General features: G+C 45.7%; 50 protein-coding genes (2 of these 50 cut by a window edge). 30 read left to right on the forward strand and 20 right to left on the reverse strand.

Annotated elements, in window-relative coordinates; translation table 11 throughout:
- Together L5M18_RS03755 and L5M18_RS03760 are read right to left on the reverse strand one after the other, a co-directional pair.
- Positions 1-177, reverse strand: partial view of a 3-deoxy-7-phosphoheptulonate synthase gene (locus tag L5M18_RS03755; RefSeq protein WP_028759724.1) — the 5' portion only. Its footprint begins 888 nt before the window's first position; the window shows 177 of its 1065 coding nt (coding positions 1-177); the start codon lies at positions 175-177; its stop codon lies off the left edge, out of view.
- A 182-nt stretch (positions 178-359) separates the two neighbouring features.
- A complete protein-coding gene (locus tag L5M18_RS03760) occupies positions 360-1172 on the reverse strand; it encodes a pyruvate, water dikinase regulatory protein (RefSeq protein ID WP_028759725.1) in 813 nt (270 codons plus the stop codon).
- 124 nt (positions 1173-1296) lie between these two features.
- On the opposite strand from L5M18_RS03760, the gene ppsA reads away from it, so the two are divergent.
- The 4 genes from ppsA to L5M18_RS03780 all read left to right on the forward strand — a co-directional run bounded on the left by ppsA (position 1297) and on the right by L5M18_RS03780 (position 7965).
- A complete protein-coding gene (gene ppsA, locus L5M18_RS03765; RefSeq protein ID WP_028759726.1) occupies positions 1297-3666 on the forward strand; it encodes a phosphoenolpyruvate synthase in 2370 nt (789 codons plus the stop codon).
- 97 nt (positions 3667-3763) lie between these two features.
- Positions 3764-6805: an FAD-binding and (Fe-S)-binding domain-containing protein gene (locus L5M18_RS03770; protein ID WP_263195973.1), complete on the forward strand. Its 3042-nt coding sequence runs from the start codon at positions 3764-3766 to the stop codon at positions 6803-6805.
- Positions 6806-6930: 125 nt separating this feature from the next.
- Positions 6931-7404 (forward strand): DUF1285 domain-containing protein, encoded by a 474-nt coding sequence (locus L5M18_RS03775; RefSeq protein ID WP_105252680.1) that lies wholly within the window; start codon positions 6931-6933, stop codon positions 7402-7404.
- A gap of 144 nt (positions 7405-7548) precedes the next feature.
- Positions 7549-7965 (forward strand): MarR family winged helix-turn-helix transcriptional regulator, encoded by a 417-nt coding sequence (locus tag L5M18_RS03780; protein ID WP_028759729.1) that lies wholly within the window; start codon positions 7549-7551, stop codon positions 7963-7965.
- A gap of 137 nt (positions 7966-8102) precedes the next feature.
- Here L5M18_RS03780 and L5M18_RS03785 read toward each other — a convergent pair whose 3' ends face one another.
- Both L5M18_RS03785 and L5M18_RS03790 read right to left on the reverse strand, forming a co-directional pair.
- Positions 8103-8447 carry a hypothetical protein gene (locus L5M18_RS03785; RefSeq protein ID WP_011789104.1) on the reverse strand — a complete coding sequence of 115 codons (345 nt, stop codon included), beginning with the start codon at positions 8445-8447 and terminating at the stop codon, positions 8103-8105.
- 212 nt (positions 8448-8659) lie between these two features.
- On the reverse strand, positions 8660-9694 hold the full coding sequence (locus L5M18_RS03790) for a Glu/Leu/Phe/Val dehydrogenase dimerization domain-containing protein (RefSeq protein WP_263195974.1): 1035 nt from the start codon (positions 9692-9694) through the stop codon (positions 8660-8662).
- Positions 9695-9974: 280 nt separating this feature from the next.
- Here L5M18_RS03790 and L5M18_RS03795 point away from each other — a divergent pair, with 280 nt between their 5' ends.
- Positions 9975-10424, forward strand: a complete 450-nt coding sequence (locus tag L5M18_RS03795; RefSeq protein ID WP_011789106.1) for a DUF4826 family protein — start codon at positions 9975-9977, stop codon at positions 10422-10424.
- 178 nt (positions 10425-10602) lie between these two features.
- On the opposite strand, the gene L5M18_RS03800 is transcribed toward L5M18_RS03795, so the two are convergent.
- The 6 genes from L5M18_RS03800 to rluE all read right to left on the reverse strand — a co-directional run bounded on the left by L5M18_RS03800 (position 10603) and on the right by rluE (position 16684).
- On the reverse strand, positions 10603-11742 hold the full coding sequence (locus L5M18_RS03800; protein ID WP_263195975.1) for a cupin domain-containing protein: 1140 nt from the start codon (positions 11740-11742) through the stop codon (positions 10603-10605).
- Positions 11743-11894: 152 nt separating this feature from the next.
- Positions 11895-13265: an adenylosuccinate lyase gene (purB, locus tag L5M18_RS03805; RefSeq protein ID WP_263195976.1), complete on the reverse strand. Its 1371-nt coding sequence runs from the start codon at positions 13263-13265 to the stop codon at positions 11895-11897.
- Positions 13266-13294: 29 nt separating this feature from the next.
- Complete coding sequence (hflD, locus tag L5M18_RS03810; RefSeq protein ID WP_131523325.1) at positions 13295-13912, reverse strand: high frequency lysogenization protein HflD; 618 nt, start codon at positions 13910-13912, stop codon at positions 13295-13297.
- Between the two features lie 3 nt (positions 13913-13915).
- Positions 13916-15034, reverse strand: a complete 1119-nt coding sequence (gene mnmA / locus L5M18_RS03815; protein ID WP_263195977.1) for a tRNA 2-thiouridine(34) synthase MnmA — start codon at positions 15032-15034, stop codon at positions 13916-13918.
- Positions 15035-15358: 324 nt separating this feature from the next.
- On the reverse strand, positions 15359-15853 hold the full coding sequence (locus tag L5M18_RS03820; protein WP_263195978.1) for an NUDIX hydrolase: 495 nt from the start codon (positions 15851-15853) through the stop codon (positions 15359-15361).
- Between the two features lie 45 nt (positions 15854-15898).
- A complete protein-coding gene (rluE, locus tag L5M18_RS03825) occupies positions 15899-16684 on the reverse strand; it encodes a 23S rRNA pseudouridine(2457) synthase RluE (RefSeq protein ID WP_263195979.1) in 786 nt (261 codons plus the stop codon).
- 343 nt (positions 16685-17027) lie between these two features.
- Between rluE and L5M18_RS03830 the strand changes: the two genes are divergently transcribed.
- Positions 17028-19253, forward strand: a complete 2226-nt coding sequence (locus L5M18_RS03830; protein ID WP_263195980.1) for an NADP-dependent isocitrate dehydrogenase — start codon at positions 17028-17030, stop codon at positions 19251-19253.
- 317 nt (positions 19254-19570) lie between these two features.
- On the opposite strand, the gene cspD is transcribed toward L5M18_RS03830, so the two are convergent.
- Complete coding sequence (cspD, locus tag L5M18_RS03835; RefSeq protein ID WP_006081937.1) at positions 19571-19777, reverse strand: cold shock domain-containing protein CspD; 207 nt, start codon at positions 19775-19777, stop codon at positions 19571-19573.
- A gap of 194 nt (positions 19778-19971) precedes the next feature.
- Here cspD and clpS point away from each other — a divergent pair, with 194 nt between their 5' ends.
- Positions 19972-20280, forward strand: coding sequence for an ATP-dependent Clp protease adapter ClpS (gene clpS / locus L5M18_RS03840; RefSeq protein WP_006081936.1), 309 nt, complete (start codon positions 19972-19974; stop codon positions 20278-20280).
- A 43-nt stretch (positions 20281-20323) separates the two neighbouring features.
- Positions 20324-22591 carry an ATP-dependent Clp protease ATP-binding subunit ClpA gene (gene clpA / locus L5M18_RS03845; RefSeq protein ID WP_263195981.1) on the forward strand — a complete coding sequence of 756 codons (2268 nt, stop codon included), beginning with the start codon at positions 20324-20326 and terminating at the stop codon, positions 22589-22591.
- Positions 22592-22707: 116 nt separating this feature from the next.
- On the opposite strand, the gene infA is transcribed toward clpA, so the two are convergent.
- The 3 genes from infA to aat all read right to left on the reverse strand — a co-directional run bounded on the left by infA (position 22708) and on the right by aat (position 24419).
- Entirely contained in the window at positions 22708-22926 is a 219-nt protein-coding gene (infA, locus tag L5M18_RS03850; protein ID WP_006081934.1) for a translation initiation factor IF-1, read from the reverse strand.
- An 82-nt stretch (positions 22927-23008) separates the two neighbouring features.
- Positions 23009-23719 (reverse strand): arginyltransferase, encoded by a 711-nt coding sequence (locus L5M18_RS03855; RefSeq protein WP_263195982.1) that lies wholly within the window; start codon positions 23717-23719, stop codon positions 23009-23011.
- Entirely contained in the window at positions 23706-24419 is a 714-nt protein-coding gene (gene aat / locus L5M18_RS03860) for a leucyl/phenylalanyl-tRNA--protein transferase (protein WP_263195983.1), read from the reverse strand. The genes L5M18_RS03855 and aat overlap by 14 nt, the downstream gene beginning before the upstream one ends.
- Before the next feature lie 54 nt (positions 24420-24473).
- On the opposite strand from aat, the gene L5M18_RS03865 reads away from it, so the two are divergent.
- Together L5M18_RS03865 and L5M18_RS03870 are read left to right on the forward strand one after the other, a co-directional pair.
- Positions 24474-24944 (forward strand): glycine zipper 2TM domain-containing protein, encoded by a 471-nt coding sequence (locus L5M18_RS03865; RefSeq protein WP_028759742.1) that lies wholly within the window; start codon positions 24474-24476, stop codon positions 24942-24944.
- A 70-nt stretch (positions 24945-25014) separates the two neighbouring features.
- Positions 25015-25767: a Nif3-like dinuclear metal center hexameric protein gene (locus tag L5M18_RS03870; protein ID WP_263195984.1), complete on the forward strand. Its 753-nt coding sequence runs from the start codon at positions 25015-25017 to the stop codon at positions 25765-25767.
- A gap of 161 nt (positions 25768-25928) precedes the next feature.
- Here the strand turns inward: L5M18_RS03870 and L5M18_RS03875 are convergent, their stop codons facing one another.
- Positions 25929-26885 (reverse strand): AEC family transporter, encoded by a 957-nt coding sequence (locus tag L5M18_RS03875; RefSeq protein WP_263195985.1) that lies wholly within the window; start codon positions 26883-26885, stop codon positions 25929-25931.
- Positions 26886-27156: 271 nt separating this feature from the next.
- Positions 27157-29226 (reverse strand): methionine--tRNA ligase, encoded by a 2070-nt coding sequence (gene metG, locus L5M18_RS03880; RefSeq protein ID WP_263195986.1) that lies wholly within the window; start codon positions 29224-29226, stop codon positions 27157-27159.
- A gap of 160 nt (positions 29227-29386) precedes the next feature.
- Between metG and apbC the strand changes: the two genes are divergently transcribed.
- The 9 genes from apbC to L5M18_RS03925 all read left to right on the forward strand — a co-directional run bounded on the left by apbC (position 29387) and on the right by L5M18_RS03925 (position 36468).
- Positions 29387-30502 carry an iron-sulfur cluster carrier protein ApbC gene (gene apbC / locus L5M18_RS03885; protein ID WP_006086266.1) on the forward strand — a complete coding sequence of 372 codons (1116 nt, stop codon included), beginning with the start codon at positions 29387-29389 and terminating at the stop codon, positions 30500-30502.
- 11 nt (positions 30503-30513) lie between these two features.
- Positions 30514-31152: a uridine kinase gene (gene udk, locus L5M18_RS03890; protein ID WP_028759746.1), complete on the forward strand. Its 639-nt coding sequence runs from the start codon at positions 30514-30516 to the stop codon at positions 31150-31152.
- 31 nt (positions 31153-31183) lie between these two features.
- Complete coding sequence (gene dcd / locus L5M18_RS03895; protein WP_028759747.1) at positions 31184-31765, forward strand: dCTP deaminase; 582 nt, start codon at positions 31184-31186, stop codon at positions 31763-31765.
- A 5-nt stretch (positions 31766-31770) separates the two neighbouring features.
- The gene (gene pabC, locus L5M18_RS03900) at positions 31771-32580 is read left to right on the forward strand and encodes an aminodeoxychorismate lyase (protein WP_263195987.1); all 810 of its coding nucleotides are present in this window, start codon (positions 31771-31773) and stop codon (positions 32578-32580) included.
- Positions 32577-33614, forward strand: a complete 1038-nt coding sequence (gene mltG / locus L5M18_RS03905; protein ID WP_263171984.1) for an endolytic transglycosylase MltG — start codon at positions 32577-32579, stop codon at positions 33612-33614. The genes pabC and mltG overlap by 4 nt, the downstream gene beginning before the upstream one ends.
- Positions 33615-33636: 22 nt before the next feature.
- Positions 33637-34263: a dTMP kinase gene (gene tmk / locus L5M18_RS03910; protein ID WP_028759750.1), complete on the forward strand. Its 627-nt coding sequence runs from the start codon at positions 33637-33639 to the stop codon at positions 34261-34263.
- Positions 34257-35213: a DNA polymerase III subunit delta' gene (gene holB / locus L5M18_RS03915; RefSeq protein ID WP_263195988.1), complete on the forward strand. Its 957-nt coding sequence runs from the start codon at positions 34257-34259 to the stop codon at positions 35211-35213. The genes tmk and holB overlap by 7 nt, the downstream gene beginning before the upstream one ends.
- 6 nt (positions 35214-35219) lie before the next feature.
- Positions 35220-35546, forward strand: a complete 327-nt coding sequence (locus L5M18_RS03920; protein ID WP_028759752.1) for a PilZ domain-containing protein — start codon at positions 35220-35222, stop codon at positions 35544-35546.
- A 133-nt stretch (positions 35547-35679) separates the two neighbouring features.
- The gene (locus L5M18_RS03925; protein WP_263195989.1) at positions 35680-36468 is read left to right on the forward strand and encodes a TatD family hydrolase; all 789 of its coding nucleotides are present in this window, start codon (positions 35680-35682) and stop codon (positions 36466-36468) included.
- Between the two features lie 283 nt (positions 36469-36751).
- On the opposite strand, the gene rsmF is transcribed toward L5M18_RS03925, so the two are convergent.
- Positions 36752-38197 carry a 16S rRNA (cytosine(1407)-C(5))-methyltransferase RsmF gene (gene rsmF / locus L5M18_RS03930; protein WP_263195990.1) on the reverse strand — a complete coding sequence of 482 codons (1446 nt, stop codon included), beginning with the start codon at positions 38195-38197 and terminating at the stop codon, positions 36752-36754.
- A gap of 223 nt (positions 38198-38420) precedes the next feature.
- Here rsmF and L5M18_RS03935 point away from each other — a divergent pair, with 223 nt between their 5' ends.
- On the forward strand, positions 38421-39647 hold the full coding sequence (locus L5M18_RS03935) for a nucleoside recognition domain-containing protein (RefSeq protein WP_131523339.1): 1227 nt from the start codon (positions 38421-38423) through the stop codon (positions 39645-39647).
- 143 nt (positions 39648-39790) lie between these two features.
- Here the strand turns inward: L5M18_RS03935 and L5M18_RS03940 are convergent, their stop codons facing one another.
- Genes L5M18_RS03940 through L5M18_RS03950 form a run of 3 tightly spaced genes read right to left on the reverse strand, consistent with a single transcriptional unit; the run spans position 39791 to position 43668 of the window.
- Positions 39791-42430 (reverse strand): PqiB family protein, encoded by a 2640-nt coding sequence (locus L5M18_RS03940; protein ID WP_263195991.1) that lies wholly within the window; start codon positions 42428-42430, stop codon positions 39791-39793.
- The gene (locus L5M18_RS03945; protein ID WP_105252657.1) at positions 42417-43034 is read right to left on the reverse strand and encodes a paraquat-inducible protein A; all 618 of its coding nucleotides are present in this window, start codon (positions 43032-43034) and stop codon (positions 42417-42419) included. The genes L5M18_RS03940 and L5M18_RS03945 overlap by 14 nt, the downstream gene beginning before the upstream one ends.
- A gap of 1 nt (position 43035) precedes the next feature.
- Complete coding sequence (locus L5M18_RS03950; protein ID WP_173496834.1) at positions 43036-43668, reverse strand: paraquat-inducible protein A; 633 nt, start codon at positions 43666-43668, stop codon at positions 43036-43038.
- 206 nt (positions 43669-43874) lie between these two features.
- Between L5M18_RS03950 and L5M18_RS03955 the strand changes: the two genes are divergently transcribed.
- The 10 genes from L5M18_RS03955 to L5M18_RS04000 form a co-directional block, all read left to right on the forward strand.
- Positions 43875-44174, forward strand: coding sequence for a YebG family protein (locus L5M18_RS03955; protein ID WP_105252655.1), 300 nt, complete (start codon positions 43875-43877; stop codon positions 44172-44174).
- A gap of 17 nt (positions 44175-44191) precedes the next feature.
- Complete coding sequence (locus tag L5M18_RS03960; protein ID WP_028759760.1) at positions 44192-44650, forward strand: GAF domain-containing protein; 459 nt, start codon at positions 44192-44194, stop codon at positions 44648-44650.
- A gap of 280 nt (positions 44651-44930) precedes the next feature.
- A complete protein-coding gene (gene proQ / locus L5M18_RS03965) occupies positions 44931-45560 on the forward strand; it encodes an RNA chaperone ProQ (protein ID WP_028759761.1) in 630 nt (209 codons plus the stop codon).
- Between the two features lie 28 nt (positions 45561-45588).
- On the forward strand, positions 45589-47634 hold the full coding sequence (gene prc / locus L5M18_RS03970; RefSeq protein WP_263195992.1) for a carboxy terminal-processing peptidase: 2046 nt from the start codon (positions 45589-45591) through the stop codon (positions 47632-47634).
- 84 nt (positions 47635-47718) lie between these two features.
- Complete coding sequence (pepN, locus tag L5M18_RS03975) at positions 47719-50268, forward strand: aminopeptidase N (protein ID WP_263195993.1); 2550 nt, start codon at positions 47719-47721, stop codon at positions 50266-50268.
- A 43-nt stretch (positions 50269-50311) separates the two neighbouring features.
- Positions 50312-50527 (forward strand): DUF2835 domain-containing protein, encoded by a 216-nt coding sequence (locus L5M18_RS03980; protein ID WP_028759764.1) that lies wholly within the window; start codon positions 50312-50314, stop codon positions 50525-50527.
- A 338-nt stretch (positions 50528-50865) separates the two neighbouring features.
- A complete protein-coding gene (locus tag L5M18_RS03985) occupies positions 50866-52908 on the forward strand; it encodes a DUF1302 domain-containing protein (protein ID WP_263195994.1) in 2043 nt (680 codons plus the stop codon).
- A gap of 13 nt (positions 52909-52921) precedes the next feature.
- Positions 52922-54286, forward strand: a complete 1365-nt coding sequence (locus tag L5M18_RS03990; RefSeq protein ID WP_263195995.1) for a DUF1329 domain-containing protein — start codon at positions 52922-52924, stop codon at positions 54284-54286.
- A gap of 54 nt (positions 54287-54340) precedes the next feature.
- Complete coding sequence (locus tag L5M18_RS03995) at positions 54341-55357, forward strand: WD40/YVTN/BNR-like repeat-containing protein (RefSeq protein WP_263195996.1); 1017 nt, start codon at positions 54341-54343, stop codon at positions 55355-55357.
- Positions 55358-55393: 36 nt separating this feature from the next.
- Positions 55394-57671: the 5' portion of an efflux RND transporter permease subunit gene (locus tag L5M18_RS04000; RefSeq protein ID WP_263195997.1), read on the forward strand. Its footprint extends 38 nt past the window's final position; 2278 of the gene's 2316 nt are visible here — the first part of the coding sequence; the start codon lies at positions 55394-55396; the stop codon falls past the right edge of the window.

The raw sequence follows: 57671 nt of genomic DNA on the forward strand, positions 1-57671 counted from the left end.
GCCTATGATCACCAATAGACGTTGGTCTTCACCCATAATGATGGCTTCGACTTCACGACGTTGCTGAACCAGATAATCGGCTGCATCTTGAGTTAATGGGAACTCAGATGCCAGTTGCGCAGGTGAGATGACTTTTGCTAATAAGGAAGTGCGTAGTTCGTCTGTTTTTATGGTCATTCAAAATACCGAGCTTGCGTGCGGCGCTTTTCGCCAGATTGCCTCGGATTATAACGAATCGAACCGAGTTGCACAGTGCCAATTGCGTTAATTGTCGGCAACTGTGCAATGAATTTGATTTAAGTTAGTTTCTTTTAGACTAAATTCACTCGGTTTCTTTTGCTGATTTTGGCTTATTAGGCTTAGAACATATGCCGTTCTAGGCCCGTGACATCTAATATTTTAGTGGCAATTTCTTCCACGGAATGATTAGTGGTGTCTATGTAAGGAATGCGTTCGCGTTTAAACAGCATTTCCACTTCTTTGACTTCTAAGCGGCACTGTTTGAGCGATGAATAGCGGCTATTCTCCATTCGACTCTGACGGATTTCATGTAAACGCACGGGATCAATCGTTAAACCAAACAGTTTTTTCTTATTACGTTTCAGCGCTTCAGGTAACTTAAGGTTATCCATATCATCTTCGGTGAAAGGGTAGTTTGCCGCTTTTATGCCGAACTGCATTGATAAATACAGGCTCGATGGCGTTTTGCCACAGCGAGAGACTCCAAGTAAAACCAGATCGGCTTGATCCATATGTTTCATGGTCTGGCCATCATCGTTATCCATCGCAAAATTAATGGCATCAATACGCGCTTCATAGCCGTGATTCGCTTTGCCATGGGTTCTATGTACAACTGGAGAGGCAGAAACACCTAAATGTTGTTCGAGTGGGGCCACAAAAGTATTCAAAAAATCATAATCAACCCCTTCACTCGAGTAGATGATGTCGCGGATCTCGGCTTTTACGATGGAATGGAATACTAACGGCCGCTCACCTGTTGTAATAAAACAATCATTAATTTGTCGCTTAACTTGCTCCGCTTTCGTCAATGTTTCGACAAATGGAATCGTAAGTGACTCAAATTCTAATGGAAATTGCGAGAGAACCGCATGACCAAAAACTTCAGCTGTGATCGCTGTCCCGTCGGAGATATAGAATACTTTTGGTGCCATACTGACCTCTTGTAGTAATAAAATTACAAATAAAATTATAGATTTACGCGTGTTCGACAGGAGTGTAAAATGCCGCTGCCCTCGTGTGAAGGGGCCACTGAAATAAACTTGCGGAGATAGAACTGTGCAGCAATACGTACTCTGGTATCAAGAATTAGGCATGGGTGACGTCAACTTGGTTGGCGGTAAAAATGCTTCTCTAGGCGAGATGATCAGCAATCTGGCCAATGCCGGTGTTCAAGTACCTGGCGGATTTGCGACAACTTCCCATGCGTTCAACGAGTTCCTTGAACAAAGCGGAGTTAACCAGAAGATTTATGACATTCTAGCCACACTGGATGTAGATGATGTCAATGCGCTGGCTAAAGTAGGTGCACAGATCAGACAGTGGGTTATCGACACTCCATTTCAACCAGCATTAGAGCAAGCGATTCGTGAAGCTTACGATAAACTTGCCGCTGAAACTAGCGAAGCGTCATTCGCGGTACGTTCTTCTGCAACAGCTGAAGATATGCCAGATGCCTCTTTTGCAGGTCAGCAAGAAACCTTCTTAAACGTGAAAGGATTTGAATCCGTACTGACAGCGATCAAGCATGTGTACGCTTCACTCTTTAACGATCGCGCTATTTCCTACCGTGTGCATCAAGGTTATGAGCACCACGGTGTTGCCTTGTCTGCTGGCGTACAACGCATGGTTCGTTCAGATAAAGCGGCTTCAGGTGTGATGTTCACTATGGACACTGAATCTGGCAATAACGATGTGGTGTTTATCACTTCATCTTTTGGTCTGGGTGAAATGGTTGTTCAAGGCGCGGTAAACCCAGATGAATTTTATGTTCATAAACCTATTTTAGCCTTAGGTCACAAGGCTGTTGTGCGCCGTAATATCGGTAGCAAGCTCATCCAAATGGTGTATTCAGATGATGCTGCTCACGGCAAACAAGTCAAAATTGAAGACGTGACTGCTGACAAACGTCGTCAATTCTCTATCAATGACGCTGAAGTCGAAGAATTAGCCAAACAAGCCATGGTGATCGAAAAACATTACGGTCGTCCAATGGACATCGAATGGGCAAAAGACGGCAACGATGGCAAATTGTATATCGTTCAAGCGCGTCCAGAAACGGTTCGTAGCCGTGAAGATGTGCAATTGATTGAACGTTATCACTTAAAGAGCCGTGGCGCTGTGATCTGTGAAGGTCGCGCTATTGGCCATAAAGTGGGTACTGGTGTAGCCAAAGTATTAACCTCAATCGCCGATATGGATCAAATCCAACCTGGTGATGTGTTAGTGACAGACATGACAGATCCTGATTGGGAACCTATCATGAAGCGCGCAAGTGCTATCGTCACAAACCGTGGCGGTCGTACCTGTCATGCGGCAATTATCGCCCGCGAATTAGGTGTGCCAGCGGTGGTGGGGTGTGGTGACGTGACTGACCGTATCAAGAATGGTCAAATCGTGACTGTTTCTTGCGCCGAAGGTGACACTGGCTTTATCTACGAAGGTAAACAAGAGTTTGAAGTGATTTCAAACCGTGTTGACTCTCTGCCTGCATTGCCAATGAAAATCATGATGAACGTGGGTAACCCTGATCGTGCATTTGATTTTGCTCGTTTGCCAAACGAAGGTGTGGGTCTAGCGCGTTTAGAATTCATCATCAACCGTATGATCGGCATCCATCCAAAGGCACTGCTCGAATTCAATCAACAGGATGCAGCGCTGCAAACTGAAATCAACGAAATGATTGCTGGTTACGAATCACCCGTTGAGTTCTACATTGCTCGTCTAGTTGAAGGTATTGCGACTATCGGTTCAGCTTTCTATCCGAAGAAAGTGATCGTACGTATGTCAGACTTTAAGTCTAACGAATATGCAAACTTGGTTGGTGGTGACAGATACGAGCCAGAAGAAGAGAACCCAATGCTGGGCTTCCGCGGTGCGAGCCGTTATATCTCTGAATCTTTCCGTGACTGTTTTGCCCTTGAGTGTGAAGCGATTAAACGCGTTCGTAATGACATGGGTCTGAAAAACGTTGAGGTCATGATCCCATTCGTTCGCACAGTGAAAGAAGCTGAGCAAGTGGTCGGCTTGCTCAAAGAGCAAGGTTTAGAGCGTGGTAAAGACGGTTTACGTGTCATCATGATGTGTGAAGTGCCTTCAAACGCCCTGTTAGCAGACCAATTCCTTGAGCATTTCGATGGCTTCTCTATCGGCTCAAACGATTTAACTCAGCTGACACTCGGGCTTGACCGTGACTCAGGTATCATTAGCCATTTATTCGATGAGCGTGATGAAGCCGTTAAAATGCTACTTTCATTAGCCATTAAAGCGGCTAAAGCGAAGGGCGCTTACATAGGTATTTGTGGTCAAGGTCCTTCAGATCACGCTGATTTTGCAGCTTGGTTGGTAGAACAAGGCATAGATACAGTGTCATTAAACCCTGATACTGTGATTGATACTTGGTTGTATTTAGCCGAAGCGCACGGTTGATCTAGATAGTAATTTTATAAACTTGTTAAAAAAGCCGCTTTTTAGCGGCTTTTTTTGTTTATAATGGCGCCATAACGATAATTGACAGAAGCCATCTATGCTACCCCTGCTATCACATCAACAAACATTAGAGCCAGTGTATTTGGCATACCTTGATGCACTGGAGCAAAGTGAGTATTCCGGTGATATAGACAAACGTTACAGCGCACGTTTAGTGCAAGCCACCGACAACTCTGTATATCAATTTTTGCCTCAAGCCGTGCTTTATCCTAAAAATCAGCAGGATATTCAAATTGCATTGACGCTGGCTGCTACTGACGCATTTCGCAGCGTGACCTTCAGTGCGCGGGGCGGTGGTACGGGCACCAACGGACAATCTCTGACCCATGGTTTGATTTTGGATGTGTCGCGTTACATGAACCGTGTGCTCGAAGTGAATGCTGAGCAAGGTTGGGTTCGAGTTGAAGCTGGCGTGATTAAAGATGCGCTCAACGATGCATTGCGTCCCCATGGATTCTTCTTTAGTCCCGATTTATCCACTTCAAACCGCGCCACTATTGGTGGCATGATAAATACCGATGCCTCGGGTGCGGGCTCACTGGTCTATGGTAAGACGTCAGATCACGTGCTGGCGCTGCGCAGTGTGCTGATCGATGGCAGTGTGCTGGATACGCATCCCCTAGATGCGGGACGACTGTGTAATCCCGATAACGTCAGTGATAATCCGCTGGGGCAGAAACTGATTTCTGCTGTTGCGGCGGTATGCCGCGAAAAGCGCACTCAGATTGAAAACCAATTTCCTAAGCTCAATCGTTTCCTCACTGGCTATGACTTAAAACACGTGTGGAACGACAAGCTGACGCAATTCGATTTATCACGAATTCTGACAGGCTCAGAGGGCACGCTTGCGGTGATAACCGAAGCCAAACTTAATCTCACCCCGCTGCCGACTGAGCGCGCTATGGTGAACATTAAGTACGATTCGTTCCAATCGGCATTGCGTCATGCGCCATCCTTAGTTGCCGCGCGGGCGACTGTGGTCGAAACCGTCGATTCAAAAGTGCTTAACTTAGCCCGTGAAGATATTGTCTGGCATTCGGTGGCTGATCTTATCCAAGAAGTGCCAGGTAAAGTTATTGATGGCCTCAATATGGTCGAATTTGCAGGTGACACGGTCGAAGTTGAGCAAAAGCTCGCGAGTTTGGAAGCTGTGTTAACTGAGCAGATCAGCAAAGGCGAGTGCGGTGTATTGGGTTACCAAGTGACGCAAGATAAGCCGAGTATCGAAAAAATTTACGGCATGCGTAAAAAAGCCGTTGGCTTACTCGGCGCCACTAAAGGTCGCCGTAAGCCTATCGCCTTTGCTGAAGATACTGCGGTACCGCCCGAAAAACTCGCCGATTACATTATGGAGTTTCGCGCGTTACTCGACGGGCATAATCTGCAATACGGTATGTTCGGCCATGTGGATGCGGGCGTGTTGCATGTTCGTCCAGCGCTCGATATGTGCGATGTTGAAGATGAAAAATTACTACGAGTTATTTCTGATCAAGTCGCGGCACTGACACTTAAATACGGCGGTCTAATGTGGGGCGAGCACGGTAAAGGCGTGCGCGGTGAATACGGTCCAGCTGTCTTTGGTGATGAACTATACGGCGTTCTACAAGATATTAAAGGTTTGTTTGACCCCGATAACCGACTCAATCCCGGCAAGCTTGTGGCGCCTAAAGATACAGGTGCCCTCTATTACGATGTTGACAGTGCTAAGCGCGGTAAGTTTGATCGACAAATCCCCGTTGATGTGCGTGATGCGTTCCCCGATGTGATGAATTGTAACGGTAATGGCCTGTGTTTTAATTACAGTAGCTATTCGCCCATGTGCCCATCGTTTAAGGTGACGGGTGACAGAGTGCAGTCACCTAAGGGGCGTGCTGGGCTCATGAGAGAGTGGCTAAGGCTACTTGAGGCTGAAGGGGTTGATGTTAATGCCCTCGCAAAAGCGAAACCTTTTGGTATATTGCAGCGCATACAAAATACCATCAATGCCAAACGTGATTATGATTATTCCCACGAGGTGATGGAATCGCTCAAGGGCTGTTTGGCCTGTAAAGCTTGCTCTGGACAATGTCCGGTAAAAGTGGATGTGCCTAAGTTTAGGGCGCAGTTCTTCAATATTTATTATCAACGCTATTTAAGACCCGCGAAAGACTATCTCGTTGCAGGGATTGAAGATAGCTTACCACTGATGGCTGCGGCACCGCGTCTCACTAACTTTGTTGCACAAAATCCATTGAGCCAATGGGTGATTAAACAGGCGATTGGTTATGTGGATGCGCCTGCGTTATCTGTGCCGACTTTGAAGCAAAGACTCGATGGTCATGCAAGCCGCGGTTACGACTTAGCTGCGTTGCAAGCGATTCCAGAAGAGAAGCGCTCGCAGTTTGTGTTGGTGGTACAAGATCCCTTTAACAGTTTCTATGACTCAGGTCTTGTGCTGCACTTTATCCAATTGATTGAAAAACTCGGCTTAAAGCCGGTGTTATTGCCCTACAAACCCAATGGTAAGCCAACACATATCAAGGGATTTTTAGATAAGTTTGCTAAAACGGCGCAGTCGAGTGCAGACTTTTTGAACCAAGTCCATAAACTGGGCATGCCCATGGTAGGCATAGATCCTGCTTTAGTCTTGTGTTATCGCGATGAATACCGTGAAGTCTTAGGGGCTAATCGCGGTAATTTTGAGGTCAAGTTAGCCAACGAATGGCTACTGAATGCCATCAAAGATTTACCTGCAAAAGCTGCGCAAGATAAGCAATATACTTGGTTTAGTCATTGTACCGAATCGACGGCCAAGCCAAATACCGCCAATGAGTGGACTAAAATCTTTGCCCATTTTGGCGCTAAGTTAACCGCAGTCAATTTAGGTTGTTGTGGTATGGCGGGAACTTATGGTCATGAGGCGGAAAACCTCGAGCGCTCTAAGGCCTTGTTTGATATGTCTTGGCAGCAAACGCTAGCGAAAATTGAGCAGCCGCAAGTGTTAGTGTCTGGCTATTCGTGCCGTAGCCAGGTAAAACGTTTTGCGGGTTACAAGCCAAAGCATCCACTTGAGGCCTTACTCGAGTTAGCAAATATTTAATAGTGTTTATGCCGTTTTGATTGCGCTAGTCAGATCGTAATTATCCTCACTGGTATATCCCAGTGTTGAATGTCACACTAAAGCCAGCCGCAAGGTTGGTTTTTTTATGGATGATGGAGGCCTAGATGGAAAAGATGACTGACAGTATTCAGCACACACTCAAACAATTCGCCGCCGATAGTAAGCTAACCTCGGTTGCGCCATTGTGCAGTGAAGCCCCATTGTTTGACATTAACGCCTTGGGTGATTGGACCTATCTAGGCACATCGCTGCCAGCAAAGTTTGCTAAGTTGTTCGCCAGTATTTTACATTGCATTGATGATGAGTATTTCTTAATTACCCCAGTGGAGAAGGTGCGAGTGCGGGTTGAAGATGCTCCCTTACTGATTGTCGATTTCGAGCGAGCGCAACCCCATTCGCTGCTCAATGTAAGAACCAGTATTGAAACACAGCACCATAAAGTCGATATAAAACAGATGAAGCTCACCGATGACAGTGTTTATTTGCCGCTTGAGCGCGGTTTATGGGGCAAATTAGGTCGGGCCTGTTACTATAATTTTGTGAATGAATTCAATTTATCTGATCTAGATGAGGAATGAGCTCGTAGGTTAATCACATAATTTGCTGTGGTCTAAGCTAGTTTATTATGGGTTAAGTGGTAGTATTAAAACTAACTCTGGGTTCCTATGATGGCGTGCAGAGTAAGTGAAAACGCGTTAAACCTTTGCTGTAGGAGGTGCTGTTTGAATCGTCATGAAAGCTTAGGCTATCTTGTATCCCACTTAAATATCGAGCTGCAAAATGAGCTTGATCTGCATCTTAAGCGATATCAACTCGATATAAAACTGTGGCCTGTGCTGTTTGCTTTGTGGCAAGAAGAGGGCATAAGCCAAACTGAATTGTCTAAGCGTTGCGATGTGGCAAATTACACTATGACGCGCTTACTCGATCAGTTGCAGGTGCAAGGTCTTATTACTCGCCATCAAGAAGTCGATAATCGGCGTGCCTTCCAAATCTTTTTGACCGATGAAGCCAAAGCATTAGAGCAAGATCTTATTTGCGAAGCTGAGCGGGTCAATGAAAAATTCCTGTCAAATCTTAGTGAAGATGAACAGCAGACATTCATTTTACTATTAAATAAAATCAACCGCTTGGCTTGAAATTTTGAATCTAATGGGTATGGCGGAAAACTGTGGTTTAGCCGTTTTTACTTCTATCTGTATGTGGTTATCTCAATTCATTTTCCCAGTTTAATCCCATCCACTATGCCTCACTCTGCGGGATTAAACTGGTTTGATTAATTTAAGTAAAGTGCAAAGACGCAAAGCAGACTTACGGCTATCACTGAGTGCTGTAAATAACGCCGGCTGGCTAATAAATTCTCTTTGCCTTGTTTTAGGCTAGCGACGAGTCTATGTTGCTTATAAATTCGGCACATTAACTCATCGGTTTGGGGATCGATAAGCAGTTCAAACTTGCAAGGTGCGCCATCTTTAAGCTGAATGGTATGCTCGCTTTGAGGTTTAAAGTTAAGCTTGTGCGACACCATCTGGCCATTAACGAAGACCCGCTCTAAACCACTCCAATTGCTGGCTTGCAGTTCTACCACATCTTGGTTGAGATCATATTTGAAACGGATCATAGCGCTATCCTGTGCTGGGACCTGATAGACTAATTCAAGCAGACAAATATGACGTTTTCCAGCGTGATTAAATGAATATTCTGTGTCGAAATTAAAAGCGCGGCTAAACCATGAGCTTAGTGATAGATTAAATTTTAGATAACAAAAAAGCGACCAGAGGTCGCTTTTTTCAATATTTGACGGGCATAAAAAATAATAAACGCGTAGAAAAATTACTGCTTAGCGGCTTCGATAATGGCTTTCGCCATTTCATCAGCCACGGCACCGGTTGTACGGTTCTGCGCATCGGCTTGGCTGAATATTTTCAGCAGCGTGTTGTAAATTTCTTCTACTTTAGCCGTCGATTTTGCTGCGTCGTAATCTTTTTCGAACGACACGTTGATAATGCCGCCTGCGTTAATCACATAGTCTGGCGCGTACAGTATGCCCATTTCTTTCAGTTGTTCACCGTGGCGTACTTCGGCTAATTGGTTGTTGGCACAGCCAGCAACAATTTTGGCTTTCAGTTGCGGTAAGGTTGCATCGTTTAAGGTTGCGCCAAGGGCACAAGGGGCATACACATCCACATCTTGCGCGTAGATTTCTTGAGGCGCGACAACAATGGCACCAAAGTCGGTAGCGACTTTGTCTAATGAGGCTTGATGAATGTCAGTAACAATCAGTTCTACGCCTTCGTTATGCAAGTGTTTGCACAGGTAATAGCCAACATGACCGACGCCTTGAACGGCGATTTTAAGGCCTTTAAGGCTGTCTAAACCAAGTCTATGTTTAACCGCAGCTTTGATGCCTAAATAAGTGCCAAGGGCTGTGAACGGTGATGGATCGCCACTTTTACCTTCAAGACCCGCCATATAAGGGGTTTCTTCATGGGCGATCATAATATCAGCCGTAGTAGTGCCAACATCTTCCGCTGAATAGTAGCGGCCGCCTAGGCTGTTAATCAAACGGCCAAAGGCGCGGAACAGCGCTTCGCGATCTTGTCTTTTCGGATCGGCAATGATCACGGATTTACCACCGCCCATGGTTAAACCTGCTAGGGCATTTTTATAAGTCATGCCACGAGAAAGGCGTAATACGTCAGTCAGGGCTTCATCATCCGATTGGTAGTTCCACATCCTACATCCACCCACGGCAGGACCAAGGTTGGTGTTATGGATGGCGACAATGGCCTTTAAGCCACTTTCTTTATCATGACAGAATACAACCTGTTCATGTTCGTCAAAGGATACATGATTAAATACAGCCACGTGAATTTCTCCGCTATACACAATGAAAAAGCCGACGAGGTGAGCCTCTATCGACTGCTTGTTATATTTATTGCAGAACCATAGCATTTAGCGATACTCTCAACCATGCATAATGACCGAATAAATACATTATTTGTGGCAATTTAGCTTTCCACTTTACGTAAACGTAAGCTTTGCGATTAAGAATGGATTGTACTGAATTTAACGTAACGAATAGAATGAATCGCGTACTGATCCCAAGAATTAGGCTCGCGTTATAACAATAAGATAGGACGGAAGTATGACTGAACAAGCTGTCGACCAAACTCAACAAAATTTATCAGCTGAAGAAATAGAAAAGCTGCGTCAAGAGTGGGTCAGAACTCAATTTCAAAAAGCCAATCGTTTTCTCGCTGAAAAAGGCGTGATCCCAAGCAAAGTCCTAGCCGATGAAAGCCGTTATCTTGCGCCTTATATGGCGATTTGGAAGATGGAATCAAAGCGTCCAAGCAACAAAACCTATTGGGTGATGTCAGGTGATTTACCGTCGGATTTTGTCGATGTGAAAGTGGCGGCTACGGCCCGTGATGCCGTGCGTCATTTCTCTATGATGTGGCAAATGCAGGCGGAAAACTTAGTGCGTTCGGGGGCAACCCGTGATGCCACTCAGGCTAAATTTGCTCAATTATTAGTATCGCGTGCCGAGAGTTTATATCGTATGCACAACGACGATAAACTGTGGAATGCTTAAACTCAAATGAGTTGAGGATTGTATTTAGATAGTATTGAGTTAATACAGTCACTTGTGTTGATTGCTCAAAATAACGGCATAAATAATAAAAAGGCACTCAATTGAGTGCCTTTTTTATATTGATGTTTTATTTACACTTTATATTAAGAACAAGGTCATCGAACAAAGTCGATAGGGCTTATTCTTCACAGTCGCTCAAGTAGTAGAAACCTTGATTGATGAGTTTCAACAGTAAGGCTTGGACTTCTTCATGTTGACATATTTCAGTCGCTTCATCGGCGTTTAAGCTGACGTTATCGCTCAACTGTGCGATCACATCTGCCGGTGTATTTAGCAGTTCGTGTACATCACCATTGATGAATAATCGCGGCGTGGAGTCATTTTCAAGGCGCAATACTTTCAAACCGCCGATACGGCTGACGCCAGCACCTTGGGCGAAGGCATCTTGCAAATCTTCAATGCTGTAAGCTTCTTCGCCTTCACACAAATCAAGTTCGAAACGGTTTTGACTGAGTAGCTTACCTAACACGATTTGGTAGCTATTGGGATCTTGGCTCAGCTGACTCAAGAGTGACATTATGCCCACTTGATGATCTTGGCTGACGATACCGGCTGAACTCGGTTCAGTTTGCGACGTGAAACGCTGCTGACCTAAGTTATTGTCGAGCAAATAATCGGCGACTTCACTGACCAATTCTTGCTGGCTAGGAGCACGGAAACCAATCGAGTAACTCATTGCCACAGTTAGGGTTTCGCCGCAATGCGGGAAACCGGGTGGAATATAAAGCATGTCGCCTTTTTCTAACACTACATCGATAATGGGCGTAAAGTCCTCAACCAGCGGCGAGTTGGGATTGCCACCGCGGCGTTGTTGCGGGGTATTGTCACCCACGGTCCAGCGACGCTCACCTTCGCCTTGAATGATAAATACATCGTAGTTATCGACGTGCGGGCCGACACCGCCACTTGGGGTTGCAAATGAGGCCATCAAGTCATCGAAGCGCCAGTCAGGTAAAAAGCGCAGCGCTTCAACTAATGGCTGCGAATCAGGATACCAATGGTTGACTGCTTGCACTAATAACTGCCAATGGGTTTCGCCATAGCTGTCGTAATCTTCAAACGGACCTTGCACTACTTCCCAATCATTGTCTTTGGTGACAACAATGCGTGAAGAGATTTCTTCTTCACAGGCAAGGCCTGCTAGTTCGTCGGCGCTGATAGGATCTTCAAATTGCGGAAATGCTTTTTTGATCAACAGGGGTTTCTTTTGCCAGTATTCACTAAGAAACTGGGCGATATCGAGATTGAGTGTATACATAGTGTTAAAAAAGGCGACCACATCGCGGTGATGTGGGTCGCCTTAATCCTTATTTCTGTTTAAGAAAGAGTATTGTCCGTCGCCAATTTCAGTTAATAACTAATTTCAGTCAATAGCTTAATATTAGTTAATCGCCAATTTTAATTAATAACTTACTTCAGTTCGTCGACAAACGTTTCGGCACGACCAATGTAATTGGCTGGCGTCATTTTCTTCAGTTCAGCCTTCACTGAGTCTGGTAATTCAAGTCCGTCAATAAACACTGACAGTTGCTGCGCGTCGATACGTTTACCGCGCGTCAGTTCTTTTAATTTTTCGTATGGCTTTTCAATACCATAACGACGCATTACCGTTTGTACGGGTTCTGCTAACACTTCCCAGTTGTGATCTAACTCATCACGCAGATGCGCTTCGTTAACTTCTAACTTGCTGATGCCTTTTAAGGTCGCTTGATACGCGATCAACGCATGGGCAATACCTACACCTAAGTTACGCAGTACAGTCGAGTCAGTTAAGTCACGTTGCCATCTTGATAACGGCAGCTTAGACGCTAAATGTTGCATCAGGGCGTTAGCGATACCTAAGTTACCTTCAGAGTTTTCAAAATCGATGGGGTTAACTTTGTGCGGCATAGTCGATGAACCGATTTCACCGGCGATAGTGCGTTGTTTGAAGTGACCTAGGGCGATGTACCCCCAAATATCACGGTCAAAGTCAATCAGCACAGTGTTGAAACGGGCAACCGCATCAAACAATTCGGCAATGTAATCGTGTGGCTCGATTTGCGTCGTGTAGGCATTCCAGTGCAAGCCAAGGCTAGTCACAAAAAGCTCAGACAGCTCATGCCAGTTAACTTCAGGGTAGGCTGACAGGTGAGCATTGTAGTTACCTACGGCACCGTTCAGTTTACCCATGATTTCAACATTGGCGATTTGTTTGATTTGACGTTCAAGGCGCACTGCGACGTTCGCCATTTCTTTACCGAGTGTCGAAGGTGACGCGGGTTGGCCATGGGTACGTGACATTAATGGCACAGAGCGATATTCAATCGCCAGCTTTTTAATTGCCGTCAGCAACTCATTGCAGTAGGGCAGTAAAACATGCTCACGGGCTTCAGTCAGCATTAGACCGTGGCTTAAGTTGTTGATATCTTCAGAAGTACAAGCAAAGTGAACAAACTCACCCACAGCGGCTAATTCGCTATTGCCCGCGATTTTTTCTTTAATGAAGTATTCAACCGCTTTTACATCGTGGTTAGTGGTGCTTTCGATAGCCTTAACACGCAGCGCATCTTGTTCGTTGAAATTGTCTTTAATGCCATCGAGCACGGCGATAGCTGACGCGCTCAATGTTGGCACTTCGCTAATGTCTGGACAGTCGGCTAACAGTTTTAGCCAATTGATTTCAACCTGAACACGGTACTTGGTAAGACCGAACTCGCTGAAAATCCCTCTCAATGACGCGGTTTTACTACCATAACGACCGTCTACCGGAGAGATAGCAGTTAGTGCGGAAAGATCCATGTGTAGCTCCTTGATGAACGCTAATTTTATTATAGGGTAAGACTTTTCTTGGCTGTATCGACTATGGCTTTGCGGGCGAAGACTAAGTGTCGACGTTTACCGCCCAACTGACGCCACAGTACTGCGCTGCGTATAGCGGCAAGCAGCAGAGCACGAATTTTATGTTGTACAATAGGGCGCTGCAAACACACAGGATTACCCGATATTTGGATTTTTGGCCCTAAATTACTGATGATGTCACTGTAAATGCTGGCAAGATTGGCAACAACTTGCTCATCTGTGATGGCAAAATGATGTAGCTGGCGATTCACTTGATTAATACGTTCAGCCAACATGCCTAAGCCACTGTTAGAGCGCACGAGTTTACGCTCTAGGGCAAGCACGCCCACTAAATAGCGGGTGATTTCAACATCTTTTTGGCTGCTGTCACCGAGCTGGTTCAGGATCAGCTTATAGCCTTTTTGCAATACGATTTTATCTTGATAGACATCGGCCGTATTGTCAGGATTGGTGACGAGAATGGTGTTTAAGCTCGCTGCGAGCTCTGCATTATCCAATTCGCCATGGCGCGCTAAATGTTGAACTTGGGCAATGGCTTGCAGTATGCCTGCAAACGCCATAGTCCGATTAATGAGTTGCTCGTTCACGCGTTACCCTCGGATTAATTGATCTATGATGCCGCCACCTAGGCAGACCTCACCATCATAAAATACCGCAGACTGTCCAGGCGTCACCGCCGCAACAGGTTCATCGAAGACCACGCGCAAGGTGTGTTCATCTGTGTAGGTTAATGTACAAGGCACATCTTGTTGGCGATAACGGGTTTTCACTGCGATATGACAACCATCGACAGGCCCAGTTCTATCTACCCAATGCAGTTGGTTAACTGTCATGCCGGTCGACATCAAACGGGGATGATGTCCGCCTTGACCCACGATCAATACGTTACGCTCAAGATCTTTATCGACCACATACCAAGGATCGTCATTGCTGTTTTTCATGCCGCCAATGCCTAAGCCTTTACGTTGGCCTAAGGTGTGGTACATGAGTCCTTGGTGCGTGCCTATGACTTCACCTTCTGGGGTTTCAATATTGCCAGGCTGCGCCGGTAAATAAGTCCCTAGAAATTCAGTGAACTTGCGCTCACCGATAAAGCAGATGCCAGTACTGTCTTTTTTGTCATGGGTGATTAAGCCCATTTCTTTCGCAATTTCACGAACTTGATGTTTTTCGAGCTCACCGACAGGGAACAGGCTTCGGGCTACTTGTTCATGGCTAAGGGTGTAGAGGAAATAACTTTGATCTTTATTGCCATCAACGCCACGGAGCATTTGCGTACTGCCGTCGCTGTTATCGCGACGGCGCACATAGTGGCCCATTGCGATGTAATCGGCGTCGAGGATTTCGTCGGCAAATTCTAAAAATGCCTTAAATTTGATTTCTTTGTTGCACATGATATCGGGATTTGGCGTGCGGCCGGCTTTGTATTCGGCGAGGAAATACTCAAATACATTGTCCCAATATTCGGCAGCAAAGTTGACTGTATGTAGCTTGATCCCAAGCTTGTCGCACACGGCTTGGGCGTCTTTTATATCTTCTGCGGCCGCGCAGTACTCGTTATTGTCATCTTCTTCCCAGTTCTTCATGAAAAGGCCTTCAACCTGATAGCCTTGCTGCATAAGCAAATAGGCTGAAACAGATGAATCTACACCGCCGGACATGCCGACAATGACTTTTTTTCCTGTATGAGTGGGTTCGATTGATGTCATAAATCCTAAAAACCATTGAGTATGTGTGTTGGCTAGGTGGATGAATTTAAGCCGCGACATTGAGCGCGTAACAAAAATACCTAACCTAACTAAAAATATGGGCTAACTAAAAATCCAAGCTCACTTTAAATCCAAGCTAACTTTACATCTAGGTGCTGTGCTGCTGATTGCTAAATCAAACTTTGCCAGCGCTATCAAATAAAATGAGTCCGCAAACTGCCAGTAAACCTCGCATTTACGGCCAACTCTTTATTTGCTGTACAAGGCTTCTGCAGTAGCACACGCATTAAGCTTAGCCAGCCGTTTATGCGGGGCGGTATTCTATCACGCCTTGCTCGCTTGGGCTATCGTGAGGCGGTCACTATTGAGTAAGCTAAGGGGATAAGTTTGGCCATTTTGTGCCTGATTGAGATAGTCTTTTAAGCAATCGAGTACTAAGGGACTGCGCAGTAAAGATGGCTTGGCTTCTATCTGCGCAAGACTTAACCAATGCGCACTATGGATCGCTTTATCCTGCGGCGCAGGTGAGGGCATATCATCTAACTGCACGAAAAAAGTAAAGCGCACAAAGGCTAAGTCTTCACTGGCGCTAAGTTGATAAATGCCGACGAGTCCTTGGGCTTTGAGTGATAACCCCGTTTCTTCAAACACTTCGCGCTCACAGGCTTGGATCAAGCTTTCATTCGCTTCTAAGTGACCCGCGGGTTGATTAAAGCGTTGCTCGCCTTCAATCCACTCTTCTACCATCAGATATTTGTCCTGTGAAGTTGCATGAACAATACAAGCGACGGTCACATTGGGTTTATATCTTTGACTCATTGAGCCTCCTTTGAGTGGATTTGAATGCAGAAATTAGGCTGAAATTTAGACTTCATCACCGAGACGGATGCATTTGTGCTCACCCGATGGCAAATTATCTAGACTCCATTGGCCTATTTTATAACGGATTAATCTTAAGGTCGGAAAACCGATATGCGCTGTCATGCGTCTGACTTGGCGGTTGCGGCCTTCATGAATTTGGATTTCTAGCCAAGTTGTTGGGATATTTTTGCGCTCTCTCACCGGTGGATTACGTGGCCAAACGTCGGGTGAATCCATAATTTTGACTTTAGCTGGCAGCGTTATACCATCATTTAATTCAACACCTTGGCGCAGTTTAGTGAGTGCATCTTCCGTCGGAACGCCTTCTACTTGCACCCAATAGGTTTTAAAGGTTTTCTTTTTCGGCTCTGTCAGTCTTGCCTGTAATTGACCGTCATTGGTCAGCAACAATAAGCCCTCACTGTCTCTGTCTAAGCGGCCTGCGGCATACACGTCAGCAATCGGGATATAGTCTTTTAGGGTCTTGCGACCTTGTTCATCGGTAAACTGGCAAAGTACATCAAAAGGCTTATTAAACAGCACAATAATCGGCGCAATTGTTTGGCTCTGCACCGGTTTTGCCGCCGCAATTGCGCGTCGATTAGGATTTTTAAAGGGTTCTTTCTTTAAACTGCCATTGGCATTTCGTGCTGGCGCCACTTTGCTATCTACGGCGGTAGCGCGGTTGGCAGGGCCTCTGCTGGCGGGCTTAGCGGGTTTAATCGGGCTCTTGGCTGGGGAACTGGTACTGGCATTGGCACCTTTAGGTTGAAACTTGTTTTTGTTCATACTTTTGCTAACAGGAGGTTGAGACACGCTTACCTGACTTGATTGAGTCGTTAATGTGGTCATAGTGTACTTGGCATTCGCCGTTAGTGGAATTTGAATATTATTGCGAATGCTCTATGATGTCGGCCAGAAAATGTGATCTGTGCCTAAATGTTTATTAGGTTTTAATGAGTCGTTGTAACAAATTTTAGCTTGCGCGCAAAGACAGAAGGGCATTGAGAATTTGAAAGGTGAGGGCGTGGTCGATTGCCTTGATTGATATTTTCCCTGTGCTCAGATTTGTTCGCCATGCTATAAAATTATTATAAAAAATATTAAATTTTACAATAATGTAGGATGTAACATGAAAGATAACTCATCAACAATTATTTACACTGAAACAGACGAAGCGCCAGCACTGGCCACCCTCTCACTCTTACCTATTATCAGAACGTTTACCGACGCCGCGGGCGTTGCGGTTGAAACCCGTGATATCTCGTTATCGGGCCGTATTATTGCCAGTTTCCCTGAGCAACTGACTGAAGCACAAAAGATTGGCGACCATCTGACAGAGCTTGGCGAGTTAGCGAATCAGCCAGAAGCGAATATCATCAAGTTACCAAATATCAGTGCTTCGATCCCACAATTAAAAGCCTGTATCCTTGAACTGCAGCAAAAAGGTTACGACATCCCTAATTATCCGGATGAGCCAAAAACCGACGCTGAAAAGTCAATTAAAACACGTTACGACAAGATTAAAGGCAGTGCGGTAAACCCAGTACTGCGTGAAGGTAACTCAGATCGCCGTGCCCCATTATCGGTGAAAAACTTCGCCAAGAAAAACCCGCATTCCATGGGGAAATGGGCCAAAGATTCCAAGTCACACGTTGCCCACATGACTGACGGTGATTTCTACGGTAGCGAGCAGTCTGTGACTTTATCTGATGCGGGCAGCGTGAATATCGTACTGACCCAAAAAGATGGTCAAGAAGTGGTGCTCAAATCCGGTCTTAAGCTGCTGGCTGGCGAAATTATCGATGCTGCGGTATTGAGTAAAAAAGCCTTAGTGAGCTTCTATGAGCGTGAAATCGAAAACGCCAAAGCAGAAGATGTGCTGTTATCGCTGCATCTGAAAGCCACTATGATGAAAGTGTCTGATCCTATTATGTTTGGTCACGCTGTGAAGGTCTTCTTCAAGCCAGTATTTGACAAACATGCGGCGCTTTTCGCTGAATTAGGTGTGGATGTTAACAACGGTTTTGGTGATGTTTATGCCAAAATAGCGACATTACCTGCTGATAGCCGCGCCGAAGTCGAAGCCGATATCGCTGCCGTTTACGCTGCGCGTCCCGCATTGGCCATGGTTGATTCTGACAAAGGTATCACCAACTTACACGTGCCAAGCGACATCATTATCGATGCGTCTATGCCTGCTGCGATTCGTTCATCTGGCCAAATGTGGGGACCAGACGGTCAACTGCATGACACTAAAGCCATGATCCCAGATCGTTGCTATGCCGGTATCTACCAAGAAACGATTGCTTTTTGTAAAGAGCACGGCGCTTTCGATCCTAAAACCATGGGCAGTGTGCCCAACGTCGGCTTGATGGCGCAAAAAGCGGAAGAGTACGGCAGCCACGATAAGACCTTTGAAATTCCTGCTGACGGTGTGGTCAACGTTGTTGATGCCAGCGGTAAGGTATTGATGAGCCATAACGTGGAAGCGGGCGATATCTGGAGAATGTGTCAAGTTAAAGACGCACCTATCCGTGATTGGGTCAAACTGGCCGTGCGCCGTGCCCGTTTAAGCAATACTCCAGCGGTATTTTGGTTAGATAGCAAACGTGCCCACGATGCACAAATCATTGCAAAAGTGCAGCAGTATCTGCCAGAGCATGACACTAATGGCTTAGATATCAGCATTATGTCTCCAGAGGAAGCAACGCGTTTCTCTTTAGCTCGTATCAAAGAAGGTAAAGATACCATTTCAGTTACAGGTAACGTACTACGTGACTACCTGACTGACTTGTTCCCAATTCTTGAGCTAGGAACCAGTGCTAAAATGCTGTCTATCGTGCCATTAATGAATGGTGGCGGTCTATTTGAAACTGGTGCGGGCGGTAGTGCGCCTAAACACGTGCAACAGGTTGAGAAAGAAGGTCACCTGCGTTGGGATTCACTGGGTGAATTCTTGGCTCTGGCGGCTTCTCTTGAGCATTTAAGCCAAACCGTAGGTAATCCTAAAGCACAAGTACTGGCGGATACTTTAGATCAGGCCATTGGTCAATTCTTAGATAGCAACAAATCGCCATCAAGACGCGTTGGTGAGCTGGATAACCGTGGTAGCCATTTCTATCTAGCTATGTACTGGGCACAGGCGTTAGCGGCGCAAACCAAAGATGAGCAGTTACAAGCACACTTTATTCCGTTAGCGCATGCGCTCGCGGCGAATGAGCAAGTGATTGTGGCTGAATTAGCGACGGCACAAGGTGCAACAGTCGATTTAGGCGGTTACTACCGTTTAGATGCGGCTAAGGCTGAAAAAGCCATGCGCCCAAGCGAGACGTTGAACAAGCTGTTGATTGCTTAATTTAGCTCGTTATCACTTTTAGATGGTGTGCGCGTGTGGGCCATCTAAGGTGATGTAAAGTTGTAAGTCATTAGACTGATTTTAAAAAAGGATCTGCATTGTAGATCCTTTTTTATACCCTAAATTTGCTGTCGAGACCGATGATAAAAACTTTTTGCAGGGATGCAATGGATGGTCTGCGGCTATTGAACTTGAATTAAATTCATGCGAAATGATGATGAGCGATGTAGCATTTAGTGGTGAGAATTGATGAAACACGCAGCAATAAAAAGGCAGGGACAAGTCCCTGCCTTTTAGATCATTGGCCTCACCAAACGTTATTTTGTTGGTGAAATGGCTGAAGCGTGCATCCCTTTTGGACCGGCTTCTACTTCAAATTGAACGGGTTGGCCTGCTTTTAGAGTTCGATAGCCTTCCATTTCAATGGTAGAATAGTGTGCAAAAACGTCCTCACCACCTTGATCAGGGCAAATAAACCCGAATCCTTTGGCGTTGTTGAACCATTTAACAGTTCCGCTTGCCATACTTCCACTTCCTTCTGTTGTCTACTTACCAGTAAGATAGTAAAACCTGTATAGACGGGTATTCGTTCACCGTCTGCACAACAGAATGTAAGGAGTAAATGCGGAAGTCAAGCTAAAATTAACAAAGGGGTAACAACTGATTAATTTGAACGGATCAATTGGAAGAGGCCAACACGAGAGGCTAGTATTAAAAAATGGCAAAGATAGGAAATATTGAACACGTTGAAGAACGTGTCGAATCAGAGTTAATGCCGCCTTCGATGTATAAGGTGGTACTCAATAATGATGATTACACCCCAATGGATTTTGTGATTGAAGTTTTGCAGGTTTTCTTTCGCAAGAACGAGCAGGAAGCGACCGATATCATGTTGACGATCCATCACCAAGGAAAAGGGATTTGCGGTATTTTCCCGTTTGGGATTGCAGAAACTAAGGTGATACAAGTAAATCAATTTGCAAGACAAAACCAACATCCGTTACTGTGTTCGTTAGAGAAAGCATAAAACTGCTTTACTCTGTAGTCTGTTGTTAATTTTGGGGGTGCTTATGCTGAACAAAGATCTGGAAGTCACCTTAAATCTGGCGTTTCAGCAAGCCAGAGACGCGCGTCACGAGTATATGACAGTGGAACATCTGTTATTAGCTCTGATCGACAATCCTGCGGCTCAAGAAGCGTTAATCGCCTGTGGAGCGAATCTAGATAAACTCAGAGATGAAGTGGCAAGCTTTATCCAACAAACAACCCCAATCATTGCCGATATTGATGATGACAAAGAAACTCAGCCGACGCTTGGGTTCCAGCGAGTGCTGCAACGGGCAGTATTCCATGTGCAGTCATCGGGTCGCAATGAAGTGAACGGCGCTAACGTGTTAGTCGCCATTTTCAGTGAGCAAGAATCCCAAGCTGTGTATTTACTGCGCCGCTGCGACATTAGTCGCCTCAATGTAGTGAATTTTATTTCCCATGGTTTCGCCAAAAATGATGATGCTGAGTCACATCAAGATCAAGAACGTGTTGAAGATCAGGGCGAAGGCAGCGAAGAGCGCAGTATGTTGTCGCAATTTGCGTCCAACTTAAATCAACTTGCAAAGCAAGGGATCATCGACCCACTGATTGGTCGCGACCAAGAAATTGAGCGCGCGATTCAAACCCTGTGCCGTCGCCGTAAAAATAATCCACTGTTAGTGGGTGAGGCGGGTGTAGGTAAAACGGCGATTGCCGAAGGGTTGGCATATCGTATCGTCAATAAACAAGTGCCCGATGTAATGCTTGAAGCGACAGTGTATTCTTTAGATTTAGGTTCACTGTTGGCGGGAACTAAGTATCGTGGTGACTTTGAAAAACGCTTTAAGAACCTGTTAAAAGAACTGGCGGCGGATAAGCATGCCATCCTATTCATCGATGAGATCCACACCATTATAGGTGCGGGCGCGGCCTCTGGCGGCGTAATGGATGCCTCTAATCTACTGAAACCTTTGCTATCTAGCGGCAACTTGCGTTGCATGGGCTCGACTACTTTCCAAGAATATCAAAGTATTTTTGAGAAAGACCGCGCACTTGCACGTCGTTTCCAAAAGGTGGATATCAATGAGCCTTCAGTGGAAGAAACCACTAAGATTTTGATGGGGCTTAAGTCTAAATACGAAGAATATCATGGGGTTCGTTATACTCAGGCCGCGATCAGCAGCGCTGCAGTATTGTCGGCCAAGCACATCAACGACAGGCATTTACCCGATAAAGCCATCGATGTGATTGATGAAGCGGGTGCGCGTATGGTGATGCTGCCTATGAGTAAACGTAAAAAGACCATAGGCCAGGCCGAGATTGAGTCGATTGTGGCGAAAATGGCACGTATCCCTGAGAAGTCGGTATCCGCCACTGATAAGGACTTACTGCGTAATCTTGAGCGTAACCTTAAGATGGTGGTCTTTGGCCAAGATAAGGCCATTGAGAGTCTGAGTTCGGCCATTCGCTTATCGCGCAGTGGCTTAGGTGCTGACAGAAAACCTGTGGGGAGCTTCTTATTCGCCGGTCCCACCGGTGTGGGTAAAACCGAAGTCACTAACCAACTGGCCAACTGCTTGGGGATGAAACTGGTGCGCTTTGACATGTCTGAGTACATGGAAAGCCATACAGTGTCACGCCTGATTGGTGCGCCTCCTGGTTATGTGGGTTATGACCAAGGTGGCTTGCTCACGGATGCTGTGATTAAAAATCCGCACTGTGTCGTGCTATTGGATGAAATTGAGAAGGCCCACCGTGATGTCTATAACCTGCTGTTACAGGTGATGGATCACGGTACTTTGACCGATAACAATGGTCGTAAGGCGGACTTCAGACATGTGACTTTGGTGATGACCACTAACGCGGGTGTACAGGAGACTATTCGTAAGTCTATTGGCTTTACCCAGCAAGATCACACCCAAGATGCATTATCTGAAATTAATCGAGTATTTTCGCCAGAATTTCGAAATCGTCTCGATTCCATCATTTGGTTCAATCATTTGGATATGACGATTATCGCCAAAGTGGTCGATAAATTCTTGGTGGAATTGCAGGCTCAGTTGGATGCAAAACACGTTACTTTGGAAGTCAGCGACGAAGCCAGAACCTTGTTGGCCGAGAAAGGCTACGATAAGAACATGGGCGCACGTCCAATGGCTCGGGTCGTGACCGAATTGATCAAACGTCCATTGGCAGACGAGATCTTATTTGGTGTCTTAGAGTCCGGCGGAGTGGCGCATGTGGATGTGAAGGAGGGCGAGATTGTCATTCGTACCGAACGTCACGAAAAAGCGACAACAAAAGCTTAACGCTTGATTATCCATTAGTTTTAGACATAAAAATGGCTGCAATTGCAGCCATTTTTTTCATCTTTCGCAAACAAAAAAACCCGGCCTTGCCGGGTTTTTAAATCTAAGAGGCTATATCAGCGTGCGCGGAAGACAATGCGACCTTTGGTCAGATCATAAGGAGTCAGCTGGACGGTAACTTTATCGCCAGTGAGGATCCGGATGTAGTTTTTACGCATTTTGCCTGAAATGTGGGCTATCACCACATGACCATTTTCAAGCTCTACACGAAACATTGTGTTTGGCAAGGTTTCAAGGATAGTGCCTTGCATTTCAATGTTGTCTTCTTTCGCCATTAATTAATTATCCCATTAGCCTTCGAATATAAAAAACGGGCGTATCATGCCCCAAATTCCCCCCGCTGTAAAGGGGAAGTACTTAGCAAACTTGGGAATACTCCCAGCCCGTCGGTGTGAGAATTTGATATGGGCGATACAAACGCTTGTAAGACATCTTACGGTTTTCATCTATTTGATATCCGAGATAAACAAATTCTTTATTCATGAGTTTCGCCAGTCGACACTGAATTAAAATTAACAGTGCGCCGAGGGAGCGATGTTCTTCGTCGGGGTCAAAATAGCTGTAAATTGCCGAAAGACTATTGGGCAAACTATCAGTGACCGCAACTGCCAATAATTTATTTCCATCATAGACTTCGATAAACGTTGGCGGTAACCAATGGCAAAAAAGAAAGTGATTATATTGATCTTCACTCGGGGGAAACATGGGGCCGTCAAAATGTCGCCCACGAATGTAATGTTCATATAGCGTATATTGCTCGGCGGTTTGCTCCGATGTTATACGCCAACTCAGATCTTGGTTTTTTGCTAAAGTGCGTTTTTGGCGTTTCGATGGGACAAATTCATGCGTTGGTACACGGATTGGTTGGCATGCACTACATCTAGGGCAACGTGGTTTGTAGATAGAGCTACCACTGCGACGAAAACCTACCGCGAGCAAACGCTCAAATAAAATGGGATCGAGCGTATCTTCTTGGATGACGAGTAGCTGCTCCTGCTGGCCATCAAGGTAGCTGCAGGGAAATATTTGACTGATACCGATAGCGATCGATGCTTTACTCGAGTTCAAGGATGACCTCTTTAGTGGCCCAAGTATTTGGGTCCACGGGATTGTTTCTCAGTTCGCTCAGTAACATTATAAAATCAATGCGTTTAATAGCTTTAGCTCCCAAACTTTCTAGGTGGGGATTCATCACTTGTGCGTCGATGAGTTTGAATCCCATCTTGAGTAAATGTTGTTGCAGTGCTGCAACGGCGGCCTTGGACGCATTGGTTTTACGGTGAAACATGGATTCGCCACAAAATACTTGGCCGATCGCTAAGCCGTAAAGCCCACCGATTAAACGTTCACCTTCCCACACTTCAATGGAGTGGGCATGACCTGTGTGATGCAATTCGCGATAGGCCATTTGAATTTCTTGGGTGATCCAAGTGCCGCTCTGTTTTTCTCTTGGCTGCGCGCATCCCGCCATCACATCGGTGAAAGCGTGATTGATAGTGATCCGCCAAGGTTGCTTTTTTAAGTACTTACGCAGGCTGGTGCTGATGTGAATTTCACCTGGAATAAACACGGCGCGGGGATCCGGCGACCACCACAGGATGGGATCGTCAGAATTAAACCAAGGAAAAATACCGTTGTAGTAAGCAGAGAGTAAACGTTCAGGACGTAAGTCGCCGCCGATAGCCAATAAACCATTAGGATCGGTTAAGGCGAGCTCGGGCGAAGGAAAAGCGTCAAATTCGTGATTCAGGAAAGACAGTGACTTCACAATTGAGTATGATTTAGTTATAGACCTTATTATTAAGTTAGCGGAAATTCAGATATGTGGAAACCTACTCTAGCAAGCTTTATGTTTATTTTTGCTTTTATCATCAGTCCCGCTAATGCTGGCTATGATCGCAATCAAGCCGTGCCAGTTGAGAAAGTACTCTATGGCGATATCACTTCGGTACGTAATATCACCGAAACCCAGTTAATTGAAGACCGTAATCAAGGTTGGAAAACCTTCGGCGGCGCCTTAGCGGGTGGGGTGATTGGTAATCAGTTTGGTGGCGGTTCGGGTCGAGATGTGGCGACGATTTTAGGTGCCTTGATTGGTGGGGGTATCGGTAACCGTTATGGCAGCGGTACTAGCGTGCAATCGTTTAAGCTAGTGGAACTGATGATCAATCAAGAAGATGGTACTCAGGTCATGGTGATCCAAGATTACGATGCTGGCATGACGTTTAACGCGGGTGACAGAGTTCGAGTGGTGTACCTGCAAGGTGGCGTGCGTGTTGATATCGCGATGTAAGCGATTGTCTCATCTTGAATAAGTGCTCATCTTCAGTAAATGGTCATCTTGAGTAACGGACGGTAATGCAATGACACGGACAGAACTAAGCCAATATTTAGCCGATTTTTTACATGTGTCGGCCTTTAAGGATTACGCACCCAATGGGCTGCAGGTAGAAGGCAAGAATGAGATCCACACCTTAGTCACGGGCGTGACAGCGTGTCAGGCCTTGATCGATGAAGCGATTCGATTGAACGCAGATGCGATATTGGTTCATCACGGCTTTTTTTGGAAGAATGAGCCTGAAGTGATCACAGGCATGAAACAACGCCGAATTAAGGCGCTGCTCAAGCATGATATTAGCTTGTTTGGGTATCATTTACCCTTAGATGCCCACCCAATGCTCGGTAATAACGCGACTTTGGGGAGACTGCTTGGGATCATCGACGCAGAAGCCATCGAAGAGGTGGCTCAGGGGCTACTGTGGCGTGGAAAACTTGATCTTGCAGTAAGTGCTAGCGAATTTTCTCACACCCTTGAGAATGCGTTAGGCAGAGCCCCACTGCACATTGGTGATGGCGATGCAAAGATCCAACATGTAGCTTGGTGTACTGGTGGCGCACAGGATTATATCGATGTTGCGGCGAGTTTAGGTGTGGATGCGTTTATCAGTGGCGAAGTGTCCGAGCGAACGTTCCACAGTGCGGTAGAGCAGGGCATACATTATTTTGCGGCGGGGCACCATGCGACAGAACGTTTTGGCATTCAAGCCTTAGGCCGTCACCTCGCCCGCGAGTTTGATCTCGTGCACCATTTTGTGGATATCACCAATCCGGTCTAATCCATTCATAAAGCGGCTTATGATGACCATCTAACTGTTTTATTCCTAAACGAAAGGCGAGCATGGTTCGCCTTTTTTATTGTGGTTTTATTGTTACTTATCGTCACTAAAATCCGTTCCTCTAGCTGATTGTGCAATCAGCTCTTAGCCTTTAGCTGCTGCTAGATTAGCTCCAAAGTGGACAATACAAAGATGCCTAAGGTGCACGTGATCAGCGAGCAGACCGTGGTTAGCGCAATAATATTGGCCGCAAGGGGCGCATTGCCACCCATGGCGCGCGCCATCACATAGCTTGCGGCTGCGGTGGGTGCAGAACTCATTAAAAAAACCAGTGCTAATTCAATCCCTCGATAACCCAACAGCAAGGCCCCAATAGTGATAAAAAGCGGGGCAAAGATCAGTTTCAATGCGGTCGAGAACCAAGTTGAATGCTTTTCATGTTTGAGTGAACCAACATCGAGCGAACCGCCAGTGCACAGTAGCGCTAATGGCAGGGTCATATTGGCAAAGTATTGTCCCGCATCGAGCACCATTTTCGGTACTGGAATAGCAAGCAAATAGAACAACATGCCTGCCATAATGGCAATGATCAACGGGTTTTTGGTGATGGTCTTGATGATCACGCCAAATGCACGTTGGCTGGATTCTTCGCCTTTAGGGCTTAGGCAAATAACCGCTTGAATGTTATACAGCAGCGTCATCGAGGCAACATAGACCGCGGCTAAGGCAACACCAGAACTCCCATAGGCGTTGGAAACGTAAGCTAAGCCGATAATGGCGGTATTGGCTCTAAATCCCCCTTGAATGATCACACCTTGGTCTTTGTGCTTGGGAAATAGCCGCCCAGTTGCATAGGTGGAGAGTATAAAAAACAGGAAATTGGCCACTAAACCATAGCCAATCAAGGGCGCACTGGAGGCGAGATCGTGATTGGAGCTAATAATGCTAAGGAACAGCAAGGCTGGCAGCGTCACGTTAAAGACTAATTTTGATGCAACATCAATAAAGTTTTCATTGATGATTTGGGTGCGTTTTAGGATCACACCGAGTGCCAACATCAAACAGATTGGACCCGTAATCGAGGCAGAAAACAGCAACTGCTCAACGATATTTCCCATAACAACTCCTCGAATTATTCATTTAGCACTGCGTCGATTTTAGACTTGTTACTGATATGAATGTCACATTGCCGTGAATATCTTGTCGATAGAAATACGAGTTTTAACTCGGTCTCTTAAACCACTCAGCTAAAATTAAATGGCTTAAACTCAGTCTTTTAAAAGACTGAGTGACACTTGCGACCACGAATCGGCTCAAACAATCGATATCAACAAATAAGGCCACATAAAATGCGGCCTTATTGATTTTTCGAGCGTTATCTAGCGCAGATTACTTAACCCGCATGCCAGGCTGTGCGCCTTCATGGGGTTCTAAAATCCACAGGTCGCTGCCACCAGGGCCAGCGGCCAAAACCATGCCTTCTGACATACCAAAACGCATCTTACGTGGCGCTAAGTTGGCGACCATCACAGTTAGTTTGCCTTCGAGATCTTCTGGCGAATAAGCCGATTTGATCCCAGCAAACACTTGGCGTGTTTCGCCACCGATGTCGAGCTGCAACTTCAGTAACTTGTCAGCGTCAGCAACATGCTCGGCTTTCACGATACGAGCGATACGCAGGTCGATTTTAGCAAAATCATCAAAGTTGATGGTTTCACTAATAGGATCGTTAACCAGAGGCTCACTGCTGACATTAGATGATTCAACCGTCTTTTCAGGCGCAGCCGTCTTTGGTGCGTCGGCCGTGACTTGCAGGTTATCCTTAGAGTCGGCAACCATAGCATTGACTTTATCCAGCTCAACACGTTGCATCATGGCTTTGAATGGCGCGATTTCATGACCCGCTAAATCTTGGTTCAATGCACTCCAAGTGAGCGGTAGTTGGAAAAAGGCTTCCACATCTTGGGCTAAACGTGGCAATACAGGTTTGAGATAAGTCACTAGAATACGGAACAGATTCAAGGCATTTGAACACACTTGATGAGCCGCTTCCTGTTGATCGTCATGTTTCACCATTTGCCAAGGCGCAGCATCGGCTACAAAACCGTTAGCAATATCCGCCAGTGCCATGATTTCGCGCATTGCTTTGCCGTATTCGCGGCCTTCGTAAAATTCGGCAATCACATCTTGCTTGGCTAGAAACGCTTCAGTCAGGGTGGTGTCGTTAATTTTCGCGAGCTTGCCATCGAAACGTTTAGTGATAAAACCTGCGGTGCGCGAGGCTAAGTTCACTAGCTTACCGACTAAGTCTGAATTCACGCGCTGGGCGAAATCTTCGAGATTTAAATCTAAATCGTCGATACGGCTGCTGAGTTTGGCGGCGTAGTAGTAACGTAAATATTCAGGATCTAAATGATCTAAATAAGTTCGCGCCTTGATGAAAGTACCTTTGGATTTTGACATCTTAGCGCCGTTGACCGTCACATAGCCGTGGGCATAGACGCTGTTTGGCTGGCGGTAACCTGAGCCGTGTAACATGGCTGGCCAAAACAGACTGTGGAAGTAGACTATGTCTTTACCGATGAAGTGATACACCTCGGCGGTTGAATCTTTGCCCCAGAATTCCTCAAAGCTCAGCTCAGGGCGTTTGTCACAGAGGTTTTTGAACGAACCCATATAACCGATAGGCGCATCTAGCCAAACGTAGAAATACTTACCTGGCGCATCGGGAATTTCGAAACCAAAATACGGTGCATCACGGGTGATATCCCATTGCTGCAGACCTTGCTCGAACCATTCGTCGAGTTTATTGGCCATCTCGACTTGCAGGGCACCAGAGCGAGTCCACTCTTTTAGCATGCCTTCGAAGGCGGGCAGGTCGAAGAAAAAGTGCTCAGTGTCTTTCATCACTGGTGTCGCACCCGATACCGCTGATTTTGGATTGATGAGCTCAGTTGGGCTGTAAGTCGCGCCGCAGGCATCACAGTTATCGCCGTATTGGTCCGGTGACTTACACTTAGGACAAGTGCCTTTTACGAATCGGTCTGGCAGGAACATGGATTTCTCAGGATCGAACAGCTGAGAAATACTCTTGCTCTTGATATAGCCGTTCGCACGTAGCTTGAGATAAATATCACTCGCCAGTACGCGGTTTTCATCGCTGTGGGTGCTGTGATAGTTATCGAAGGCGATATTGAAATCGGCAAAATCATGCTGATGTTCTTTGTTCACTTGGGCAATCATGTCTTCTGGCGCTATGCCTAATTGCTGTGCTTTAAGCATGATTGGCGTGCCATGGGCGTCATCGGCACAAATATAGTGGCACTCATGTCCACGAAGCTTTTGATAACGCGACCAGATATCTGTCTGTATGTATTCCAGCATGTGACCTAAATGTATCGGTCCGTTTGCATAGGGAAGTGCGCTGGTCACGAGAATTTTACGTTGTGAAGTTGCCATCTTGTCTCAAATATCGTGGTGGGCCAAAAATATTGGTAGAGATACTAACCGATTACAGGATGATTTTCATCAAAACCTGAGCCAATTGAGCTAAATCTGCGCTAATGTTTTCTGCATTATCTGGTACACTTGGGCAAATTTATTGGTGGGGGTAATTCTTTTGTCTTCAACTCAAACTGATTATCGTCTGAATGACGATCTTCTCGGGCCAGTTCTGGCTATTCTCGATTCATTTGTTGACCCGTATCTCGCGAAAGGGTTAGTGAGCGCAGGATGCGTAAATAAGCTGGCATTGGAAGGTAAGCGTTTGCAGCTTGGCTTAGTCTATCCATACCCTTGTATGACTCAGTATCGCGACACTGTTATGGCGCTGACGAATAAGTTAGCGGTGCTCGATGCTATTGATGAAGTCGAGTGTGAAATCGATTTTCAACCTAAAGCCTACTCAGCGTTATCTTCTATTGCGCCGATTGCCAATGTGAAGCAAGTGATTGCCGTAGCCTCAGGTAAGGGCGGCGTGGGTAAGTCAACCACAGCGGTGAACTTAGCTTTGGCATTAGCGGCCGAAGGTGCGCAGGTGGGTATTCTCGATGCGGATATTTACGGCCCGTCAGTGCCTATGATGTTAGGTATTCCTAATTTCAGACCGCTTTCCCCCGATGGCAAACATATGACAGCCGCCAGTGCCCATGGTATTGCCGCGCAGTCGATTGGTTTTATGCTCAGTGGTGATGAAGCTGCCGTGTGGCGTGGCCCAATGGCCGCGGGCGCGTTAGCCCAGTTACTGAATGAAACCCAATGGCCAGAACTGGATTATTTAGTCGTTGATATGCCACCAGGCACAGGGGATATTCAGCTCACATTATCGCAAAAAGTTCCTGTGAGCGGCGCCGTTATCGTGACTACACCGCAGGATATCGCGCTGGCCGATGCCAAGAAGGGCATCAATATGTTCCAGAAAGTGAACATTCCTGTGCTGGGTATTGTTGAGAACATGAGTTTCCATTTATGTCCTGAGTGTGGTCATAAAGAACATCCATTTGGAACTCACGGCGGCAGTAAAATCGCTGAACGCTATCAAGTTCCACTGTTAGGCGCTTTGCCGCTGCACATCAATATCCGTGAAGCCATGGATAATGGTGCGCCGACTGTCGTTGCCGATCCTGACAGTGAAGTCGCAGCTCTTTATCGGGAAATTGCCCGTAAAGTGGGCGCAGAATTGGCTTTAAAACAAAGCCAGAAAACAGTTTCTATTAGTGTTTCAGATGACGAGTAAGGTTTAAGGGTATGAATTCTCAGCAGTGTGTCATTATTGCAATTGCTGGCGCGTCAGCATCGGGCAAAAGTTTAATTGCCAAAACGATTTTTGACGAATTGCGCCGCGATTTAGGCACAGATCAAATTGGGGTAATTAATGAAGACGCGTACTATCGCGATCAGAGTCATTTATCCATGGATGAACGGGTATTAACGAATTACGATCATCCAAAAGCGCTGGACCATCAATTGTTGTGCACGCATTTACAGTTGCTCAAGTCTGGCGAAGCTGTTGATATCCCTTGTTATAGCTATACAGAACATACACGCACTGCAGAAACTTTAAAGATGACACCGAAAAAGGTGATCATTTTAGAAGGTATCTTATTGCTGACCGATCCTAAGTTACGTGCCCTGATGGACGCGAGTGTGTTTATGGACACGCCGCTGGACATTTGTTTCCTACGTCGCTTAACTCGTGATGTGGCCGAGCGGGGCCGTACTATGGAGTCTGTGATTTCACAGTACAAGAAAACCGTGCGTCCTATGTTCTTACAGTTTATCGAACCCTCGAAACAATACGCCGATATTATCGTTCCCCGTGGCGGCAAAAATCGTATTGCGACCGATATTTTAAAGACTCGTATCCAACATTTACTGGCAAAATAACGACATAAAAACTCAAGGAGTAATAGGCAAGATGCGCTTAACCGATATCGAAATTGAACAGGCCCTTGATAACGGCACTATCGTAATAGAACCTCGCCCAGGCATAGAAGCTATATCAGGCGTCAGTGTTGATGTGCGCTTAGGTGGACAGTTTCGCGTCTTTAAAGATCATACCGCGCCTTTTATCGACTTGAGTGGTCCAAGTGCTGAGATGCAAGCGGCGCTCGATCGGGTGATGAGTGAGATTATCGAAATCCCCGATGGCGAAGCATTTTTCTTGCATCCTGGCGAATTGGCTTTGGCTGTGACTTACGAGAGCGTAACCTTACCTGCCGACATCGTCGGTTGGCTTGATGGCCGTTCGTCTCTAGCGCGTTTAGGCCTGATGGTACACGTAACGGCGCACCGTATCGATCCGGGTTGGCAAGGTAAAATTGTGCTCGAGTTTTATAACAGCGGCAAGTTGCCTTTAGCTTTGCGTCCACGCATGACTATAGGTGCGCTTAACTTTGAACGCTTAAATCATGCGGTTGCACGTCCTTATAACACTCGTAAGAGTGCCAAGTACAAAGATCAGCAAGAAGCGGTGGCTAGCCGTATCAGTCAGGACTAATACGCGTGTTCTGGGTGAATGGCGCATCGCAGGCAAGTGTCGACCCTTCTGATCGAGGGCTTGCCTACGGTGATGGTCTGTTTGCAACGATGCGAACGGACGCTGAGGGGATTATGTTTTTTGAAGCCCATCAAGCCCGTTTAACCGCAGGCGCCGCAAGGCTTGGATTTCAATGGCAAATGAGTGAAGCATTGCAACAGCAACTGAATACCTTAGCCATTGAATATCCTCATCATTGCATTAAGTTAATCGTTTCCCGTGGTGCTGGTGGCCGTGGCTATACACCGCCAGAAACGGTTAATCCTACCGAAATCGTCTCAGTTCATACTATCCCCGGCCATTATGCTCAGTGGCAGCAACAGGGTATTAGCCTTAAAACTTCGTCGGTACGATTGGGTTTGCAGCCTCTGTTGGCAGGGATGAAGCATTTAAATCGACTCGAACAAGTTTTGATTAAATCACACTCTTTACCGCAGGGATTTGATGACTGGTTAGTCAAAGATATCGAGGAGAATGTGATTGAATCTTCGATGGCGAATGTGTTTTTTATCAAAGATAATCGCATTATCACGCCTTCATTAGCCCTGTGTGGCGTGGCGGGTGTGATGCGCGAACAGATCATATTGGCCTTGCTTGAACAGAACATGAATATCGAATGTTTGCCCGTTGGCGCCGAGCGTTTAATCGAATTTGACTCAGCGTTTATCACTAACAGCGTTTTAGGGATTGTGGATGTACTGGCGATAGACTCGCTCAAGTTCACCCGAGCTCCGATTACCGCGCAACTTAGACAGACACTTTCACTCACTCTATGAAAAAAATCATTATTATCGCCAGTTCAACCCTGTTGACCTTGCTAACCTTAGTCTGTTTGGGTGCCTTTTGGGGCTATCAAACAGTTGTCGAATACAGTCAAACGCCGCTGAGTCTCAGCGAGCCTAAAGAGTTGAAGGTTGAACGTGGCACCAGTGTAAATCAACTGGCGCAGCAACTTGCCGATGACGGCGTTATTCAAGATACGTGGAAACTCAAGTGGCTACTTAAGTTTCGTCCTGAGCTTGCCAAAATTCGCACGGGACTTTATGAAATATCACCTTCACAAACGATTACTGATTTACTCAATGATTTGATTGCCGGCAAAGTAAAAACCTTCAGTTTGACCTTAGTTGAAGGTAAAACTATTGTGGAATGGGAACAACAACTTACCAGTGCTCCGCATTTACAAATGTCACCAGAAGCATTTGCAGCAGTATTGATGACACAAGGCGATGATTCTGGTTTGCCTGAGGGGAAATTCTTCCCCGACACTTATCATTATACCGCCGAGGCGGATGCTAAAGTCATGCTGACTCAAAGCTATAAAATGATGGAGCAGGAGCTTGCCAAAGCGTGGGCAGAACGGGCGCCAAATTTGCCGTTAAAATCGCCCTATGAAATGCTGATTTTGGCATCGATAGTTGAAAAGGAAACCGGCCAAGCCCATGAGCGTGAGCAAATCGCCGGTGTATTTGTTAATCGTCTTAACCTAGGTATGCGTCTGCAAACCGATCCGACCGTTATTTACGGCATGGGTGATCGCTATAAGGGTAATATCACCCGCAAAGATTTAGTCGAAGAGACGCCTTTTAATACTTATCGTATCTTTGGATTGCCGCCAACGCCGATAGCTGCACCGAGTAAAGCCTCATTGATGGCCGTGTCTAAGCCCGCCAGTGTGAGTTACCTTTATTTTGTATCGCGCAACGATGGCACCCATGTGTTTTCAACCACGCTTGAAGAACACAATCATGCTGTAGACGTCTATCAGCGTAAGACAAAACCAGCGACGCCAGAAAAATCACCAAAGTAAAAATGCAGAGAAAGAAAATCCAATGTCAGTTTTTGCAAAATTTATCGTTATTGAAGGCTTAGAAGGCGCAGGTAAGTCGAGTGCGATTAACCTTATTCGCGACTTTATTGAAAAGCATACGGGTAAAGCACCGATTTGCACCCGCGAACCGGGCGGTACACCATTGGCTGAACGTATCCGTGATTTAGTTAAGATTGCCGATGCGAACGATCCCCTGTGTGATGAGGCCGAGTGTTTACTCATTTATGCTGCCAGAGCTCAGTTGGTTGCTAATGTCATAAAGCCCGCGCTTGCGCAAGGACAATGGGTATTGGGTGATAGACATAATCTATCGTCATTAGCTTATCAAGGTGGTGGACGAGGGTTAATGCCGTTAGTGGAAGCGGTGAGCACTGCAACACTAAAGGGATTTAAACCCGATCTTACTTTGTACTTAGATTTAGATCCTAAGCTTGGGCTTACCCGTGCAGCTAAACGTGGTGAGCTTGATAGAATTGAGCAACAAGCGATTGATTTCTTTGAGCGAGCACGCGCTACATATCTCAAACTTGCCAGCGAAGACGACAGTATTGTGGTTATAGACGCGAGCCAAACTATGGCCGAAGTGCACAAAGATATCTTAGCCGTGCTTCAGGCGATGGTATGGTAGCCGAGTCCGGATTTACGGCTGAGCAATTACCTTGGCTCGAAGGGCCAAGACAGGCATTTTTAGCGCAATTAGCGCGTCAAAAAATACCTCACGCACAACTCGTGGGCATTGATTCAGCCTATGGTGGTGAGTTGCTGAGTGTGTTTATGGCGCGCGCGGCTATGTGTTTGCAGCCAACGCCTGTGGGCGCGTGCGGTTTTTGTAAGTCTTGTCAGCTCTATGATGCGGGCAATCATCCTGATTTTTATCATATCGCCGCCGATGGCAATCAAATTAAAGTCGATCAAATTCGTGAGCTGTGTACGCGTCTGACAGCCACCGCACAGCAAAGTGGCAGGCGTGTAGCGATTATCCACCACAGCGAGCGTCTTAACTCCGCTGCCGCGAACGCACTCCTTAAAACCCTTGAGGAGCCTGGTAAAGACACCTTACTGATTTTGCAGTCGGATACGCCTGCACGTTTGATGGCGACGGTTAGCAGTCGTTGTCAACGCATTCCTTTTGTCGTTCCTAGTCGAGAGGTCATCAAAAACTGGCTTGCCCAGCGATGTGGTATTCAAGAGGATGTAACTTGGTGTTTGAGTGTGGTGGGTGGGCCGTTAAAGTTGGCTGAGAGCTTGCAGTCTGAGGGTAGCCAACAGAGTCGGTATCAATCCTTGCTACAATTTCGCAAAGATTGGGCACAAAGTTTGTCGTCTGGTCATCTGTGTGCTAGTTTGTTAATAATAAGTGAACAACAAATAATTGATGTTCTTAAGGTTTTGTACCTACTTATACGACAGGTTTTACTGAAAAATAGCCATCAAGATGCGTTTCTTCATGCGCAGCTCGGGAATTTGGCGGCTAAGATCATGGGAATGTGTCATAGCTTAAGCACAATGCCGAGCGTCAATTATCTGGCCCTGTGTCAAAGTTATGTCTTAGAATATAGAGAGATAACAAATAAGTAATATGCCATGGTAGATCTCGTCGTTAATTTTGATACTTTACATCAGTTATATCGTGCCTATATGCCTTTTATTAAGCCGGCAGGATTATTTATTGCGACCAGTGAAAGTCATTATCTTGGCCAACCGCTGACGATTGCGTATCGTTTACCTGGCGCAACTCTCACTAATGAATTTCGTGGTGTTGTGGTGTGGATTAATCCCTTAGGAGCGTCGGGTGGCCGCCCTGTGGGGATTGGCATTAAAATTATTTCTGAGCCAGATAGCCATAAACACCATATCGAAAAGTTACTGTCCCGCGAACTCGCCTCTGGCGATTTAACCTGTACTATGTAGGTTAGCCTGCATTATTGCTCTGGTTTAAACGTCTGATCACTGCCTAAACTGACTATTTACTTCTGTTGAATTTGACCTCGATCCCTTGGCTGGGTATCCTTGTCGTCCTTTGTTACTCTGCTTGGAAATCCTTGTGCTTATTGATTCACACTGCCATCTCGATCGCCTCAAAGCGGCGCCTGATCAACAAACCTTAGAACATATTCTTGCTAATGCTAAAGCCCGTGGCGTGGACTATATGTTGTGCGTGAATGTACGCCAGCAAGGATTTGAATTGATGCGAGATAAAGTTGCAGCCTTCGAACAGGTATTTTTGTCATCGGGTGTGCATCCATTAGACGTTAAAGAAGGCCTCGATGTTGAGCAAATCCGCCGCTTTGCCACCGATCCTAAAGTGGTCGCGATTGGTGAAACGGGGTTAGATTATTTTTATGCAGACGACACTAAGCTGTTGCAACAGCAATGTTTTGAGCAGCAGATTGCCCTTGCGGTAGAAGTGAATAAACCTTTAATTGTCCATACCCGTGATGCACGTGAAGATACGATCAATATGCTTAAGCAGGGCAACGCGGATAACGTCGGCGGCGTGCTGCATTGCTTTACCGAAAACTGGGAGATGGCGAAAGCGGCGATTGACCTCGGCTTTTATATTTCGGTTTCTGGCATAGTCACTTTTAAAAATGCGGGTGATCTGCGAACCGTTATTCGCAAAGTGCCTCAGGATCGTCTGCTAGTTGAAACGGACTCGCCTTATTTGGCGCCGATCCCACACCGTGGACAAGAGAATCAGCCTGCCTATGTGCGCGATGTGGCTGAGTTTGTGGCAGAGCTTAGAGGTGAGCGTTACGAAGATCTTGCTGAATACACCAGCAATAACTTCTTTAATTTATTCAAAGATGCAGCGCGTTTAGTTGGCCGTTAGCTGCAAGTGCTTTGAATCACTTTATGCGATTGCGTGATTGCCAACACCGTGGCAAAAAGACTCAAGCATAAAGGCACTGGCTCAAAGATATTGGCATAAAAAAAGGCCCAAAACGATTAAAGCTGTTTGGGCCTAGGGGAATGGCTCATTGAAGAGCCGTGCGCTACAGGTGAAAGCGCCATGCAGTGCGCTTTACAATAGACTCAGTGTAGTCGAGCTTTTGTCTTATAGTCGCGCTCACTTTCTTCTTTTTTAGGTTATTTATCGCTAAAAAACAGCGAAATTATAACGATTTTGTCTGTTCTGGTAGCAGTAACACTTTATCTTTCACTAAGTCTCTGGGTAGGTTGTTTTTTAACTTATTGCCTAAATGTTTCGCCATGCCTAATGGTGCTCCGCTATAACAGACGATCACTTCACCTTGAGCTTTCACTGCGGTGTTTAGGGCAATATCTCGCCCCATCAAATATTCTTTCGCTTCAACATCGCTCACATCGACCGTTTTTGCGGTTGGGCTGAGCTGTTTTCCTGCTAATGCAATAATCGCTTCATGGCGGACTTTAAAGCCGTGTTTACTGTTATCGGCGAGTTTAATACCAATGCGCTGAAAGCGCATACGGCCGATAAAAGCGTTGAATTCATGCGGAAATAGCCAGAATTCATCATCGCGAACCATGATGAGTTCGTCTGGTAAGCTGATGCCTAAATCCTGCTGAAAATAGTCTTTGATCCCTTGGGCTTGTTTCGCTGATGCGGGCGTGAAGGGAAAGTTTTTCTGTAGTTTAGGCTCTGGTTGTAAACGCGGCACTGAGGCGGTTTTTGTCAATTTAGCGACAAAGAAACCTTCACTGTCGTAAATCTGTGGCCAGACATGTAAGAAGCCTTCGGGCGTTGTAGCTCGATTTGCACCATCAAATAAATCGCTTAAGGATTCAAATTGCACCGCATCGCCGTAGACTTGCTTTAAATACTCGCACACGCCTTGGTTTTCGAGGCGGTTTAAGGTGCAGGTTGAGTAGACCAAACTGCCACCGGGTTTCAGGGCGAGAAACGCCGATTCGATTAAGGCTTTTTGGGTTTCGCTAATCGCCAGCACATCGTCTAGGCTCCAGTGTTTTAGTGCATCGGCGTCTTTACGCACTGTGCCTTCACCGCCACAGGGCGCATCGATAAGCACGGCATCAAAACTTTCGTACAGGTATTCGCCAAATACACGGCCATCGAAATGAGTGAGGGCGCAGTGGCTCGCACCCATGCGCAGCACATTGGCGTGCAATACTTTCACGCGGCTCGCCGAATACTCATTCGCCACCAATAAGCCTTGGTTTTGCATTAATGCGGCCATTTGCGTGGTTTTTGAACCGGGTGCGGAGGCGAGATCGAGTACGCACTGCCACTTTGCACTAGGCGTAAATAGTGCGGTCGGCGGCAACATAGAGCTGGCTTCTTGAATGTAGAATAGACCCTGAATGTGCTCTAAGGCATTGCCGAGCTGTTCTTCTTCGTCGTAACTGATCCAAAATCCGTCTTCACACCAAGGAATAGGATCGAACGTCCAGCCCTTAGGTTGCATCAAGGTCTTAAAGTCGTCACTGCTGATTTTTAAGGTATTGACCCGAATTGAACGTCTAAGCGGCCTGTCGCAGGCGGCAATAAACTCGTCCATGGATAAATGGGCGGGGAGTTCTTGGGTGATTGTATCGATAAAATTTTGATTTAATTGGACCATTGATTTCATTGAACCATAGGAAAATAGACTGTGTATCAACTGGCGCGAGTATATCATAATCCCTTATTGGGTCTGAGATTTTCTCCCGAGCAGCCAAGGCTGCTATTGTGATTTAATGTTTATGCTTGACGATTTGAGCGATATTGGAATGAGTCGCCATAAAGCTAGCACTCAGTAGCCATGAGCTAATAGAATAAAAACAAATAAAAATAAGGGGATTAGCGTGCTGAATCGCGTGTGGTTGGCTTTTTTTATCACAGCATTGCTTGCAATAGCAGTGCAACTGTTCAATGGGCACATAGAAGTCCTATCGGCTTCGGTCGCCGCATTATTTGCGAGTGCTAAGCTTGCTGCTGAAATTTCCCTTGGGCTGATTGGCGTGCTTTCCCTGTGGATGGGATTGATGCAGGTAGGAGAAAAGGCTGGCGTTGTCGGCGCTATTGCCTTTGTGTTTGAGCCATTACTGCGCCGTTTGATGCCTGAAGTGCCCAAGGGGCATCCGGCCTTTGGCAGTATCACGATGAATTTAACAGCGAATATCTTTGGGTTAGATAATGCTGCCACACCACTTGGTTTAAAGGCGATGCATGATTTACAGAGTTTAAATCCGCTAAAAACCGTGGCGACTAATGCGCAAATCTTATTTTTAGTACTCAATACTTCCTCTGTGACCTTAGTGCCTGTGACGGTATTCCTTTATCGTGCCCAGCAAGGTGCCGCTGCGCCTGCGGATATTTTCTTGCCGATTTTACTGGCTACTTCGGCATCGACATTGGCGGGCTTGCTGGTTGTGGCGTTAGTGCAGCGGATTTCATTATTAAACTCAGTGGTGCTCGGTTATGGCGCCTTGATGCTCTCAGGGTTAGTGGCGAGTGGTTTTTATCTGATGACCTTAAGTGCTGAGGCCATTGGCACAGTGTCGACGGCAATGGGCAATGGTATTTTGCTGTTATTGGTATTTACCTTCGTGATTGTTGCGGGCATCCGTAAGGTGGCGGTTTATGATGAGTTTATTGAAGGGGCGAAGGCGGGTTTTGCTCAATCTATCCAGTTGATCCCTTATTTGCTCGCCATGTTATTAGCGATTGGTTTACTGCGCGCATCCGGCGCCTTGGATTATCTGTTGCACTTGATTGCCACTGGTGTGCGGATATTGGGTTTTGATACGCGTTTTGTCGATGCAATGCCGACCGCGCTAATGAAACCTTTTAGTGGATCAGGCGCTAGAGCCATGATGCTTGAGACAATGGATCACCACGGAGTAGATTCCTTTGCGGGTCGATTAGCGGCGATTTTTCAGGGTAGCACTGAAACCACTTTCTATGTTCTTGCTGTGTATTTTGGTTCTGTGGGTATTCGCCATGGACGCCACGCCTTAGCTTGCGGTTTAACCGCGGACTTTGCGGGGATCAGCGCCGCAATTGCTGTTTGCTATTGGTTTTATGGTTAACAGGATGGCAAGTGTCTTGAGCACCCTAGAATGTGCCAATAACAGTTCGAGAAGCTAAAAATAAATCAGGCGCATTATGCGCCTGATTTATTTGTAAGAGCTTTAATATTAGTGCGTTGGTGTAAGTATTTTGATGAAAAGAATTACTGGGCTGGTGCCCATTGCTGCCATTCGTTTTCGGCTTTGTGTTGCAATCTTAATACTGTGCCAGTCGCTAAACGATTATCCCCTTGAGTCGTGTCCTTAGTCGCCACATTGATGCCGCCAGCGAGTAAGGTTTCCAGCGAGCCCGCTTCGATTTGTGCACCTGAAAAGAGGCCGACATCGACTTTAATCCCTGAGGCATCCCAGAACTGACTGCTTTGATTCACTAAGTGACTGTACTGAGCCTCGATATGGGCCTGCATCAATACACTATTACCCTGTGTCGATAGGCTATAACCGTCGATTTGACCGACTTTAATCCCTCGGAAGAAGATAGGTGTGCCGACTTTCATTGAGCCTAGGCTAGTATCTTCTAGAATGAATTTCAGCGCATCTTCGGCAACATTGGCATAGCTGCTGGCAGCGAGGTTGGCAACAAACTGGGTCGCTTTTTGACTGCCCTTACCCGGTAATACTCCTATGTAAGGACCTGTGATCAGCGTTTCTGGCGCTTTGATCCCCGCCAGAGAAATTTGTGCATCCACTAAATGATATTCACAGTCACTGCGGCTGAAATGTTCGGCATATTCCCCGTAGAGATATGCGCTAGCTGTGAGTGTATTAAGATCCGCATTGAGCTTCACCTGCGACACTTCACCCACTTGATGACCTTGATAGCGAATCGCGGCCTTGGCCGTCAGTTTGCTGGAGGCGGGTAATGTGAGGCGAATTGCCTGCGCCTGAGTTAATGCCAACTGCTTGCTCTCATAGAGTTTTAACGGGGTTGTATTGCTCACTTTGTCATTGCTATCAAGCAGTCCCAGACTGATGCTGCCCTTTAATGCCCCTTGTAGCGGGGCAACGGCGACATCAATACCGGCAAGACTGGCACTGATATCCACGGCGCTGTTACGCCAGAATACTTTTGGCTTTTTCAGCAAGGGTTGAAACTGTTTGTCTATGGCGAGCTTGATAGCGAAGTCTTCGGTTTTGCTTTGCCAGTTCACTGAGTCAACTGTGCCAATTTGCATTTTTTTATAATAAATCGGTGAGCCTTGGCTGACATCGGCGCCATCTTGACTGATTAACGTTAAATGCACTTGCTGCTGACGATCATAAAAAGCTGTCGCGGCATCCACAGAGCTAAAGAGGGTCAGAGCGCTGTTAGCAGCTAAAGGTGTGTCGCTTTGACCTTGGATCAAGCTAACTGCACCTTGAGTGAGCGTTGTAAAATCCCTTGCTTTGACTGAGACCCCGTCTAACGATGCGTTTACCGTTAATGCCGACTCAGGCACAAAATAGCTGTCGATGCGAATTAGACTGGCAAACTCAGGTTGTAGCTCGAGTTGGTATTCCACTGCCGATAAATCTTTGGTTAACTTAACCGCAAGCACTGAACCAATGGGGATTTGCTTGAAGCGAACTTGAGCGCCCGCTGAAATGCCCATGTTTTCGGCTGAGGTTAAGGTCAAGAAACGCTTCTTCGATTGCAGTAAATCAGGCGCTTTGGCTTGTAAGGCAAAGCTGCTTGGTACCGCGCTTTTGGTGTTGATGCCTGGCAGGAAGTTGATCACGCTACCTGTCAGTAAGCGTTCTGGATTCTTAATGCCTGAGAGGGAAATATCAGCACCTTCAAGCCAAAACACGCCGTCGTTAGTTAACAGTGAACCGTATTGAGGTTCAAACTTAGCCACGGCTGTAACACCATTGGACGTGAGTTGTTTACTTAAAATACTGCCAATGCTCATGCCGCGATAAACGATGCGGGTACCTTTGTCGATACCGTTAGCGTCAGCCATGGTTAGGTTTATTTCTATGCCGCCAAGGGCGGTGGTTTCTGAATCATAAAGCGAAAAAACGTCACCGTTTTTAGCTATGTCTGCTTTATCGTCAGAGCTGAAACTCACGCCGCCAGCCAGAATGGATGCCAAACTCTCTGAACTGACTTTAACTCCAGTTAGTGAAGCATCAATTTTGACGCCAGAAACATTCCAAAAGTGAGAATTTTTCTTCACTAATCGCGCGTATTGCTCTTGAATGAAAGCGCTGATAATGACTCTTTGATTGCCATCTAAACGATAGCTGACCACGCTACCCACAGGGATTTGGCGGAAAAATATTGGCGAGCCAACATCGAGCGAACCGAGTTTATCGGAGGTCAATTCGACCATCACACCTTCTGAGCCGATTTGCATCGGCGGCGGTTGGCGTTCTGCCTCGAAGAAGGTTGATGCATTGCCTTTACCGGGTTGAATAGCAATGTAGTTACCGGAAAACAGCGCATCTAAGCCTTCAACACCTGTAATACTTGCTTTAGGTGTGACAAGCCAGAAGAGGGTTTCTTTATTCAAGAAAGGCTTAGCGCGGTAGTCCATCATGACCTTGACGTTCACACCTTTGAGATCGTCATCTATGCCAATGTCTTTCACTTTACCGACAGTCAAACCTTGGTATTTGACTAAGGTTTTACCCACATCAATCCCTGTGGCGCTCGGAAAGTGAATTTGAATTTCAACCCCCGATTCTTTAATGCTCTTAATGCCCAGCCAAGCACCTAATGCCAACGCGACAATAGGAAGCAGCCAAATGGGCGAAAAGAGTTTTTTCTTTACAACTTTCGGCGATTCAATTTGTGTCATCTTGAGGTTCCAATCGATCCCAGAGTAAACGAGTGTCTAAAACTTTTGCGGCTAACTGAGTTAACAGAATAACCAAGGCAAATGCGGTAGCCGCAGGCGCGGGTTTCGCGTCGAGTAATTGTCCCATGTTCACTAATGCTACTGTGATTGAGATGACAAATAAATCGAGCATTGACCAGCGGCCAATCCATTCGATGATGTGAAAACCCACCATCAATTTCTTTTTTGAAATCGGAATATCAAAGCTGATCGCACACAGATAAATGGATAAGCCGATGATTTTAATCCATGGTACTAAAATACTGGCGGTAAACACTATGATGGCAATAGGCAGCATATCTGAATGCACTAAATGCAAAATGCCCGAAAAAATGGTGTCGTGCCGCACTTGCCCCTGATTGGTCAGCATAGTGATAGGGTAAATGTTGGCTGGCACCAGCAAGATGGCAGCGGTAATCAACAAAGCCCAACTTTTTTGCAGGCTGGAATAGTCTCTGACGTGCAACTCAGTTTCACAGCGCTGACAGTGCGTGAGTTCACTGCTGTTGAGTTGGCGACACACTTTACAGAGACATAGGCCGATATCTTTACCTTGTTGTTTCATATCAGCTATGACCTTCCAATAACGTCCACATATGTTCTAAATCGTATTCTCTTTGTAGAAACAAGGTCACGAGAAACAGCATAGTGAAGCAAAATGTGCCCATACCAAAATAAATGTCCGAAAAATCAGATAGCTGAAATGATGAAACTAAGAAGCTGATCACATAAATTTCCAGCATAGTGAGCTGCGATAAGATACCATGAAATTTTAATAACTGCTTCAATGAGTTACGCCAAAAAAGGCTACTCAACCCCCATTTTACAATTAAAATCTGTGTCAATATCGATAACAGTAATAAGCCTGGACCTATCACAGCTGCGGCAAGTACGGCGACACCTACAACCCAATAGCCTTGGTCAAATACTGCAAATGCCCCTTGGAAAACCGTAGTAGTACGAATACTGCCGAAAAAGTGGATCTCGAGTACGGGTAAAAAATTGGCAGGGAAATAAAACACTAATGCCGAAATACATAGGGCTAACATACCATTCACAGAGCAGTATGGCGTGTCATAAAGTGCAGTGCTGCAACGAGGACAGAGTGCTCTAACGCCGCTTGGCAAGGCACGTTTGCGGACTGCTAAATCGCAGGAGCGGCATAGGGTTACTGAATTTTCTGCTGCGTTTTCATGCATATAAAAATATATATTAGCCTAATAGGAGTAATAACAGCGAGATCGGTGCAAAGTGTCGTGCTAGTTAGCTGTTAAGCCACGTCTAGCGCTTTATAATCTTGGCAACGAAAGTACGCTAATAATATCAGATTAATCAGAACACTTGCATCACAAGTTCAATCTATGTCACTCTAGTTACTGTATATAAAAACAGTGCGAGGGCAGTCATGGCAGTAATAACACAGTTTGTCGTGGTCAGAGAAGGGGTTGAAAAGATGACATTCACATCTAAGAAGGAGGCTGATGCCTACGATAAGATGCTCGATATCGCCGATAACCTTATCCCCTTCATTCAAAAAGCTGATTTGGGTATAGATGAAAGTGTGGGTGAAAAGCTCGCATTCTATTTTGCTAACAATAAAGATGAGCTGACGAACTTGCTTAAAGGCGCCGTTCAGGTTAATAGTACGCCAACGAATCCGCCTGCAGCGAAAAAAGCGGCTAAAAAGACCGAAGCAGCAGAATAAAATTGTTAGGAAATGTAATGAAATCGAAATTTTATGAGTCACTTAACCGTCAAGCCTTGGCCTTGTTGGAAGGGGAAGATGACCTTGTTGCGGCGATGGCGAATTTTTCAGCCTTGCTCAATGATAATTTAACTGAGCTGAACTGGGTGGGATTCTACGTCATGCGTGGCGAACAACTGGTACTAGGCCCGTTTCAAGGTAAAGTGGCTTGTACACGCATTCCGTTAGGAAAAGGTGTGTGTGGTACAGCAGCATTCACTAATCAAACTCAGCGAGTGGCTGATGTCCATCAATTTGATGGTCATATTGCCTGTGATTCTGCCAGTAATTCTGAAATCGTTGTGCCAGTTCGTGCGCAAGGTAACGTGGTTGCCGTGCTCGATATTGATAGTCCTATCTTCGATCGTTTCGATGAAGAAGACCAAAAGGGGCTGGAATTACTGGTTAAAAGTTTTGAAAACTGCCTATTTGATTAATTTGCGTACAATAACGCATAATTCATAGTCGCAATCGGTGGCGTGCGCCTTATAATATGCGCCTGCACGCATTAAGCTGGTTTGATTGGCATGCAATGAATAAGCTTAGTGTTTTGAGCTGACAAAATTTGTTAAGGTATATTTTTTAACTTTAGTAAACGCGGCTAGGATGCTAATTTGTACGTTGACTCAATATTGAGTTTAACGAAGATAAACGACATGTAAGAAGCTGATATATATCACCTCGAATCGATGTCCCTTTTTGACTGTGGAAGTAATGATGGAATCAACAGAAAAGTTGACCGACACCAATGCAATTTTGGCGTATTTGTATGAAACATTTCCTTTGTGCTTTATTGCTGAAGGTGAAACTAAGCCATTAAAAATCGGATTGTTTCAAGATTTGGCTGAAAGGTTGGCTGATGATTCTAAAGTCAGTAAAACTCAGCTCAGAGTTGCCTTGAGACGTTACACCAGCAGCTGGCGCTATTTAAAGTGCGTTAAAGCGGGCGCACAACGCGTAAACCTGGATGGCGAACCTTGCGGCGAGTTAGAGCAAGAGCACATTGATCATGCTCAAGCCATGTTGAAAGAGAGTCAGGATAAGGCCAAAGCGAAACGTGCAGCACTTGCACCTAAGCCTGCGGCGAAGAAAGCACCTAAAAAGGTGGCCGTTCCTCAGCGTCCTAAAACTGAGCGTCCTGCTAAGCCTGCACCAAAAGCTGCAGCGCCAGTCGTCAATTATGTTCAAGCACAATTGACTGATTTAACGAAAAAACAACGCGTCAATGTTAAATTAGGTATGACACCCGTAGCCGGTGTGATTACTGACATTAACAAGGAAGATATTCATGTTCAGCTTGATAGTGGCCTAACGATTAAAGTTAGAGCAGAACATATCCTGCTGTAATCATTTATTAAAACGGAGTAACTTGTTGATGCGAAAACTCACTTTGGCTACCTCGATCGCCACTGTTTTTGTCGGATTCTCGGCTTGGGCCGTACCACCCACGATTCAAATCAGCGAGTTACCCACTCTCAAGCAGGAAGCGCAACATAAGGTTGCGAGCAAAAGGGTAACGGACTTATACACTCGTTCGCACTATCATAGATTCAATCTTGATGACGCCTTTTCTGCGCAAATTTTTGATCGTTATCTACAGCAGTTAGACTATCGCCGCAATGTGTTAACCCAAGCGGATGTCGATAGTTTTAAACCTTATGCAACCCAATTCGATGACATGCTCAGTTCTGGTGAACTTGAGCCTGCCTATAAAATGTTTGATATCGTCCAAAAGCGCCGCTATGAAGGCTTTGTCTATGCTTTATCTCTATTAGACAAAGAGATGGATTTTTCTGCGCCCGGTGATGCCTATGAGTACGACCGCGATGAGGCCGCATGGCCAAAAGACCAGACAGAAATTAATGAGTTATGGCGTCAACGTGTTAAATACGATGCACTAAATCTTAAACTCACAGGTAAGAAATGGCCTGAGATTGTTGATATCCTCCAAAAGCGTTACAACAACGCCATTAAACGGCTGATTCAAACTAACAGTGAAGACGTGTTCCAAGGCGTGATGAATGCCTTCTCCCGTAGCATTGAGCCACATACAAGTTACCTTTCACCACGCAATGCTGAACGTTTCCAAATGGAAATGAACTTGAGCCTTGAAGGCATTGGTGCTCAACTGCAACTTGAAGACGATTACACTGTCATTAAAAGTTTAATTACTGGCGGCCCTGCTGCGGGCAGTGAAAAACTGTCGCCGGAAGACAAGATTGTCGGCGTCGGTCAAGAAGGCGGTGAAATTGTTGATGTGATCGGCTGGCGTTTAGACGACGTGGTTGATCTGATCAAAGGTCCTAAGGGCAGTAAAGTTGTTTTGCAAATTTTACCGAAGAAAGGCGGTTCGAATGCGAAGCCGTTCGACGTTACCTTAGTTCGCGACAAAATTCGTCTTGAAGATAGAGCTGCAACCTCTAAGGTGATTGAGCCTAAAGACGGCGAGTACGCAAATCGCAAAGTCGGTGTGATCCAAATTCCTGGTTTCTATATGAATTTGTCGCAGGACGTTGAAAAAGAGCTCGTGAAGTTAAACGACGCCAAAGTAGAAGGCATAGTCATCGACCTTAGAGGTAACGGTGGTGGTGCATTAACGGAAGCCGTGCTGCTGACGGGACTTTTTATCGATATGGGCCCTGTAGTGCAAATTCGTGATGCCGATGGACGAGTGTCTGCGCATCGTGATAACGACGGTAAAACCAGTTATGCAGGACCATTGACTGTGATGGTTGACCGTTACAGTGCTTCAGCCTCTGAAATTTTTGCTGCCGCATTGCAAGATTATGACCGTGCACTGATTGTCGGTGAGTCGAGTTTTGGGAAAGGCACAGTACAGCAGCATAAGAGCCTAGGCCGTATCTACGACATGTATGAGAAGCCAATTGGCCATGTGCAGTATACGATTCAAAAGTTCTACCGTATTAATGGTGGTAGTACACAGATTAAAGGTGTGACCCCCAACATTGCTTACCCAAGTGCGTTGGAGCCGGGCGAGTACGGTGAAGCTGAAGAGAAAAATGCTTTACCTTGGGATAAAGTGCCAATGGCGCAATATGGTACGCTTAATGATGTTACGCCTGAGTTAGTGACTAGCCTTGAATCTAAGCACCTTAACCGTATAAAAAACAGCGTAGAGTTTGCCTATATCAATCAAGATATTGCCGACTTTAAAAAGCATCACAAAGAGAAAACTGTGTCTCTGGTTGAAAGTGAGCGTATTGCTTCCCGTGAAGCCGATGAGAAAAAAGTCCTCGACAGAACAAACGAGCGTCGAGTCGCCAATGGTTTAGCACCGGTTAAATCAATGGAAGACATTAAAGACGACGCTGAATTGCCAGATGCATTTTTAGACGAAACCGCTTATATCACCTTAGATATGGCTGATGTGCAAAAAGTGGCTAAAACTAGTGCTAAGTAGGCGCTAGTCGAGTCGATTTATCCGATATCAAAACGCGCTTATGGCGCGTTTTTTCTTATTTAGATCAGCGTTAAAGGGATCGAAATGACACAAGCTCAAGCAAAATACTTAAAAGATTATCAAGCGCCACTTTTTACGATAGAGACTATCGATTTAGCATTTAATTTGGCTGGCAATGAAACCCAAGTGCAGGCGATCAGTCGTATAAAACGCACTTCAAAACATGCACAAGCCTTAGTGTTGGATGGCGAAGATTTGACCGTTGTTTGGCTGACTGTTAATGGTGATGCTGTGCCTTACCATGTTAGTGCAGGTCAATTAGTTCTAGAAACTGAGCTTGATGAGTTTGAGCTGAACATTATCACTAAGCTCGATCCTGAAGCTAATTCGAGCCTTGAAGGGCTCTATATGTCCGATGGTGCCTACTGCACGCAATGCGAGGCAGAGGGCTTTCGACGTATCACTTATTTCCTTGATCGCCCTGATGTATTAGCTAAATACACAGTTCGTATTGAAGCCGATAGCGCCGCATTCCCGTTTTTACTGAGTAACGGTAATTTGATTGATCAAGGTGAGTTAGATGGTGGACGCCATTATGTTTGCTGGCAAGATCCATTTCCAAAACCAGCGTATTTATTTGCCTTAGTCGCTGGCGATTTTGATCTATTGCAAGATGAGTTCATTACTCGCAGTCGCCGTAAAGTGATCCTGCAAGTGTTCGTTGATAAAGGTAATTTACATAAAGCACACCATGCGATGGCATCACTTAAGAAATCCATGGCATGGGATGAGAGCCGTTTTGATCTTGAGTATGATTTAGATATTTACATGATAGTGGCCGTCGACTTTTTCAATATGGGTGCGATGGAAAACAAAGGCTTAAATATCTTTAACACTAAATATGTGCTTGCAGATACCTTAACGGCCACCGACGAGGATTACCACGGCATTGAATCGGTTGTAGGCCATGAGTATTTCCATAATTGGACAGGAAACCGCGTAACGTGCCGCGATTGGTTCCAGTTAAGTTTGAAAGAAGGCTTAACGGTTTTTCGCGATCAAGAATTTAGCTCAGATTTAGGCTCTCGTGCTGTGAATCGAATTCACGCAATTAAAGTGATCAAGAATCAGCAATTTGCAGAAGATTCTGGCCCTATGTCCCATCCTATTCGTCCAGAATCTGTCATTGAGATGAATAATTTCTACACTGTGACTGTGTATAACAAGGGCGCTGAAGTCATCCGCATGATGCACACTTTGCTCGGCGAAGAAAAGTTTCAGGCGGGAATGAAACTGTATTTTAAACGCCACGACGGCCAAGCTGTCACCTGTGATGATTTTGTGGCGGCAATGGAAGATGCCAGCGGCGTGGATTTAACCCAATTCCGTTTATGGTATAGCCAAGCCGGTACGCCGATTGTGACTGCGATGGACAGTTTTGATGCGCAAACGGGCGTTTATCAATTGACCCTTAAACAAAGTCTAGTGAACTGTGCATCACCGCTGCATATTCCGTTTAGCTTAGAGCTCTTAGATGCGAAGGGCCATTCTTTAGTGAATGAGATTCTCGATTTTACTCAAACTGAACAAGTGTTTAGCTTTGATGGACTCACTCATAAACCCGTCGCTTCGTTACTGCAAAACTTTTCCGCTCCCGTCAAATTACAATATCGATTCAATGTGGATCAACTCGTTCACTTGATGCGTTTTGCTAGCAGCGAAGTGGCGCGTTGGGAAGCTTCTGTGACCTTAGTGAGCCAAGCTATTTGGCAAAATGTGGCGAGTTTACAACAGCAACAAGCTATGGCTCTCGATCCCCGTGTGCGCGATAGTTTTAAAGGTGTGTTGTTAGATACTGAGCTTGATCCGGCATTGATCGCCGAAATATTAGCGATACCTACGGCTTCGGCTTTGATTGAGCAAACAGAGAATGTTGATCTAGATGCGTTAGCTTTAGCACGTGAATTTGTACTAATAGAGCTCGCTTCACATAGTGAAGATGAATTGATTGCGCTATATCGTTCTTTAGTCGCAGTAGAGAGTACGCAGGCAAGAGCCCTTAAAAATCAGTGTTTAACTTGGTTAGCTCGGGTGTCGGATGAGGCCGAGGGGTTAGTGATTTCTCAGTTCGATAACGCCAGTAATATGACGGATTCTCTTGGTGCGTTGACGGCAGCCAATGTTGGGAATTTACCTTGTCGTGATGAACTGATGACGACATTTGAGCTACGTTGGCAGGATACGCCATTAGTGATGGATAAATGGTTTATGTTGCAAGCGACCCGTGATGCAGATGATGTGATTGAGTGTTTGCGTCAGTTGCAGCAACACAAGTGTTTTAGTATGAGCAATCCAAACCGAGTGCGTGCTTTAGTGGGCAGTTTTGCTGCCGGTAATATTTATCAATTCCACCGTAGAGACGGTAAGGGTTATGCTTTCTTAACCGAATGCTTAATGACCCTTAATAAGCTCAATCCGCAGGTTGCGGCCCGTATGGTGACGCCATTGATCCAGTATCATAAATTCGACTTAGGCCGCCAAACTTTGATAAAAGCCTGTTTAGGGCAACTTTTGGCTTTGCCTGACTTATCTAAGGATATGTACGAAAAAGTCTCTAAAGCATTGGCAAAATAGCAGTTTGTAGGAGGAGGGCAGCAGTCTGTGCTGCTCTGATATTATGGAACTGTATTTCAAACTATCGATCAGTTATCGAGATTTCTTACCTTATTATCAAGGGCTTGCCGATAAAGTTGAGGTTCGTGAAACTCAAGGGCGGATTTTGTGGATTAATGGCCGTCATTTTAGGCGTTTTTTAACCGAAAATGGCATTCAAGGCTATTTCAAATTGGTTTTAGATGACAAGGGACAATTTGTTTCATTAAATCGAGTTTAGTCTTAATTTGTTTATCTTTACTTAGAGTAATTACTTTAAACGGTCGGCTGATTACTAAGCTCGCTTTGTGATATTTTATTTTTAAATATGTTAATGAATTATATGATTTTTTAATGTGTTTTTATGTTTCATTCCTATTCCGCTTTTCGCTAATTTAAATCTCTCCTTTTTAGTTAACGGTACAAATGTACCTACATGCTTAATTCTTTAGAAAATTTTCTCTAACTGCGCCTTGCTCAAGGGGATTAATTGCTGTAACAATGATGTTACCTGTGAGCTAACAAGATGTTGGTTGTAATTCCTAAAACAAAGAATCCAGCAGGGTACGGAGAGCTAAAATGAAAATTGTTAAAAATAGTTTTAACAAATCGGCGCTTGCTTTGGGGGTGGCGTCGGCATTGAGTTTGTTAATGATCCCAAGCGTTAATGCAGTATCTTTTAATTGGGGAGAGGTTGAGGGCACATTTGACTCAACTTGGACTGCTGGTGCGAGCTGGCGTGTAGGGGAGCGCGATTGGGAAGGTCAAATTGGTAAGGTTAATCAACCCCAATTCGATTGGTCTACTTACAGCGCATTTGGCAATACTAAATATACTTCTGCTGAGATTTGGGCCCAGCCCGGATCGTATTCCAGTAACAATGACTTAAGTAATTTACTTTATTCTCAAGGCGATACTACGTCCGAAATCGTTAAAGGTTTGCATGAATTGTCATTGAAATACAAAAACTACGGTTTATTCGCTCGTGGTATGTATTTCTATGATCGTAAACTCAATGACGGTAATTATGATTTTAATGATCCGATAACGGGCAAAGAGTTTGACCCTTGCGAAGATAACCGTGCTTCAGAAGTTCAATGTAAAGATATTCGCTTACTCGATGCGTTTGTGTATGGCAACTTTGACCTCAACGATGGCGCTAATCCATTATCTATTCGTGTAGGTAATCAAGTGGTGTCATGGGGTGAAAGTACACTGATTGCCCATGGGATCAGTGAAATCAACGCCGTTGACTTGAACATACTTAATGCGCCAGGCGCTGAACTAAAAGAAGCGTTCAGACCTCAAGGCATGGTGTGGGCTTCCCTTGGTTTGACGGATTCATTAACGGTAGAAGCATTCTATCAATATGATTGGCAACCTATTTGGGTTCCAACACCGGGTTCTATTTTTGCGACTAACGATTTTGCGGGTTTCGGTGGTTACGCTCAAAACGCTCAGCTTGGGTTTAATGCTAACCCTGACATCAATTTAGACTTCGTAATGCAAGAATACGAGCGTTTAGCGGGCATGATTGCCAGCGGCCAATCTATTCCGACACAGCAATTGGTTTCTATGGCCTTAGCCTACCCAACAAAAGTGACGCTAGTGCAGGATGAGGCAGAGCCAAGCAATGATGGCCAATATGGTATTAAGCTGGGTTATTACGCGCCTTCACTGGGTGAAACCGAATTTGGTTTTTATTTCATGAATTACCATAGCCGTCGTCCTCTTATCAGTGGTACTGCCGCCGATTTTAGCACGGGTGCACTTTTGTCTGATCTGGCGACCATAGGTCAAAATTCGGGCAACATTGATCGTGAATTGCTGCTCAATTTGAAGAGTTTCTCTAAGGCGCAAATCGTTTATCCAGAGGATATCAAGCTTTACGGTTTCAGTTTCAATACCTTGGTTGGTGATACCTCTGTCGCGGCTGAAATTGCCCATCGTCAGGATGAACCACTGCAAATCGATGACGTAGAATTGTTGTTTGCCGGTATGCCACAGCAGTTAGCTAACGCTGGTCTTCGTCCAGATCTCGATGGTATTTCACAGATTAAAGATGTTAAGCCGGGTGAAACCGTGGATGGCTTTATCCGTCTTGATACCACTCAGGCGCAGATGACTTTCACCCATTTATTTGGTCCAACGTTAGGTTTAGATAACTTGACTATGTTGGCCGAAGTGGGTGGCGTGTGGATCCATGATATGCCAGGTTTTGATGAGCTACGTCTCAATGGCCCAGGTACGTCACGTTCTGGCGGCAACCCAGATATGCCCGGCATCATTCAAGCCTTGCACAATGGTCCTGAAACTAACCCGTTCCCAACCGACTTTGCTTGGGGATACCGTTTAGTTGGAAAGGCGGATTTCAACAACGTATTTGCTGGGGTCAATATGTCTCCACGGGTGATTTTCTCCCATGACGTTGATGGCATTACACCTGATCCTATGTTCCTGTTCACGGAAGGACGTAAGTCTGTCGCGCTAGGCGTTAACTTCGACTATCAAAACCGTTGGGGTGCAGATATCTCCTATAACAATTTCTTTGGCGGTGTCGGTACGACGAATGCGATGGCAGATCGTGATTATGTTTCATTCAATATCAAGTATTCGATCTAAAAGGACTCAAACAATGAAGAAACTGACGATATTGGCGAGTGCAGTCATGCTGGCGTTCGCAGCGCCAGTCGCTATGGCTAAGATATCAGAAGCTGATGCGGCAAAACTTGGCAATGAACTTACCCCTTTAGGTGCTGAAAAAGCAGGTAATGCTGATGGTTCTATTCCTGCGTGGGATGGTGGGATCACTCAGCCTGTGGCGGGTTATACTAAAGGGATGCATCACCCAGATCCTTTCCCTGAGGATAAGATTGAATTTACTATTACCAATGCTAACAAGGCGCAATATAAAGATTTTTTAACGCAGGGTCAGATGAAGTTGTTCGAACTTTACCCTGATACCTACAAGATGAATGTGTATAAGACTCGCCGTAGCGCCTCTGTACCACAGTTCGTTTACGATGCGACTAAAGTTAACGCGACTCGTGCTGAACTGATTGCACAGGGCAATGGTATTTCTGGCGCGGCTATTGGTATTCCATTCCCGATCCCTGCAAATGGTTTAGAAGCAATTTGGAACCACATTTTGCGTTTTCGTGGTATCGATATCGAAACTTCCCGTAGCCAAGCTGCACCGACAGCCGATGGTAGCTATAGCTTAGTGGAAACGGCTGAGGAAATTCGCTTCGAATATTCTCGTCCAGAAATTACCTTAGATCAGCTTAAAGCCAGCAATACGCTGTTCTACTTTAAGCAAGTGGTGACTCAGCCTGCACGTTTAGCAGGTACAGCCTTATTGGTTAAAGAAACCATGGATCAAGAGGCGCTTCCCCGCCAAGCTTGGACCTATAACACAGGTCAACGTCGAGTCCGTAAAGCGCCGAACGTGGCTTTTGATACACCGGGTACAGTGTCAGATGGTCTGCGTACGACAGATGATTTCGATATGTTTAACGGCTCCCCAGTGCGTTACAACTGGGAACTGGTTGGCAAAAAAGAAATTTATATCCCGTACAACGATTACAAACTGCATTCGGATAAGCTGAAATATGACCAAATATTGAAACCTGGTCATGTGAATCCTGAGTACGTTCGTTGGGAAAAACACCGCGTATGGCAAGTGAGGGCGACGCTGAAAGACGGTATGCGCCACATTTATAAAGTGCGCGATATGTACCTTGATGAAGATTCATGGCAAGTGTCAATCGCCGATCTCTACGACAACCGTGATCAGTTGTATCGTGTGGCCGTTGCACATGGCTTGAATTACTACGAAGTACCTGCACAGTGGGATACTTTGGAAGTCTTCCATGATTTGCAATCCCGTCGTTATCTCGCCATGGGCTTAGACAACCAAAGTGGCATGTATAACTTCGATGCCAAACTGACTGAAGCTAACTTTACCCCCGATGCATTGCGTCGTGAGGGTATCCGTTAATAGGCCAAGTACAAAGGGGCGCTTAGCGCCCCTCATTAGTTTAAGGAAGTTTGTATGTCGTTTCGCATCCTTCAGTGTGTCGCTGTATTAAGTTTCGGTGGCGCTTTTTTTCCTTCTACGTTATCTGCAACGCCCTCTGATCCGATTTTTTCTCAAGTTCAACCTCTTGCTGCTTCATCTTTGATTTTAGATATTGCCAACGTAGGCCCAGGTTTAGTGGCTGTGGGTGAACGTGGCCATGCTCTTGTGTATGACGGCAGTTGGCATCAAGTGGTAACGCCCGTGAGTTCACAGCTGACAAAAGTCTTTTTCCTCAATGAAAAACGCGGTTGGGCTGTAGGTCACGATGCAACCATTTTACAGACTCAGGATGGCGGGCAAACTTGGCAGCTACAAATGCATTCGCCAGAGATTGAAAAGCCTTTCCTCGATGTGGTGTTTTTAGACGAAAACAATGGTATTGCCATTGGCGCTTACGGTTTGTTTTATCGCACCAACGATGGCGGTGCCCAGTGGCGTGAGGAGTTTCATGAGGAGCTCTTAGCAGAAGAAGATGTGGCTTATTTGGCGGAGTTAAAAGGCAGCGATCAATCGGCCTATTTGAGTGCGCGCGCTTCATTATTGCCGCACTTTAATCGTATTTTAACCTTAACCGATGGACGTTTATTATTGGTTGGCGAGCTGGGCTTAGTCGCTGTTTCTGGCGATCAAGGTAAAACATTTACGCGTACCAATTTTGATTACGATGGTTCTATGTTTAACGCCGTAGAAACGAAAAATGCTGTGTATGTGATGGGCCTTCGCGGTCATATATTCAAAGCGGATGTGAGTTTAAGCCAATGGAATCAAATAGAACTGCCTGTGCAATCCTCAATCAACGGTGCAATGGTTGTTTCTGACGACGCGCTATATTTAGTGGGAAATGCGGGGATAGTGATCAAGCTAAATGAGGACGACACTAGCAGTATCGTGACTCGTCGCCAAGGGGAAAACTTAGTGTCTATTGCGAAGGATAATCAAGGGAATATGTGGTTATCCGGCAGCCAAGGGCTGTTTATTCTTAAGCCATAAAATTTTAAAACTACAATAAATAACAGGGCCGAGAAGATGTTAGAAAAACTGGTCAACGGATTTGAGTCATTTTTGTTTCGCAATCGCGCATGGGTCGTCGGCATTTTTGTGTTTTTGACGTTGTTTTTTGGCTATCAGGCCAGTCAACTCAAAATGGATGCGGCTTTTATCAAAAATATTCCACTGCAGCACAGTTATATGCAGACCTACCTGAAACACCAAAAAGATTTTGGTGGTGCCAACAGCATCATGGTGGCGGTTGAGGATACCAGCGGTAATATTTTTAATGCTAACTATTTTGATACCTTAAAAAACGTGCATGATCAGCTGTTTTTTATTCCAGGGGTTGATCGTGCGCAGGTGAAATCAATTTTTTCGCCTTCCACTCGTTTTACTGAAGTCGTTGAGGATGGTTTTGCTGGCGGGCCAGTTATTCCAGCGGATTTTTCAACTTCAGTGTCTGGGTTAGAAACGGTTCGCGATAATATTGAAAAAGCAGGGATTGTCGGCCGATTAATTGCCAACGATTACAGTGCTGCTATGGTGTCGGCTCAATTAATGGATTTTGATCCACAGACGGGTAAACCGCTTGATACCATTGCTTTTGCTGCACAATTAGAAAAAGAGCTTAGGGGCAAGTTCGAAACCGATAAGGTTAAAATTCACATCATAGGTTTCGCCAAAATGGCGGGGGATGTGGCTGATGGTGCTAAGGGTGTATTGCTGTTCTTCGTGATCGCGATTTTGGTCACCGCCATCATGGTTTACCTCTTTTCTAAATCCATCATCTTGACCATGCTGCCACTGGTCTGCAGTTTAACGGCTGTGGTCTGGCAGCTTGGTTTATTGACTGTGATAGGTTTCGGTCTCGATCCTATGTCGATTCTGGTACCGTTTTTAGTCTTCGCCATCGGTGTGAGCCACGGGGTGCAGATCATCAATGCTGTACGGCGTCGAGTGCTCGACGGGCAAACGACAAAAGCGGCTTCGGCGTCGGCATTTCGTAGTTTATTAGTGCCGGGTGGTGTGGCATTACTGTCCGATACTGTTGGTTTTATTACCCTGTTATTTATCGATATTGGGATTATTCGCGAGCTGGCGATTTCTGCCTCGCTCGGTGTTGGCGTGATCATTTTCACTAACCTTATCCTGTTGCCTTTGGTGATTTCTTTTACTGAAATCAAAGTCAATAAACACGCAGAACCGACCGCTGAAGAAGTGCGAACTGAGGCTATTTGGCGCTTCATGGCGCGTTTTGCGACGCCTAAATATGCTGTGGTAGTCATTATTGCCACTGTGGTGTTGTATTTTGTGGGTCTGCAACAAGCCAATCAGATGAAGATTGGTGATCTACAGGGCGGCGCGCCAGCGTTACATCAAGATTCGCGTTATAACCTCGATACCTTCTTCATCACAGATCATTTCTCTATCACCACAGATGTGATGACTGTGATTGTTGAGGCAGCACCTGAAGCCTGTACTTACCACGATGTGCTCACTCAAATTGATCAGTTTGAGTGGTTAGTACGCAATACCCCAGGGGTGGAGTCGACTGTGAGTCTGGCGTCGGTCGCTAAAAAAGTGAATGCTGGCTTCAACGAAGGTAATCCAAGATGGGAAGTGTTACCGCGTACAACGGCGAGCTTAGTACAGGCCATTGGCCAAATTCCCACGACTTCAGGTTTATTAAATGGCGATTGTTCTGTCATGCCTGTGTATCTGTTTATGAAAGATCACAAGGCCGAAACCATAGAAACTGTGGTCGCTAAGGTCAAAGCCGTCGCCGCGAAAATGGACAACGAGAAGTTGCAGTTTAAACTGGCGTCGGGTCCTGTGGGTGTAATGGCAGCGACTAACGAAGCGGTAGCCGAAGCGCAATTACCTATGATGATATATGTCTATGGTGCCGTGTTTGTACTGTGCTTAATCAGCTTTAAATCCTTGAAAGCGACTGTGGCGGTCATTATCCCGCTATATGTGGTGTCAACATTGGCGCAAGCTTTGATGACTCAGCTCGATATTGGCTTAGCAGTCAGTACCTTACCTGTTATTGCGCTGGGTGTCGGTATCGGTGTGGATTACGGTATTTATATCCTTTCGACCATGTCGTCTAAGCTCTCGAACGGTATGCCAGTGCAACAGGCTTACTATGAGGCGTTGGTCGAACGGGGCAGTGCGGTGATCTTTACGGGCCTGACTTTAGCGATTGGTGTCAGTACTTGGTTCTTCTCGGCGCTTAAATTCCAAATGGACATGGGAATATTGTTAACATTCATGTTTGTGGTAAATATGCTCGGTGCCATAATTATCCTAC

Origin of the sequence: Shewanella sp. SM20, from assembly GCF_025654545.1 — a bacterium.
GTDB classification, from domain to species: domain Bacteria; phylum Pseudomonadota; class Gammaproteobacteria; order Enterobacterales; family Shewanellaceae; genus Shewanella; species Shewanella oncorhynchi.

What these genes read in the sequence shown, in the direction of transcription:
- L5M18_RS03875 (WP_263195985.1), bottom strand. Translation starts at nt 26,885, where the DNA reads ATGGGAAATATCGTTGAGCAGTTGCTGTTTTCTGCCTCGATTACGGGT.
- cspD (WP_006081937.1), bottom strand. Translation starts at nt 19,777, where the DNA reads ATGGCAAGCGGAACTGTTAAATGGTTCAACAACGCCAAAGGATTCGGG.
- prc (WP_263195992.1), top strand. Translation starts at nt 45,589, where the DNA reads ATGCGAAAACTCACTTTGGCTACCTCGATCGCCACTGTTTTTGTCGGA.
- L5M18_RS03770 (WP_263195973.1), top strand. Translation starts at nt 3,764, where the DNA reads ATGCTACCCCTGCTATCACATCAACAAACATTAGAGCCAGTGTATTTG.
- infA (WP_006081934.1), bottom strand. Translation starts at nt 22,926, where the DNA reads ATGGCGAAAGAAGACAACATTGAAATGCAAGGCACTATCCTTGAAACC.
- L5M18_RS03990 (WP_263195995.1), top strand. Translation starts at nt 52,922, where the DNA reads ATGAAGAAACTGACGATATTGGCGAGTGCAGTCATGCTGGCGTTCGCA.
- L5M18_RS03870 (WP_263195984.1), top strand. Translation starts at nt 25,015, where the DNA reads ATGACACGGACAGAACTAAGCCAATATTTAGCCGATTTTTTACATGTG.
- L5M18_RS03865 (WP_028759742.1), top strand. Translation starts at nt 24,474, where the DNA reads ATGTGGAAACCTACTCTAGCAAGCTTTATGTTTATTTTTGCTTTTATC.
- clpA (WP_263195981.1), top strand. Translation starts at nt 20,324, where the DNA reads ATGCTGAACAAAGATCTGGAAGTCACCTTAAATCTGGCGTTTCAGCAA.
- L5M18_RS03820 (WP_263195978.1), bottom strand. Translation starts at nt 15,853, where the DNA reads ATGAGTCAAAGATATAAACCCAATGTGACCGTCGCTTGTATTGTTCAT.
- clpS (WP_006081936.1), top strand. Translation starts at nt 19,972, where the DNA reads ATGGCAAAGATAGGAAATATTGAACACGTTGAAGAACGTGTCGAATCA.
- L5M18_RS03775 (WP_105252680.1), top strand. Translation starts at nt 6,931, where the DNA reads ATGGAAAAGATGACTGACAGTATTCAGCACACACTCAAACAATTCGCC.
- L5M18_RS03985 (WP_263195994.1), top strand. Translation starts at nt 50,866, where the DNA reads ATGAAAATTGTTAAAAATAGTTTTAACAAATCGGCGCTTGCTTTGGGG.
- tmk (WP_028759750.1), top strand. Translation starts at nt 33,637, where the DNA reads ATGTCAGTTTTTGCAAAATTTATCGTTATTGAAGGCTTAGAAGGCGCA.
- rluE (WP_263195979.1), bottom strand. Translation starts at nt 16,684, where the DNA reads ATGAACAAAAACAAGTTTCAACCTAAAGGTGCCAATGCCAGTACCAGT.
- L5M18_RS03830 (WP_263195980.1), top strand. Translation starts at nt 17,028, where the DNA reads ATGAAAGATAACTCATCAACAATTATTTACACTGAAACAGACGAAGCG.
- L5M18_RS03800 (WP_263195975.1), bottom strand. Translation starts at nt 11,742, where the DNA reads ATGTATACACTCAATCTCGATATCGCCCAGTTTCTTAGTGAATACTGG.
- L5M18_RS03760 (WP_028759725.1), bottom strand. Translation starts at nt 1,172, where the DNA reads ATGGCACCAAAAGTATTCTATATCTCCGACGGGACAGCGATCACAGCT.
- L5M18_RS03995 (WP_263195996.1), top strand. Translation starts at nt 54,341, where the DNA reads ATGTCGTTTCGCATCCTTCAGTGTGTCGCTGTATTAAGTTTCGGTGGC.
- L5M18_RS03960 (WP_028759760.1), top strand. Translation starts at nt 44,192, where the DNA reads ATGAAATCGAAATTTTATGAGTCACTTAACCGTCAAGCCTTGGCCTTG.
- metG (WP_263195986.1), bottom strand. Translation starts at nt 29,226, where the DNA reads ATGGCAACTTCACAACGTAAAATTCTCGTGACCAGCGCACTTCCCTAT.
- L5M18_RS03950 (WP_173496834.1), bottom strand. Translation starts at nt 43,668, where the DNA reads ATGCATGAAAACGCAGCAGAAAATTCAGTAACCCTATGCCGCTCCTGC.
- holB (WP_263195988.1), top strand. Translation starts at nt 34,257, where the DNA reads ATGGTAGCCGAGTCCGGATTTACGGCTGAGCAATTACCTTGGCTCGAA.
- L5M18_RS03940 (WP_263195991.1), bottom strand. Translation starts at nt 42,430, where the DNA reads ATGACACAAATTGAATCGCCGAAAGTTGTAAAGAAAAAACTCTTTTCG.
- L5M18_RS03980 (WP_028759764.1), top strand. Translation starts at nt 50,312, where the DNA reads ATGGAACTGTATTTCAAACTATCGATCAGTTATCGAGATTTCTTACCT.
- proQ (WP_028759761.1), top strand. Translation starts at nt 44,931, where the DNA reads ATGGAATCAACAGAAAAGTTGACCGACACCAATGCAATTTTGGCGTAT.
- L5M18_RS03920 (WP_028759752.1), top strand. Translation starts at nt 35,220, where the DNA reads ATGGTAGATCTCGTCGTTAATTTTGATACTTTACATCAGTTATATCGT.
- mnmA (WP_263195977.1), bottom strand. Translation starts at nt 15,034, where the DNA reads ATGACATCAATCGAACCCACTCATACAGGAAAAAAAGTCATTGTCGGC.
- L5M18_RS03955 (WP_105252655.1), top strand. Translation starts at nt 43,875, where the DNA reads ATGGCAGTAATAACACAGTTTGTCGTGGTCAGAGAAGGGGTTGAAAAG.
- udk (WP_028759746.1), top strand. Translation starts at nt 30,514, where the DNA reads ATGAATTCTCAGCAGTGTGTCATTATTGCAATTGCTGGCGCGTCAGCA.
- L5M18_RS03945 (WP_105252657.1), bottom strand. Translation starts at nt 43,034, where the DNA reads ATGAAACAACAAGGTAAAGATATCGGCCTATGTCTCTGTAAAGTGTGT.
- dcd (WP_028759747.1), top strand. Translation starts at nt 31,184, where the DNA reads ATGCGCTTAACCGATATCGAAATTGAACAGGCCCTTGATAACGGCACT.
- mltG (WP_263171984.1), top strand. Translation starts at nt 32,577, where the DNA reads ATGAAAAAAATCATTATTATCGCCAGTTCAACCCTGTTGACCTTGCTA.
- purB (WP_263195976.1), bottom strand. Translation starts at nt 13,265, where the DNA reads ATGGATCTTTCCGCACTAACTGCTATCTCTCCGGTAGACGGTCGTTAT.
- L5M18_RS03795 (WP_011789106.1), top strand. Translation starts at nt 9,975, where the DNA reads ATGACTGAACAAGCTGTCGACCAAACTCAACAAAATTTATCAGCTGAA.
- rsmF (WP_263195990.1), bottom strand. Translation starts at nt 38,197, where the DNA reads ATGGTCCAATTAAATCAAAATTTTATCGATACAATCACCCAAGAACTC.
- L5M18_RS03785 (WP_011789104.1), bottom strand. Translation starts at nt 8,447, where the DNA reads ATGATCCGTTTCAAATATGATCTCAACCAAGATGTGGTAGAACTGCAA.
- pepN (WP_263195993.1), top strand. Translation starts at nt 47,719, where the DNA reads ATGACACAAGCTCAAGCAAAATACTTAAAAGATTATCAAGCGCCACTT.